This is a genomic window from Aminobacter niigataensis, assembly GCF_014200015.1.
Classification (GTDB): Bacteria; Pseudomonadota; Alphaproteobacteria; order Rhizobiales; family Rhizobiaceae; genus Aminobacter; species Aminobacter niigataensis.
Genome location: NZ_JACHOT010000005.1, coordinates 225532 through 279512, shown reverse-complemented (window position 1 = coordinate 279512; position 53981 = coordinate 225532). Strand labels below are relative to the sequence as shown.

Below are 53981 nucleotides of genomic sequence, written 5' to 3'. Positions count from 1 at the left end.
TCGCCATGCCGAGTTCGAACATGGTCACGGCATGAAAGCCGCCGATGTCGAACAGGGCAGGGGAGATCAGCCGCGCCACCGGCGCGCCGAGCGTGATGCTGGTCAGCGCCAGCGGCAGGCCGACATTCAGCTTTTTCTCCGGCGAGAACGATTCCAGCATGTAGAGGAAGGCGAGCGTCGACATCGGTGCTGCCGCGATGCCGCTCATGAAGCGCACGACCAGCGCCGACTGCAGGTCGGATATGAACAGGTTGAGCACGCAGGCGAGCACGAAGCCGAGTATGCTGAGCTCGGCGAAGTTGCGCAGGCCGTATTGCGTCCTGATCTTGATCAGTGCCAGCGCCAGCGAGACATTCGGCGCCATGTAGGCGGCGACCAGCCACGTCGTCTCGGTCACCGTCGCGCCGATCGAGCCCTGGATCTGCGGGATGTTGGCGGCAACCAGGTTCATGCCAAGCCCCTGCGTCAGCGCCAGCACCACCGAGGCGCAGACATAGGCTGCTGCCATCAGTGGTGGCTTGGGCACGAAGGGCGGCGGGGCGGCGGCCGGTGCCGCAGGCTGCGGCGCGGCAGGCACCTCGGTCCGGGTCGCCGCATCGGCTTGCCCGGGCTCAGCCGCCTTACCGCGGCCTTCGCCGCTGTCTGGTGCCTGTTGCATCGCTGGCCACTCTATTCGCAGGCGGCCTCGCCGATGTTACGGCTGAGGATGCTCAGCACGCGGGTAGCGCTCTCGATGTCGGCATCGTCGACGCCGGCCAGCACCCTGTTGCGCAGTTCGGCGACGAAGGCGATCATGCTGTCGGCTTCGCGCCGTGCGTTCGGCGTCAGGAAAATGCGCTTGGCGCGCCGGTCGTCGTCGGTGGTGCAGCGCACCACCAACCCCTTCTTTTCCAGCCCGTCGATGAGGCCCACCAGCGACGGCTGCTCGATATGCATCAGCTCCGCCAGCTCGGCTTGCGTCTTGCCTTCGCATTCGGCGATCTGCATCATCAGCCGGGCGCGTGCCAGCGTCAGCCCGCGCTTCTTGACCCGGGCGTCGAACATGGTCCGCAGCTTTCGGTTGACCTTCAGCAGTTCGTCGAAAAATGCGCCTTTCAGGCCTTCGTCGCTCATGTCGATCCCCTTTTTATTAGTATGGATATGATTAGCCTCCTATGTAATTAATCCGGAGGCATTTTGCAAGACGTGCCGCCCCCGCAGAGGCGATGCCGCGCGCTTGCCAAACCGGGCTCGATGTACAACCTAGCCGCAACCGAAACGGCCGAGTCGGCACAGCCTGCCCGGCCGCAAGACGCGGAGGCCGACCTTGCCCATCAAAATGTATGGCATCAAGAACTGCGACACCATCAAGAAGGCCCGCACCTGGCTCGAGGGCCATGGCGTCGCCTACGATTTCCACGACTACAAGGCCTCGGGCATCGACCGCCCAAGCCTGGAGGCGTGGGTCGAGGAGTTCGGCTGGGAGACCGTGCTCAACCGTGCCGGCACCACCTTCAAGAAACTGCCCGACGCCGACAAGCAGGGCCTCGACGCCGAAAAGGCCATTGCCCTGATGCTGGCCCAGCCCTCGATGATCAAGCGCCCGATGCTCGACCTCGGCGGCCGCCGCATCGTTGGCTTTAAGCCCGAGGCCTACGACGCCGCTTTCCCCGGCTGAGGTCCGGTCCCGAACCGGGCCATCGTCGCGGCAACCTCCTCGGCCAGCCAGCCTGAAAAATCCCTGACCTTGCGCGGCGGCCGCTCGGCAGCCGACGTCACCAGGTAGTAGCCGAGGCCGCTCGCCACCGTGATGCCGAACGGCGCCACCAGCCGCCCGTCGGCCAGCGCGTCAGCCGAAAGCAGCTGCCAGGCCAGCGCCACGCCCTGGCCGGCGATCGCCGCATCGATGCCGAGGATCGGGTCGGTGAAGGAGGGTCCCGCCGGCAGCACCGGATAGGGCGCCAGACCCGCCGCCTCGAACCAGCGCTCCCAGCTGATCATCGTGCTCTCGTCCGAAATGACCGGCAGCTGCGCGATATCGGCCGGCGTCCGCAGCTTCGCCGCCAGCGCCGGCGCGCAGACCGGGAACACTTCCTGCGCCAGCAGCAGTTCCGCCCGCACGCCGGGCCATTTGCCGTCGCCCATCCGGATCGCCAGATCGACGTCGGAATGGTCGAGGTCGACCAGCCCGGTCGAGGCATCGATCCTCAGCTTCAGCTCGGGAAAGCGCAGGTTGAAGCGGTTGAGCCGCGGCACCAGGAAGCGCGAGGCGAAGGCGGGTGCCACCGACACCACCAGCATCTTCGAGCTCGTCTCGTCGGCCAGCGCCACCGCGCGCGACAATTCCTGGAAGCCGGCACTCAGCCGGCGCGTGAACTCCGCGCCGAAGCTGGTCAGCACGAGGCCTGTCCCTCCGCGTCGGAAGATCGCACGGCCGAGCTGCCGTTCGGTGCGCGTGATCTGCTGGCTCACCGCGCTCACCGAGACGCCCAGTTCTTCCGCGGCCTTGACCAGCGAGCCGCAGCGCGCCACGCTCTCCACCGCGCGGAGCCCGTTGAGGTGAACGCGATTGAGTGCCTGACTTGAGATTTTCTAAACTCCGTCTGCGGCATTCTTGATTGAAGACAGAGCATTTGTAGCGAAAATGGCGTGAAAGGATCAACGCTTAGGAGAAGTCCAATGAAGATTTTCTCAAGCATTTCCAAGCTGCTTCAGAGCCAGCGCGACAGCCACGGCATCGACACCGAGCGGTTTCTCGGCTGGCTGCGCGATCCGCTTTCCCATCCCGACATCGAGCGCATGGATGCGCGCGAGCTCGGCGACTTGCCGCTTGGCCGCGGCTTCAGGCCGGCCCTGCCGGTGCCGGGCGAGTGCCGCGCCTAGAGCAATGCGAGGGCGTGGCCGAGCACGCCGAGTGCCGCAACAGTGATCGTCAGCACGCTCAGGCCAAAGCCTGTCGCGCGCTGCCATTGCGCCGCCCGCTCATGGGTGAAATGCCAGGCATGGACCGCGCGGCCGAAGGTGAAGGCGCAGCCCAGCACATGGATCGCCACCGCCGGCGCGCCGAGTGCTGCGGCAAAACCCAGCAAGACCAGCATGATAGGAATGTTCTCGATGGCATTGGCATGGCCGCGCATCGTCCGGTGCAGGCGCGCCACCCCGCCGTCGCCGATCAGCACCATGTGCTTGCGCCTGACCAGCGCCGTCGCCATCGTCAGCCACAGCAGGATCAGGCCGTTGAGCGCGGCGTAGAGCCCTGCTGCCGCATATGCTGACTGGTTCATGTCGTCCCGGGACTGTGTAAATGACCAAACTGTAATATTCCGGTGCGGAAAATCGCCACGATCCGGCGCGCATTGCAACAACCGGCCGCCGCCGGGGATTCCCTTGTGTCGCGAAGTGTGACTTCATGCGGCCAACTGGCAATGCCACCGTCTCCGAAAGGAACCCGGAACCGTGTTCGTATCCTTCTTCCCGCAGCCGAAGCTGTTTTTCACCTCGGCCGCCGTCTGGAGCCTTGCAGCGGTGCTGTTCTGGTTCTTCGGGGGTGAACAATTAGGGGCCATCTTCGGCCTGCCGCCTGCGCCGGCCGGTGTTCCACCGATACTCGGGATCCGGATTTTCTGGTCAGCCCCGTTCCTTTGGTTCTACATTTATTTTGGGTTTTTGGTTGCGGTCTTCTACGCGTTTTGGGCTTGGTACTCGCCGCACCCCTGGCAGCGCTGGTCGATCCTGGGATCGTCGGCGATCCTTTTTTCCACCTACACCTCGGTTCAGCTCTATGTTGCGCTGAATACATGGCGGGGACCGTTTTTCGACCTTTTCCAGAAGGCCATATCGACCGCCGGGTCAGTAACGCCAGGCGAACTTTACGACCTCATCTGGGTCTTTGCCGGAATCGCCCTCTTCTCGGTTTCCCTGTTCGTGGTGACACGCTTTTTCGTCAGTCACTACATCTTCCGGTGGCGTACGGCGATGAACGACTACTACATGGCCAACTGGCCTAAGCTGCGCCATATCGAGGGCGCTTCCCAGCGTGTTCAGGAAGATACGATGCGCTTCTCGACGACGCTTGAGGGCTTGGGTGTTGCCTTCGTCGATTCTGCAATGACGCTGATTGCCTTCTTGCCACTACTGGCCCAACTGTCCACGCACATCACGGCGCTGCCTGTCGTTGGCCAGATACCTTATTCGCTTGTCTTCGCCGCGATCTTCTGGTCGCTCTTTGGCACCATCCTGCTGATGGTCTTTGGCATCAAGCTGCCGGGTCTCGAGTTCAAGAACCAGAGAGTTGAGGCCGCCTATCGCAAGGAACTGGTTTATGGCGAGGATCATGCGGATCGCGCCCAGCCGCCAACCGTGGCCGAATTGTTCGCGAATGTTCGGCGCAATTATTTCAACCTCTATTTCCACTACGCCTATTTCAACGTCATTCGCTCCGGTTACCTTCAGGCGGATGCCATTTTTTCCAGTCTCATTCTCATCCCAACTATCGCTGCGGGCAAGATAACGCTTGGAATCTGGCAGCAGATATCGACGGCCTTTAGTCAGGTCAGTTCTTCATTCCAGTACCTTGTCAGCGCCTGGCCGACGATTGTTGAACTGATCTCGATCTACAAGCGCCTGCGTGCCTTCGAGGCGACGCTGTCGGGCGACGCGCTACCCGACATCGACCAGCGTTATCTCGAACGTGAAAAGGCCGGCTTGAAGCCGGAAGATCAACCGGTGGCGTGATTGCCTAGCTCCAACGCCGACGACTCCCTCCCCCTTGTGGGGAGGGGTAAGGGGTGGGGGTAAATCACACACGCCGCCGCACCCTGCTTGAGGTCCACCGTCGGCTTAAAGCCAGGCACGCACCCCACCCTCTATCCCTCCCCACAAGGGGGAGGGGGCGTCAACGTCCCGCTTGAAAAAACCAGTCGCCGGCTCACCCGCCGGTCTGCACCGGTGCCTCGTTGCGCCGCGCCACATAGTCGGCATAGCTGATGCATTCCACGTCGGCCTTCACGCACACCTCTCCGGCGAAGCGCTCCAGCGCGCGCCAATAAGCGCCGTCGTTCATCAGCGTGAAGTGGAAGCCGATCTGCAGTGGAATCCGGCCGCCTGCATATTGCGTGTCGAAGGCCTGCCGGAAGGCGCCATAGGCGCGGCTTTCGTATTTCGCCGCCTCGTCAGGCTTGTCGACGCCGCCGGAATGTCGGACGAACAGATTGTAGTCCATCGCGATGATGCGCCGCTCCGACGGGCCCTCGGGTATCAGCGGCAGGGCAAATTCCATCATGCTGCCGTCGAGTTTGGGTTCGTCCGGTCCGCGCGACACGCCGCTGGCGTTGTAGGCAAAGCCCTTGTCGCGCAGCGCGGCCGTCAGCCCCTTGCTGTCGGAGAGGTACGGAGCCCGGAAGCCTTTCACCGAGGCGGTGATTTGCGCCCAGCCCGCCGGCTCGGGCGATATGCCGTTGATCTTGTAGGTGTCGCGCATGATGGTCGAGAACGCGTCGAACTCCTTGGTCCACTCGGCCTTGCTCCACTTGCCGCCGTCGAAATGACCGCAGGCGTGGCTGGCTATTTCGTTGCCCTCGGCGGCAGCTAGATTGATCTGGCCAAGCCTGTCGGCCACCTCTTGCTTGTTCATGGCAAAACCGACATTCGACCTGCCGGCCGATTTGCCCGGTGCCTGGTATTCGCCGCGCGTTTCGCGCGACAGCAGGAAGACGCAGGACAGGAAGTAGGTGAAGCGCGCACCCGTGCGCGCAGCGAGGTTGCGGCTGCGCTGCCACTGGGCGACATCGTGGGCGCCGTCGAACGAGATCAGCACCACTTGCGGCGCCTTGACCTCATCGACCTTGGGGGCAGGGCCGGCGACCGCCGGCAGCGCCACCAGCGACGCGGACAACAGGGCACAGAGGCGGAACGCTTTGGTCATTTCGAACTTCGATGCAATTTCGGGGGCTTGGCGACTTCAGGCGGGTAAGGCCGAAATGTGGCACGGATGCGTTCACGGCGGAATGCGGCATGCAGCGCCGGAAATTCAGCGCAGCGGGTGGGCATGCCCGACGTGGATTGCTTCTCCACGGCCGGTGATTTTTGTTGGGCGCTACGTCCAAAATTCTGGATCGTGGGGGTAGTCTTCGATGTCACGGCATGGATCCCCGGGTCTCCGCACGTCGCTTCGCTCCTGCTCCGCCCGAGGATGACGAAGGCGTTGGGGTCGTGGCTAATCATCTACTTCAGCGGTTGGCACCAGCCCCATTCTGCTCGCACAGGCTGGCATTTCCTGCCAAGTGCCAACCTTGGAGGCTAGCCGAAAGCCACCAGTGCCTTCGTCATCCTCGGGCGGAGCAGGAGCGAAGCGACGTGCGGAGACCCCGGGGATCCATGCCGTGAAGTGGCAACTGCCGCGGCGGTCCAATGCTGTCGAAGCAACCGTGCCGGCTGTCACCATCTGTCAGCAACCCGCGTGGATAGCCGCCCCCGTTTCTCCACACCCTCCCAAGCCTCCCGTATCCTCATCCTCGCGATCTTCCACGGGACCCCGGTGCGCACCGGGCAGCGGGGGGAAGCGCCGGTGCCGGGCTGGCAGGAGGTCGGATCTCTTGCTGGGTGATGAGCCCCCAAGTCCGGGCCTTGCGGCGGCTGGCGGTGAAAGCCGAGGCGACTGAGCGGGGCAAGAACACCGGGCGGGGCGCGAACGTCGCGCCACATACTAGTTATCGGAAGGCACGGCCTCGCGCCCCGCTTCCCGAACTACCTCATCCTGAGCTTGTCGAAGGATGACAATGGCCAGACCGGCAACGGGGCGTGGCGTCTTGGCGCTGCGCGCCAATCCACCTTCTCCCACAAGGGAAGAAGGGAAGGTGCTCAAACGGACCGCGAAACTCCCTGCCCACCGAATTTCCACCCCGCCCCCTTCCATGGCGGCGAAATTCCGTTAAAACGCAGGCTCAAACGGCCCCGAGGGGGCAAAGGTGGTTGGATAGCATGTCGGACGACAGTTTCTTTCGGGAGGTAAACGAGGAAATTCGCCAGGAGCAGGCGAGGGCCCTGTGGGACCGCTATGGCCCCCTGGCCATTGTCCTTGCCATCCTGGTCGTCATCGGCACGGGCCTGTTCGTCGCCTGGGAATATTGGGTCGAGACCAAGGCCAACCGTTCCGGCGACCAGTTCTCGCAGGCGCTGTCGCTCGCCAATACCGGCAAGGCCGACGAGGCGCTCGCCGCCTTTGACGCGCTGGAGAAGGATGGCTACGGCGCCTATCCGCTTCTGGCCAGCATGCGTGCCGCCACCGTCCAGGCCGACAAGGGCGACTTCAAGGCTGCCATCGCCGGCTTCGACGAAGTGGCCGCCGACAGCTCCATCCCGAACGTCATCCGCGACATCGCTCGCCTGCGCGCCGCCATGCTGCTCGTCGACCACGGCTCCTACGCCGACGTGTCGGGCCGCGTCGAGGCGCTGACCAACGACACCAATCCGCTGCGCCATTCCGCCCGCGAGGCCCTCGGCCTCTCCGCCTGGAAGGAAGGCAAGCTCGCTGACGCGCTCAAGCTGTTCGAGCAGATCGCTTCCGATGAAGGCGCACCGCGCAATGCGCGTCAGCGCTCCAACCTCCTGGCCGAACTGATCCGCGGTTCCGGCAACGCGTCGTGATGCGGGCCCGATGGCTTTCAAGATTGCGATAATCGGCCGGCCCAACGTCGGCAAATCCACTCTTTTCAACCGGCTGGTTGGAAAGAAGATCGCCCTTGTCGACGACACGCCCGGCGTGACGCGCGACCGCCGCGTCCATGCGGCCAAGCTCTACGACCTCGTCTTCGACGTCATCGACACCGCTGGTTTCGAGGATGCCGGTGCTGCGACCCTGCAGGGCCGCATGCGGGCGCAGACCGAGATCGCCATCAAGGAAGCTGATCTCATCTTCTTCATGGTCGACGCCAAGGCCGGCCTGACCCCTGACGACCGTACCTTCGTCGAGATCGTTCGCCGCTCCGGCAAGCCGGTGGTGCTCGTTGCCAACAAGTCCGAGGCGCGCGGCGCCCAGGGCGGCGCGCTCGAGGCGTGGGAACTCGGCATCGGCGAGCCGGTGCAGATTTCTGCCGAACACGGCCAGGGCATGCCCGACCTGCGTGACGCCGTCGTCGAGGCGCTCGGCAAGGAAGTCGTGTTCGCCGATGACGAGGACGATGCCGACGACATCGCCGAAAGCGACGTGCTGATCGGCGAGGACATCGCCGATCCCGACGCCGAGGATGTCCACGCCTATGACGAGACCAAGCCGCTGCGCATCGCCGTCGTCGGCCGGCCCAATGCCGGCAAGTCGACGTTGATCAATGCGCTGATCGGCGAGGAGCGCCTGCTCACCGGGCCTGAAGCCGGCATCACCCGAGATTCGATTTCGGTCGACTGGGATTGGCGTGGCCGCAGCATCAAGATGTTTGATACTGCCGGCATGCGCCGTAAGGCCAGGGTGCAGGAAAAGCTCGAAAAGCTGTCGGTCCAGGACGGCCTGCGCGCCATCCGCTTCGCGGAAATCGTCATCATCGTGCTCGATGCGACGATCCCGTTCGAGAAGCAGGACCTGCAGATCGCCGACCTGATCATCCGCGAGGGCAGGGCGCCGGTCATCGCCTTCAACAAGTGGGACCTGATCGACAACCCGCAGGAAGCGCTTGCCGAACTGCGCGAGAAGACCGAGCGGCTGTTGCCCCAGGCGCGCGGCCTGCAGGCGGTGCCGATGTCGGCCGAGACGGGCCGCGGCCTCGACAAGCTGATGGACGCGGTGATGAAGACGCACCGCGTCTGGAACAGCCGCATCTCGACAGGCAAGCTCAACCGCTGGCTCGAAGGCATTCTGGCCCATCATCCGCCGCCCGCCGTCGCCGGCCGCCGGCTCAAGGTCAAGTACATCACCCAGGCAAAGACCAGGCCGCCCGGCTTCGTCGTCTCATGCTCGCGCCCCGATGCGATGCCGCAGTCTTACGTGCGCTATCTCGTCAACAACCTGCGCGAAGCCTTCGACATGCCCGGCGTGCCGATCCGCATGGCGCTGCGCACCTCGGACAATCCGTTCGCCGGGCGCGCCAAAAAGAAGAAATGAAGCATCGAGGGGCTCGCATCGCGCGGGCCCTTCGCACATTGCCGCACCCTTGCGCCGTTAACGCTCCATCAAGGTTAATGCATCATTTTCGTCTCCAGTAGGGTGTGTTGCGTCCTGGAGAGTTTCTGTGCATCGACGAGTTGTGAAGGGGCGGTTTGCTGCTGCCCGCGAGGGGAGACGTTCGTTCCTGGCGCCCGCCATTGTCGGGCTCGGAATCTGGCTCGGCTTTCCCACCGTCGCCGCATACCAGGACATGACCAGCCTCGTTTCCGGCCTCGAAGGCCGGAACACGCGCTGGAGTTCCTATGTCGAGAAAGCTGCGGCCGGTTCGGTCCACGCAGCCGAAATGCCCTTCGTCGATGGCATCGTCACCGGCCCGATCTCCGGGTCGGGCGTCAAGATTGCCGGCGTCGGCACCGTCTCCTTCCGCGGCAAGAAATTCGGCGCGTCTGACTTTCCCGACGAGGACCGCGTCGTCCGCGTCGACAAGAAGGGCCGCATCATCAATGTCACGCGGGTTGCGCCGCCAAAGAATTTCACCGCAGGTTCGGTATTCGAACGCACCAGCTCATTGCTTCGCCCCGCACTCGACAGCAGCCTCAAGATGACCTTCGCCAAGCCCGACATCAGGGGCAAGGAAGTCGAGATCGCCGCGGCCTTCCACGCCAAGGAAACCAAGCGGCAGGCTTCCGGCGTGCCGGCGATGCTGGCGTCGCTGGTCAACAACGACAAACCGGACATCCTCGCCACCGCCTATGCACCGGCAGAGCCCGATTATGCCAAGGCTTCGCCTTTCGAGGCACTGCTGCGCGACGAGGACGAGGCGAGCGGCCGCTTCATTCCGCCGATGGGCAAGGGCGACCACCGCTGGCTGCAGAACCCGCTGCCGGCCAGCGTCTTCTCCAAGGCCGAGCAGACCTGCCTCGCCAACGGCATCTACTTCGAGGCGCGCGGCGAATCGGTGCGCGGCCAGGCGGCAGTCGCCCAGGTCATCCTCAACCGCGTGCGCAACCCTGCCTATCCCGGCAGCATCTGCGGCGTCGTCTATCAGAACGACGGCTGGTTCAATCGCTGCCAGTTCTCGTTCGCCTGCGACGGCATCAAGGACCGCGTCGCCAGCCCATCGCACTACAAGACCGCCCAGGATGTCGCCATGGCCGTCACCGCCGGCAAGATATTCATCCCGGAAGTCGGCTCGTCGACCCACTACTACGCCAACTACGTCAATCCGGGCTGGGCTCGCGGCATGAAGAAGATGACCAAGATCGGCCTGCATATCTTCTATCGCACCTATGGCGGCGGCTGGAGCTGACGTGTCCGTGCCGGGCTCGTGGAGTCGGGCCGGAAGGTGGATTGTTGCGGGATTCGGCCGCTGATCGCCGGACGGAGTCGCGGGCAGGATGTCGCACTTCGCCAACCCAATGATTTTCTTATATAAAATACTTGGTTAGATGGGCGCCCCCGTGGCTTGACGGGCAGGGGCCCTCTAACTATGTTGCCGGCGACTTTGAAGCGGACGAACGGATACGCTCGGACCGGGCGGGAGTTTGCGATGGCCAAGCCACCAGGGCCAGGCGAAACTGGAAACGACCGGCCTGAAAATCGAGCCGAAAACGACATTCGCGACGATGAACTCGAGCGCCGCCGGCGACAGCTTGAAGCAACACTTGCGACAAGACGCCAGGCCGAGCGCGACGGGGAAAAGAGTACAGGGTCGAGTGGCGTGACCGGCTACGGCCAGGCGCTCAAGCTGTCCAGCGAGTTCATCGCCGGGATCGCAGTGGGTGTCGGCATTGGCTGGATCATCGATCGGACGGCAGGCACGTCGCCCTGGGGGTTGATCGTGTTTTTGCTGCTCGGCTTCGGCGCCGGTGTGCTCAATGTCCTGCGTTCGGCGGGAATGGTTACAGAAGCCGGTGTCAGGTCTGCCGACAAGCAGTCGGACGGACCGGAAAAGAAATAGCGGCGCTGAAAGGCGCAATTTAGGCGAAGGGGGGCCAGCGTGGCCAACGATCCAATTCATCAGTTTCAGATCTCGAAATTGATTCCGATCGAGATCGGTGGCCTCGACTTCTCCTTCACCAATTCGGCTGCCTTCATGGTTGCCACCGTGGTCGCCGCAGGCGCCTTCCTGTTCCTGACGACGTCGAGCCGTGGCCTTGTGCCAAGCCGCATGCAGTCGGTTTCGGAGATGTCCTACGAGTTCGTCGCCTCCATGCTTCGAGACGCCGCGGGTTCGCAGGGCATGCGGTTCTTCCCGATGGTGTTTTCGCTGTTCATGTTCGTGCTCGTCGCCAACCTGATCGGCCTGTTCCCCTACTTCTTCACCGTCACCAGCCATCTCATCGTCACCTTCGCGCTGGCGCTGCTGGTCATCGGTACGGTCATTGTCTACGGCTTCATGAAGCACGGTTTCGGCTTCCTGAAGCTGTTCGTGCCGCAGGGCGTGCCGGGCATCCTGGTGCCGCTGGTCGTGCTGATCGAAGTGATCTCGTTCCTGTCGCGTCCGATCAGCCTGTCGGTTCGTCTGTTCGCCAACATGCTGGCCGGCCACATCACGCTCAAGGTTTTTGCCGGGTTCGTCACCTCGCTCAGCGCATTCGGCGCTGTCGGCGTCGTCGGCTCGATCCTGCCGCTGTTCATGACGGTCGCGATCACCGGCCTGGAAGTCCTGGTCGCGTTCCTGCAGGCCTACGTGTTTGCGGTTCTGACCTGCATGTATCTCAACGACGCCCTGCATCCGGGCCACTGAGCAAGAGTTCGTCGGCGGCTCGCCGCCGGTCGGGAAATCGCAACTAAGTTTCGATCCACAAGGAGTTGGACAATGGAAGTAGACGCAGCAAAGGCAATCGGCGCAGGCATCGCGACCCTCGGCATGGGTGGCGCGGGCATCGGCCTGGGCACCATTTTCGGTAGCTACCTGTCGGGCGCCCTGCGCAACCCGTCGGCAGCCGACGGCCAGTTCGGCCGCCTGATTTTCGGCTTCGCCGTGACCGAAGCTCTGGGCATCTTCTCGCTCCTCATCGCTCTGCTGCTCCTCTTCGCATAAGAGCAGCGCAGGCGAGTTGACCGGCCGCAAGTTGCGGCCGGTAGATGACAGGGGAAAGAGATGTTTGTCACGCCGGGTTATGCCGAGGAAGTCGCGCCTGCGGCTGGGGAAGCTCAAACCGATGCCGGTACTGCAGCGCACACGGAAACGGGTGCGGAGCATGGCGGCGGCGGGTTGTTTCCGCCTTTCGATTCGTCGACCTATCCGTCGCAGCTGTTGTGGCTCGCGATCACTTTCGGCCTGTTCTATCTTTTCCTGAAGAACGTCGTGCTGCCGCGTCTCGGCGGTATCCTCGAGGTGCGTCGCGATCGCATCGCCGGGGATCTCGACCAGGCTGCCCGGATGAAATCCGAGGCGGATGCGGCTGTTGCCGCATACGAGCAGGAGCTTGCCGAGGCGAAGGCCAGGGCAAACGCCATCGGCCAGGACGCACGCGACGCGGCCAAGGCGGAAGCCGAAGCCAAGCGCAAGGAAGTCGAAGCCGGGCTGGACCAGAAGCTCAGCGCTGCCGAGACCCGCATTGCTACCATCAAGGCCAACGCCATGAAGGAAGTGGGCTCCATTGCCGAGGACACCGCAGCTGCGATCGTCCAGGCTCTGGGCGCGGGCAAGGTCGACAAGGCCGACATCGCCGCCGCCGTCAAGGCAGCGGGCAAGTAGGAGAGAGGCCATGGACGCAACATTCTGGGCCACAGTCGCTCTCGTTATTTTTGTCGGGGTTGTCCTGTACCTGAAGGTGCCGGGCATGCTGTCGAAGTCGCTCGACGACCGCGCCGACCGCATTCGTGCCGAACTCGAAGATGCACGCAAGCTGCGCGAAGAAGCCCAGCAACTGCTCGCCGAGTATCAGCGCAAGCGCAAGGAAGCGGAGAAGGAAGCCTCCGAGATCGTCGAATCGGCGAAGCGTGAAGCAGGCCTTCTTGCTGAAGAAGCACACAAGAAGACCGAGGAATACGTTGCGCGCCGGACCGCGCTTGCCGAGCAGAAGATCGGCCAGGCGGAGCGCGAGGCGATCAACGAAGTCCGCGCCAATGCAGTCGACCTCGCGGTCGAAGCGGCCCGCCAGGTTCTGGCCGGCAAGGCTGACGCGAAGACCAATGCCGAGCTGTTCAAGGGTTCGGTTCAGGAACTGAAGGCCAAGCTCAACTAATTCGAGCGCGCCGAAAGCACTGAAGAAAGCCGCTGGAATTTCCGGCGGCTTTTTTGTTTTCAGGAAGCGCGTCCCTCAAAGGATAGACGCACAGTCGTTCGGGCTCTAATCCCTGAACGGTGCGAAGGATACGCGATGGATGCGCAGTGCCGCTCCATGCTCGACGATGGCTGCCCGATGGCGGGCAGTCGCATAGCCCATATGCACTTCGAAGCCATAGCGATTGTCGTTCGAGCCGCAGGCCGACATCATCCGGTCGCGCGTCACCTTGGCGACGATCGAGGCGGCGGCGATCGATTGTGAGCGCTGGTCGCCCTTGACCAAAGCGCGGCAGGTGCAGGCGAGGCCGGGCGGCACGTCGCGGCCGTCGGCGAGGGCCGATCTGGCGGTCACAGGCAATCCCGCCAGCGCGCGGCGCATCGCCTCCAGGCTGGCCTTGCGGATGTCGCTGCGGTCGATGCTGTCGGCCGAGACCGAGGCCACGGCGACGCCCAGCGCCTTGCGCAGGACCTCGTCGAACAATGCCTCGCGCTGGGCGGCGGTCAGCCGCTTGGAATCGTCGAGGCCGCCGGGGATGTTATCGGGATCGAGCACGACGGCTGCGGCTACCACGGGTCCGGCAAGCGGTCCGCGCCCGGCCTCGTCGAGGCCGGCGCATGGCCACAGGCCTCCCGAGATCGCTTTCGTTTCGAAGGCGAAGTCGGGTTTGTCGATGAACTCGAAGAGGGGCGGAGAATCGGAACGCGGGCGAGCCATAGTGCGGCGATGCTCGCATCGGCTCCGATTCTCCGCAAGACCTTCCCGGCCGATTGGGGCGGCGGCCTGGGAAGGCACCGTCGACTGGCCACGGGGAGAGGCCGGACGGGATCTCGTGCAGCGGGCCAGGCTGGCCCGCGCAATCGTCAGAGCAGCGTTAGCTGCAACTGATCCTTGGGCGCCGCTTCGAACAGGTCAGTCCTGAGCGGCGTCCGTACGGAGTTGAGGCCCAGGCGCTGGGCGGCGATCTCGAAGCGGCGGCCGATCTGCCATGCATAGGGGCCCTTGCCCTTCATGCGCTTGCCCCACTCGGAATCGTAGTCCTTGCCGTCGCGCATCGAGCGGACCAGCGACAGCACATGGCGGTAGCTGTCGGGGTAATGGCGCAGCAGCCAGTCCTTGAAGATAGGGCTGACCTCGAGCGGCAGGCGCAGGATGACGTAGCCGGCGCCGGTCGCACCGGCGGCCTTTGCGGAATCGAGGATGCGCTCGATCTCCTGGTCGGTGAGTCCGGGAATGATCGGTGCCACCATGACCGAGACAGGAACGCCGGCATCCGACAGTTGCCGGATCGCCTCAAGCCGCTTGGTCGGTGTTGCCGCACGCGGCTCCATCGTGCGGGCCAGCATGCGGTCGAGCGTGGTGATCGAAAGCGCCACCTTGGCCAGGCCTTTCTCGGCCATGCGGCCGAGGATGTCGATGTCTCTGACAACCATCGCCGACTTGGTGACGATGCCGACAGGGTGATTGCGCGCTTCCAGGACTTCGAGGACCTCGCGCATGATGCGCCAGTGCTTTTCGATCGGCTGATAGGGGTCGGTGTTGGTGCCGATGGCGATCGTGCGCGGCTGGTAGCCGTCCTTCGACAGCTCGCGGTCGAGCAGCCGCGCAGCATCGGGCTTGGCGAACAGCTTGGACTCGAAGTCGAGCCCGGCAGAGAGACCCATATAGCTGTGCGTCGGCCTGGCGAAGCAATAGACGCAGCCATGCTCGCAGCCGCGATAGGGATTGATCGAGCGGTCGAAGGAAATGTCGGGCGATTCGTTGCGCGTGATGATGGTGCGCGGCTTTTCGACCTGCACTTCGGTCTTGAACGGCGGCAGCTCCTCGATGGTGCTCCAGCCGTCGTCGAAGACCTGGCGGCTGACCGGCTCGTAGCGACCGGAAGGATTGACGCCGGCGCCGCGGCCGCGCCTGCGCTCGTGGTTGATGCGCAGGCCGCTTTCCTCGATCATGGCATTGGCCATCCCGGCTCCGCCGCCCTTGAAGGCAGCAATATCGGCACGCGCAATGGGTTCCATTTCACTGTCTCCCGAAGGGAAAGGCGCCGTCCGTCGATTCGTCCAGCATGAAACTATTCCTATTTCCGAAATGAGAACAAAGCAAGAACTTTGTCGGCCTGGCTGCAAAACTGGCGCTCCGGCCGGCTTTCGGATATGCGGCTTGGGATGTTGAGCGTTCTGATCGAAACCAAAGACGACGAGGAGGGGCTGGCGCGCACGCTGGCCTCGCTGGTCGGCGCCGCCGTAGAGGGCGTGGTGCGCGAGGTGATCGTCTGCGACCTCGGTTCGGCCGACCAGACGCACTATGTCGCCGAGCATGCCGGCTGCGCCTATTTGGCCAGCGGCGGCATCAAGGCCGGCATCGCGCAGGCCAGGAGCGACTGGCTGCTGCTGATCGAGCCCGGTGCCCGCTTGGCCGAAGGCTGGACCGAAGATGCGGTGCGCCACGTCGGCCGGCTGACGATGGCCGCGCGCTTCACGCGGTCAAGGTCAAGCAACCGGCCGTTCTGGGCGCGTGTGACCTCACGACCACGGGCGCTGGAGCAGGGGCTTATCATCACCAGGAAGCAGGCGGCGGTGCAGGCGCGCAACGGCGCCGATGCCGAAGGCATAGCGCGCGGGCTGGCGGTGAAGACGCTCGACGCGGAGATCGTGGTTGCCCAGAAGGGCAATGATTCCTCCCGCCGGTAGCCCGTGACGGCTGATCTGCGGAGTCGTATCTCCATTCAGCAGGTCTTTTCGCGCATCCCTCCCGTTTGGGAACTGTAGGCGATCCCCCGAAAAGGTAACGTTCCGAAGTTCTTGGGACTGGTGGGCTGTCTCATGTTTTTCAGTGACGTTGGCGGTGAGGCACAGCAGGCGCTGTGGAGGCTGTGCGTCGGTTGCTTTCATTGTGCGTATTGAAGATTGGCAGTGACCTATCGGTTTCAAACGAGAATGCGAAAAATAAGCCAATCTTGATTTCAAGGTGTGCCACCATGTCTTCGCAGTTTGGAAGGTTGGCAATTTTGACCTTGGCGGCCAGGCGGTATACTATGCGAGAAAGGCCGCCTCGAAATCTGCCGGAGAAGAAATCGGGCAATTTCCGTCTGTTGCTGCAGGCTTGTTACGCAAGCGCCAAGGCGTTGGTACGCAAGCCGCGGGTTGCAGACGCGGTGGGTTGCGTGTCCGGTGAGCGAAAAGGTCTTTCAGGACTTGCGCAAGGATCGGCTGGCGCATCCGACGATTGAACAAATGCTGCGTGTCGCTCCTTGGCGCAGGGGTTTCCTGTGCCGGGTCGACTATGCAGGCCTTCGCCGGAGGGGGCGGCGAAAGGCATGATGGCAAAGCGGAATCTGGATGGCTTCCTGGATCGTCTCTATGAGGCGGCGATCGATGCATCGTGCTGGCCCGCTGCGCTCGCCGAAGCGGTTGGCCTGTTTGAATCCCGCAGTGCGCAGATCGGTCACTTGAGCCTCGTCGACCAGCGGCTGTCGTTCGTCATCAGCCATGGCTACGACATCACCCCGGAACGGATCAGGAGCTATGAGGAACTGATGGGCGAGGACCCTCGTCTTGCTCCGTTTGTCGCGCGGCCCTTCGTACCCATGCACTGCCGCATGATCGTCAGCGACGAAGCTTTCCATGCGAGCCGCCTTTACCGGGAGGTGCTGGCGCCGGACGGCATCGAATACACCCTTGGCGTCAACCTGATCGAGGAAGAACAGTCGACGTCGTTTTTCATGATGCTGCGAGGCCCCGACAGGCCGCGGTTCGGCGAGGTGGAATGCGAGATCCTGCGCGAGTTGGTTCCGCATCTTCGGCGGGTCATCAAGCTGCATACGCGCTTCGCCGAAATCGATCTCGACCGGTTGGTGGCGCAAGAGGCGCTCGACAGGCTGCCGCTCGGTGTCGCTGTCGTCAGGGCGAATTCCAGAATTGTCTCGCTCAATCGCATCGCACGCGATCTTGCGATGGCCGGAGATGGATTCTCCATCTTCGCCGGCATGCTGGTGGCCGAACGCCACCCCGATACGCAACGCCTGCAGGCGGCGATTGCGACAGCGGCACGCGGCGATACCAGGCGGTCCCAGGCGCTTACCCTGCGACGGGACAAGGGGGAGCCGCTGCGGCTCCTCGTCTGTCCCTTGTCGGCCAATCGGGTCGGCCAGTCGATTGCCTTGCCCCCGAGCGATCTGGTCATGGTCTTCATCAGCGACCCCGAACAACTCGTCGATGCGCAGTCGGAGCAGCTGCAGCATATGTTTGGCCTGACACGGTCTGAAGCAAGGTTGCTCGAACTGCTGGTCGCTGGAGCTACGCTGAAGGTGGCGGCGGGCCGGCTGGACCTGACGCATGAAAGCGCGCGCCAGTATCTCAAGAGCATGTTCGTCAAGACTGGCTCGCACCGGCAAAGCGACCTGATCAGGAAGGTGCTGTCTTCGCCGGTATGGATGCAGCAATGATACCGAAAAGGTTCAGGCGGTCTTGATGCCGCCGCGCCTGAGATGCTCGTCGAGACGGGGCATGATCTCCACGAAATTGCACGGCATGTGGCGGTAGTCGAGCTGTGCCTTGAGGATGCCGTCCCAGGCGTCGCGGCAGGCGCCGGGCGAGCCCGGCAGCACGAAGACGAAGGTGGCGTTGAGCACGCCTCCCGTCGCGCGTGACTGGATCGTCGACGTGCCAATCTTGTCGTAGGAGATGCGGTGGAACACCTCCGAGAACCCGTCCATGCGCTTCTCGAAGATCGGCTCCAGCGCGTCGGGCGTGACGTCGCGGCCGGTGAAGCCGGTGCCGCCGGTGGTGATGATCACGTCGATCTCGGGATCGAGCGACCAGGCGGTGACGCGGTCGCGGATCTTGTCCTTGTCGTCGGTGACGATGTCGCGCGCCTTGAGCACGTGGCCGGCCTCGGTGATGCGGTCGGCCAGCGTCTGGCCCGACTTGTCATCGGCAAGCGTGCGGCTGTCGGAAACGGTGAGCACCGCGATGCGGACAGGGACGAAGGGGCGGGGTTCGCTTGCCATTCTTGGGCTCCTAGGTCCGTGTCATGGTGGCGGTGCTGAACCAGCCGGGGTGTTCGCTTGAGATCGCGGTGGCGGCACGCGAAGCGGCGGCGGCACTGTCGAAGATGCCGAAGCAGGTCGCGCCGGAGCCCGACATGCGGGCGAAGGCAGTACCCGAGCGGCGAAGTGCCGCCAGAACCTCGGCGATGGACGGTTCGATCGACATCGCAGCGCCTTCCAGGTCGTTGCGGGTCGCGCCGAGCCAGTCGAGAACCGTGTCGGCGCTGTCGAGCGGCGCAAGGGCGGGGTTGTCGCGCGAGGCGAGCGCGCGGAACACCTTGGGCGTCTCCACCGCGACGCCGGGATTGACCAGCACCATCGGCAGGGCCGGGAAGTGCCTGACGGGATCGAGCTCCTCGCCGATGCCCCGGGCGATCAGCGGGTGCCCGGCGATGCACATCGGCAGGTCGGCGCCGAGCGGCAGGGCGAGGCGGGCCAGTGCGGCGGCGTCGGCCGGGATGCGCCAGAGGCGGGTAAGCGCCCGCAACGTCGCTGCCGCATCGCTCGAACCGCCGCCGATGCCGGAGGCGACCGGCAGGTGCTTTTCGAGCGTGATCGAAACCGGCTGGGTCGCATGGGCGGGATAAGCCCCACGCAGGGCGTCGCGGGCGCGCAGCACGAGGTTGCCGGCATCGCGCGGAACGCTACCGGCGAAGGGACCGGCGACGAAGAAGCTGTCTTCGCCCGAGGCCGTCACGGTGATGCGGTCGCCGAATTCGGCGAACACGACGAGCGTTTCAAGCAGGTGGTAGCCGTCGGCGCGCCGGCCAGTGACATGCAGCGCGAGATTGATCTTGGCCGGGGCGAGTTCGGCGAGCGGAACGCTGTTGAAGGTCACGAGCCGGCTGTCATTCCTTCTCGAGCCGGTACTCGCCGGTCTCGGGATCCTTGACCAGCGTGCCCGAAGCGCCGGTCTGGCGCTGGCGCTCGTTGCGCCGCACCTTGGCCGTCACCCGCTCGGCCTCCCTGATGAAGGAGCGATAGCCGATATAGGCGACCACGCCGACAAGCGCGAAAAAGATGAGCTGAGGCATCGTCATTCTCCTCCCTTCGGATGCCGGCGTTTCCGGCCTGCCGGGATCATTCTCCGATGATAGTCCGCGGTTGCGGCTTTTTCAAAGGCCGAACCGGCTCCACAATGCGCGTTCTTCCGCCGCATCCACCAACCCGGAGGCGGCGGCGCCCACAGCATCGGGCGTCAAGCCTAGGACGGATGAGCCGAGGCCGAGCCGGCGGCCGAACAGGCCGCGCGGCGCGGTGATCAGCTTGAGTTCGGCCTTGGCGCCGTAGCGGTCCTTGAGCACGGTGCGCATGTCGCCGAGGGAATCGACGAGGCCGAGTTCGAGGCCCTTCTTGCCCGACCAGAACAGGCCGGTGAACATGTCAGGATCGTCCTTGAGCTTGCCGCGGCGACGGTCCTTGACCATGTCGATGAACGTCTCGTGCACTTCGAGCTGCAGCTTCTTCAGCCGCTCGATGTCCTCTGCCTTTTCCGGCTGGAACGGATCGAGCGTCGCCTTGTTCTCGCCCGCCGTATAGACGCGCCGCTCGACGCCGATCTTCTTGATCAGGTCGGTGAAGCCGAAGGAAGCGGAGACCACGCCGATCGATCCGACGATGGAGGAGGGATCGGCGATGATCTCGTCGCCGGCAATCGCAATCATGTAGCCGCCGGATGCGGCGACGTCCTCGACGAAAACCAGCACCTTCTTGTTCTTCTCGGCGGCAAGGTCGCGGATGCGCTTGTAGATCAGCCGCGACTGCACCGGCGAACCGCCGGGCGAGTTGATCGAGATGGCGACGACCGGCGCGCTGGAAATCGAAAATGCCTTTTCGATCAGTCCGGCTGTCGTTGCCAGCGAAAGTGTCTGTCGGAATTGGCCGCCGCCCGACATGATCGCGCCTTGCAGCCTGATGACGGGAATGACGACTTCGCCGCCACGCATCGATCTCGGCAGCAGTCGGCGGAACAGGTTCTTCACGGCTTGGTCTCTCCGGTCTGTGTCATGCGGGATGTATGTATTCTTGCGACATCCGCAATGTTTTCCCGTTGCTCAGTCGCCGAAAAGCGAAGATCGGCCGTTGCTTATATCGTCGGCGCGTTGCGAGAACCTGTCGTCCGCGTCGCGCAGCACCAATGGCGGGCAGAGGGCCAAGGGGGCCCGCGACGCCCGCACGGCGCGCACGATGACGCGTATCGCGGCGGCGTCGGCGCGTGGATGGACCGGCACGATCTCGACCTTGCCGAAGCGACCGTCCAGGGCCGTGAGGATGGGGGCCAACTGTTCCGGCCGCGCGATGATGGCCAGCCCGCCGCGCGGCTTGACCACGGCGGCAGCACTCCGGATCCAGTTCTCGAACAATCCGTCTTCCATGACATGCGCCTGTCGCTTCAGCGCATCCGGTGTCGGCCTGTGGTGGGGCGGATTGAAGGGCGGGTTCATGATGACGAAGTCGAGCGAGCCGTCTGCAAGCCCGGCCCTGGCCCGTGCGTTGCCCGACAGCCCCACGTCGGCGACGAGCACCGAGGCGCGTCCGCTCAGTTGCGTGTTGCCGGGATGGGCAAGCGTAGCACAGGCAAAGGCTGCCATTTCGGAGGTGATCTCGACCAGCAGCACCTCTGCCTGCTTGCAGCGCGAAGCGGCGGCAAGACCGGCAGCACCGGCGCCGGCGCCGAAATCGGCGAGCCGGCCGGCAAATGAGCCCGGTACGGCGGCGGCCAGCATCAACGCATCCATGCCGGCGCGGTGGCCGTTGTCCTTGGGCTGGACCAGCCAGAAGTCGCCGCGATGGAAGGCGTCCACCGTATGCGGCGGCAGGTCCACCTCCCGGGCTGGCGACGGTTCGGCTGTCACTTCTGGCGGATTTCGTTCTCGATGCCGGCGTCGATCAGCAACTGGCGCGCCTCGTCGGCGTCGTCCTCGTCGATCATGATGCGGCGTGGCAGGATGCCGATAGAACCGTCGAGCACGCTCATGTTCTGGTCGGCGACGAAGCAGCCGATGCCGGCATCGCGCAGCAGCGATTCCACGAAGGAGATGATGACGGCGTCGTTGGTGCGGATGAGTTCGATCATGTCGGAGAAATTCGCAGTTTGAGGCGGCGAAGTAAACGCTGCGTGTTGCACCGCGCCAATTCGCCACTTGCGGGTAGAGTGCATGCCGCCTTAGAATCGCCTAAGAGCTACGCGCGCGACCACGCGCCTGTGTAATTTGGGAGTGTTGGCCTTGGGTGTCGTTCTCAACATCGAGAAGGGAAAGCGGGACGCTGCGTCGATCAAGGATTTGATCGACCTGACTTCGGCCGACATGGCCAGGGTCAACGAGCTGATCCTTTCCAAGGCCGGCTCCGATGTCGAGATGATCCCGGAAGTCGCCAACCATCTCATCTCTTCCGGCGGCAAGCGCCTGAGGCCGATGCTGACCTTGGCCGCCGCCCAGATGTTCGGCTATTCCGGCGAAAATCACGTCAGGCTCGCCACGTCGGTCGAGTTCATGCACACTGCAACGCTGCTGCATGACGACGTCGTCGACGAGAGCGACCTGCGTCGCGGCAAGAAGACTGCGCGTACCATCTGGGGCAACCAGGCGAGCGTGCTCGTCGGCGACTTCCTGCTCGGCCAGGCGTTCCGCATGATGGTCGAGGTCGGTTCGCTCGAGGCACTCGACATCCTGTCCTCGGCCGCATCGATCATCGCCGAGGGCGAGGTCATGCAGCTTGCCGCGGCCAAGAACCTCGAAACCACCGAGGACGAGCATTTCGCCGTCATCAAGGCAAAGACCGCGGCGCTGTTTTCTGCGGCCGCCGAAGTCGGCCCGGTCATCGCCGGCGCCTCGAAAAACGACAAGGCGGCACTGCGCTCCTATGGCATGAATCTTGGCCTTGCCTTCCAGCTCATCGACGATGCGCTGGATTATGGCGGTTCGAGCAAGGACCTCGGCAAGAATGTCGGCGACGACTTCCGCGAGGGCAAGGTCACGTTGCCGGTCATCCTGAGCTATCGCCGGGGCACCGCTGCCGAACGTGCTTTCTGGAAGAGCGCGATCGAGGACGGCGCCACCGACGACGCGGCGCTGGAGAAGGCCGTCGGCCTGATGGTGCGGCACGGGGCAATCGCCGACACGATCGGACGCGCCAGCCATTTCGGCGAGATTGCCCGCGACGCGCTGGCTCCGCTCGAGCAGACGCCGCAGAAGGCGGCACTGCTCGACGTCATCGATTTCTGCATAAGCCGCGTCGTCTGAGGCCGCAGACGGCCTTGCGCCCGGCGCCGGACTCGTGAAAACCTTGAGCCGGTTGTCGGATTGTGAAGCAGGTGCGGATTGATGCGCGACCCCAAAAAGGCCATGCTTGGCGCAGACAAGCGGTTGCGACCCGGCTTCCGGGTGTCATGACGACCGTGGGACCTCACTAGGAAGGACTTTCATGCGGCAGCGACGCGCGATCTGGCTGTTGGGCCTTGCGGCTCTGGCGGGTTTTACCGCCCTGACCCAGCCCGGATATGCCAAACAGCTCACCGAGCCGGTTGAGATCAGCTCGTTTTCCGGAGCTTATCTGGCGGCACGTACCGCCGAAGCCGACGACGATCTGGACAGCGCCATTGCCTATTACAAGCGCGCCCTGGCCTTCGATCCCGAGGATACCGCCCTGCAGCAGAGCGTGATGCTGGCGCTGATCGCGCAAGGCCGCTTCGATGAATCGCTGCCCTATGCCCAGATGCTGAAGACGGTGCCCGACGTCGAGCGCTTCTCGCGCCTGGCGCTGGCTGTCGATACCTTCCGCAAGAAGGATTACGAAGCCGCCCAGAACTGGCTCAAGCTGGCACTCGAATCCGACCTCGACCGCCTGATCACCGGTGTGATGACCGGCTGGGCCAAGCAGGGCGAAGGCAAGGCCGGTGATGGGCTGCAGTTCCTCGACAAGCTCGAGGGACCCGAATGGTACGACCTGTTCAAGACTTACCATCGCGCGCTGATCGCCGAGGCTGCCGGCCAGAAGGACAAGGCCGGCGAGATCTACAAGGCGGCAATCGACAACCTTGGTGCCGGCAGCGCAGCTCCCGAAACCTGGATGCGTGCCGCCGAGGCCTATGCCGGCTTCCTGGCGCGCGGCGGCAAGAAGGCCGAGGCGCTGGCGATCCTCGACCGTGCCGATGAATTTGCGCCGGGCAAACTGCCGATCTCGTCCTTGCGCGAAAAGATCACCAAGGGCGAGAAGATTGCGCCGCTGGTCTCCGGCCCGAATGACGGTGCCGCCGAAATCCTGCTCAATCTGTCGACCGCGCTCAACCGCGGCGGCGGCGAGCCGTTCGTCAGGCTCTATCTGCAATACGCGCTGGCGCTGAAGCCGGAGAGCGACGAGCTGCTGGTGCAACTCGCGGCGATTGCCGAACAGCAGCAGGATGGCGAGCAGGCGATCGCACTCTATCGCCGCGTGCCGGCAAGTTCGCCGCTCAAGCGGCTGTCGGAACTGCAGCTCGGCCTCAACCTTGCCGACCTGAAGCGCCACGACGAGGCGATCAAGCACCTCAAGGCGCTGGTCGACGCCAATCCCGACGACATGCGCGGCTATCTCGCGCTCGGCGGCGTTTATGCCGCGACCGACAACTATCGGGCTGCAGCCGATACCTACGACAAGGCGGTAGGCGTGCTGAAGGCGCCGACCAACGCCAACTGGAACGTCTTCTACCAGCGTGGCATCGCCTATGAGCGGCTCAAGGAATGGCCGAAGGCCGAGCCGAATTTCCGCGAGGCGCTGAAGCTGTTCCCCAACCAGCCGCAGGTGCTCAATTATCTCGGCTATTCGTGGGTCGACATGAACATCAATCTCGAGGAAGGCCTCGGGATGATCAAGCAGGCCGCCGATCTGCGCCCGAGCGACGGCTACATCATCGATTCGCTCGGCTGGGCCTATTATCGTCTTGGCCGCTTCGACGATGCCGTGCGCGAACTGGAGCGCGCCGTTTCGCTCAAGCCCGACGATGCGGTTTTGAACGACCACCTTGGCGATGCCTACTGGCGCGCCGGGCGCAGGCTCGAAGCAACCTTCCAGTGGAGCCATGCGCGCGACATGAAGCCGGAGCCGAATGTTCTGGCCGACGTCGAACAGAAACTGGCGAAAGGCATGCCGCCGCTGCCGGAAAAGCCCACGGCACTCGAAGCCCCGGCAAAGCCACCATTGGTCAAGCCGGCAGCCCCGGCGACGGACAGCCAGAAGAAGAGCGAGCTTGAAACGCCGGCGCCAGAGCCTGTGATCGAGGCCATTCCCGCCGCCTACAAGGTGCAGCGCGGCCAGTCGCTGTGGTCGATCGCCAACGAGGTGCTGGGCAACGGCGACCGCTATCGCGAACTGCTCGATCTCAATCCCGAACTGCGCGGCGATCCGGCCCGGCTGGCGCCCGGTCAGGAACTGCGTCTGCCGGGCAATTGACCGGCAGCGAAGGCGGCGGCTGAGTGCCGCTGCTTGACCCATATCTTCGGGCGGAATAGGACGGGGCCTCTCTGGCCCCGTTTTGCTGCGGGGCGCCAATGATCGAGCGTTGCCCGTGACCAACACCATGCCTGCCCACATGCACCCCAGCCGCTCGTTCCAGGGGCTGATCCTGACGCTGCACAATTTCTGGGCCGCGCAGGGCTGCATCATCCTGCAGCCATACGACATGGAAGTGGGCGCCGGTACCTTCCATCCGGCGACGACCTTGCGTGCGCTCGGTCCCCGGCGCTGGAACGCGGCTTACGTGCAGCCGTCGCGCCGTCCCAAGGACGGCCGCTATGGCGAGAACCCCAACCGGCTGCAGCATTACTACCAGTATCAGGTGATCCTGAAGCCGAACCCGTCCAACCTGCAGGAACTCTATCTCGGCTCGTTGAAGGCGATCGGCATCGACCCGCTGGTGCATGACATCCGCTTCGTCGAGGACGATTGGGAAAGCCCGACGCTGGGCGCCTGGGGCCTTGGCTGGGAGTGCTGGTGCGACGGCATGGAAGTGTCGCAGTTCACCTACTTCCAGCAGGTCTGCGGCATCGAATGCGCGCCCGTGGCCGGCGAGCTGACCTATGGCCTCGAGCGCCTGGCGATGTATGTGCAGGGCGTCGACAACGTCTACGACCTCAATTTCAACGGCCTCGAGGGCGACGAGAAGGTCACCTATGGCGAGGTCTTCCTGCAGGCCGAGCAGGAATATTCCCGGCACAATTTCGAGCACGCCAACACGGCGATGCTCCTCAGGCATTTCGAAGATGCCGAGGCCGAGTGCAAGGCGCTGCTGGCTGCAGGCGCACCCGCCGAAGGCGGCAATCTAGCCCAGCACAAGATGGTGTTCCCGGCCTACGACCAGTGCATCAAGGCGAGCCACGTCTTCAACCTGCTCGACGCGCGCGGCGTGATCTCGGTCACCGAGCGCCAGAGCTACATCCTGCGCGTCCGCAACCTGTCCAAGGCGTGCGGCGAGGCCTTCCTGCTGACGGAAGCGGGTGGCCTGGCGGCGTGATAGGTTTTACCTCCCCCTTGATGGGGGAGGTCGCCGCGAAGCGGCGGGTGGGGGTGATGAGGAGGAGGGCTCGATGCCCAAACTCGATCGTTTCCGACTGGAGTCAGCGCGCCGCCTTCGCTCGGCAATGACCGACGAGGAGCGAATTTTATGGAAGCATATTTGGCGGATTCCCGTTGAAGGAACACATTTCCGCAGGCAAGCTTCCTTAGGCATCTATTTCCCTGACTTCATCTCGCATCGGCTGAAGTTGATCATTGAGATCGACGGCGCTCATCATGGTTTTGATGATCAAAGACGGCATGATCAGACGCGGACCCTATGGCTACAGAGCCAAGGATATCGGGTCATTCGCTTTTGGAATCACGAAGTGAAACAGGAACTGGAAGCAGTTCTGGACACCATCTTTGCGGTCGTCGACGAGCGTCGCAGAGACTTGGCTATCGACGCTCCCTGACTGGAAAGACACCCCAACCCCGACGCTACGCGTCGACCCTCCCCATCGAGGGGAGGGTAAAGCTCTCCATCGTCTGCAGCGCCTTGCGCACGCCCGGCATCCTGAATTCGGTCGGTGCCGCCACATGCATGGCGAGCAGGGCGCTGAGGCTGAGGATCTGGAGCAGGGCGGAGGCTGTTTTCATTGTCGTTCGGCCAATAGGTGTCTGTCTGAGCGTGGGTCGCTCCAGCGCAGCATTCGGTTCATGGAAATCTTCATCCCAAGGACGATTCGATCGGCCGCGGCCCGACAGCCGCATGGAATTTTGCTCGACGCGCACTGGAGGTGACAGCGGGCAGCTGAGTTGCTATGCCGCGCGGACCATTTCCCGCGTGAGCCCGTCCGATGCCCGATCTGCTTTTAGAGTTGCGTTCCGAAGAAATCCCCGCGCGCATGCAGCGCAAGGCGGCGGGCGATCTCAGGAAAATGCTGACCGACGGTCTGGTCGAGGCCGGGCTGACCTATGAGGCGGCGCGCGAATACTGGACGCCGCGCCGGCTGACGCTCGACATCAGGGGGCTGACGGCTCGCTCCAAGGACATTCGCGAGGAACGCAAGGGCCCGAGCACCAAGGCGCCGGAAGCGGCGATCCAGGGCTTCCTGCGCAGCGCCGGCCTCGCCTCGATCTCCGAGGCCCATGTCCACAGCGATCCCAAGAAGGGTGATTTCTACGTCGCCCACATCTCCAAGCCGGGCCGTTCGGCCGAGGAAATCATCGCCGAGCTGATGCCGGCGATCGTCAAGAGCTTCCCCTGGCCGAAGTCGATGCGCTGGGGCCCGGCCTCGGCCAAGCCGGGCAGCCTGCGCTGGGTGCGTCCGCTGCAGTCGATCGTCTGCACCTTTGGTCCCGAGACCGAGGAGCCAGTCGTCATCGACTTCGAGGTCGACGGCATCCGTTCGGGCAACGTCACCTACGGCCACCGTTTCCACGCGCCCGAGGCGATCACCGTACGCCGCTTTGATGATTATGCCGCCAAGCTGGAGGCCGCCAAGGTCGTCATCGACGCCGACCGCCGCAAGGAGATGATCGTCGCCGACGCGCGCAACCTGGCCTTTGCCAGCGGGCTCGAACTGGTCGAGGACGAGGGGCTTCTGGAAGAGGTTTCGGGGCTGGTCGAATGGCCGGTCGTGCTGATGGGCACCTTCGAGGATGCCTTCCTGGAGATTCCGGCCGAGGTGATCCGGCTGACCATCCGTGCCAACCAGAAGTGCTTCGTCACGCGACCGCAGGGCCAGGAGGATGCGCTCTCCAACCATTTCATCCTGACCTCGAACATCGAGGCCAAGGACGGCGGCAAGGAGATCGCCCACGGCAACGGCAAGGTGGTGCGCGCGCGCTTGTCGGACGCGCTCTATTTTTGGAACACCGACCAGGGCGACCTGCCCGACCTCGGCACGCTGAAGTCGTCGGCGGAAGCCTTCGGGCTCGACCTCAGGAAGCCGCTCGACCAGCGCATGGCCCGCCTCGACCATCTCGGCGTGACCTTCCACGCCAAGCTCGGCACGCAAGGCGCGCGCGTCCAGCGCATCCGCGGGCTGGCCCGCGCCATTGCGCCGCTGGTCGGTGCCGAACCGAAGCTGGCCGACCGTGCGGCCGTGCTCGCCAAGGCTGACCTGCAGACCGAGGTCGTCGGCGAGTTCCCCGAACTGCAGGGTGCCATGGGCCGCAAATATGCGCTGCTGCAGGGCGAAAGCCCGTCGGTCGCTGCCGCTCTCGAAGAACACTACAAGCCGCAGGGCCCTTCCGACCGCGTGCCGGCAGATCCGGTTTCGGTGTCGGTGGCGCTCGCCGACAAGCTCGACACGCTGGTCGGCTTCTGGACCATCGATGAGAAGCCGACGGGTTCGAAGGACCCCTATGCGCTTCGTCGCGCCGCCCTCGGTATCGTCAGGATCATCCTGTCGGCGCGTGGCAGCCTGCCGCTGCAGGGGCTGTTCGATGCAGCACTCGGGCAGCTCGAGGAGGCCTCCGTCCAGCGCCGGCTGGCGGCGTTCGAAGCCTCGCAGGCGGCGATCGACAGCGGCGACGTCGATGGCGAGCAGGACGTCGACAATGCGCTTGCCGCCTACGAGGCCGAGCTGCGAAAGGAAGTCATCGCAGGTTCTGGCGCGCTCAAGGCCGACCTGCTGGCGTTCTTCCATGACCGTCTCAAGGTCTACCTGCGCGAGCTCGGCGCCCGCCACGACCTGATCGACGCGGTGATCACGCCCGAGGCCGACGACCTGTTGACCATCACCCGCCGGGTCGAGGCGCTGGGTCAGTTCCTCGACACCGAGGACGGCAAGAACCTGCTTGCCGGCACCAAGCGCGCGGCGAACATCCTGGCTGCCGAGGAGAAGAAGGGCACGGCCGTAGCCGCCGCCGTCGACCCCGGCCTGTTCCGCGAGGAAGCCGAGAAGGCGCTGTTCGCGCCGATGAATCAGGCCATCAGCGAAGCCGGCCAAGCCATACGGAATGAAGACTTTTCCGGCGCCATGCGCGCGCTGAGCGTGCTGCGTGAACCGGTTGATTCATTCTTCGAGAAGGTTCTGGTCAATGACGAGGATCTGTCCGTGCGGGCAAATCGCCTGGCGCTGCTCGCCCGCATCCGTGCGGCGACCGACCAGGTTGCCGATTTCTCCAAGATCGCAGGCTGAGGCGGGGCGGCGCAGGGCCGCCCTCGCATATTGCTAGTCGAGCAGGCGGACCCTGACGCTCTCGCGGTAGACCTCGACCTCGATCAGCGGATCGCCGTGCAAGATGGCGCTGCGGGTCGAATTGCTCATCGCGCCTGGCCGGTTCAACAACTGCTCGAAGCGAGCGCGCTTGGCATTGGTCGTGAACCAGCCGTCGATGTCGTCTTCCTCGTCGGTCTGGATGTGCCGGTGGACGTTGGCGCGATCCTGCCGCACGACCTGGGCTGCGCTGTCGAGCGCATAGCCGTCACTGGCCTGGTGATCCCGTTCCGAGATGCGTGCGACATAGGTGCCGAGCAACTGGTCGGCCTGCGCGGCGCTTGCACCGAGGAAGAGTGCGGCGGCGAGCCCTACCGACGTCAAACGAATTGCCTTCATGGATCAACCCCTTGTCCAAATCTGCGTATGTGCCGTTCGCGCGGCATCGAACGCTGCGCGAACCTGCACATCGACTGGAAGGCGGTCAAGCCAGTCTACTGTGTTTCGACCGGCACTGCTGGATCGACTGCTGCGTGGTCAGACGACGCCGGCAGGGCAGGCTGGCCGCTGGCGGCCTGCTGGGCAGGCGCGGCGGCATCTGCCGAGGCCGGCGCAGCCGATGCCGGTTCCGGCGATGCGCTGCCGACCTCGCCGCCGCGTATGACCATCATTTCGGGGGCCAGTTCGGGGCTGGAGCTCTTGGCGTCGACTGCGGCAACCTTGCCGGTATCGATGCCTGGCATGCCGATCGCGACGATTGCGCCGGATGTCGACTTCGGTACTTCGACGGTGATCGACGACGGGCTGGCCGCGTCGTCTTTGACGACGACGATCGATGACGCATGGGCCGACCCGGAAGCGACGATGCCGGCAACAAGAAACGCAGCAAACAGGCGCATTTAGCCCTCAGTTTTGAATCAACCTTTGAGGGCAATGTAGCTGGCCGGCGGTTGCAGCCGGCTTGCGAAGATGCCCTGCATTTTAGGCAATGGCTAAATTTGTGGGTCTCGGTCTTGTCGCCCAGCCGGATGCGGGCTAGGGACCGGGGCATTCAACTGGAATGCTATGACGTGGCGGAATTGATCGCAGCGGACAAGGCGATGGACGCGGCACTGGCCCTGCTCCGCGCAGGCGAAGTTGTCGCCATCCCGACCGAGACCGTCTATGGCCTTGCCGGCGACGCCACCAATGGCGAGGCGGTCGCCCGCATCTTCGAGGCCAAGGGCCGCCCGCGTTTCAATCCCCTGATCGCTCATGTCGCCGACATGGCCATGGCCGAGCGCATCGGCGTCTTCGATCCGCTGTCGCGGAGGCTGGCGGAAAAATTCTGGCCCGGCCCGCTGACGCTGGTCGTGCCGCTGCGTGCTGGATCAGGCATTCATCCATTGGTCACGGCCGGTCTCGACACGATTGCACTGCGCATGCCCAAGGGATTTGGCGGCACGCTGATCGCAAGGCTCGGGAGGCCGCTGGCGGCACCCAGTGCCAACACGTCGGGCAAGATCAGTTCGACCAGCGGCGAGGCGGTGGCGAGCGACCTTGGTGGCCGTATTCCGCTTGTCGTCGATGGTGGCGCCACGCCGGTCGGGCTCGAGTCGACGATCGTCAAGGTCGAGGACGGCAAGGTGCGCCTGCTGCGCCCGGGCGGAGTTGCCGCCAGCGAGATCGAAGCGGTAGCCGGCGCGCCTTTGCTGCGCGGTGCCACCGCCGGCATCGAAGCGCCGGGCATGCTCGCCTCGCACTATGCGCCGGGTGCCGTGATGCGGCTCAACGCAGGTATCGTCGGGGCAGGCGAGGCGCTGCTCGGCTTCGGGCCGAGGCGTGCCGAAGGCTGGCAGCAGGCGCGGGCCTTCTTGAACCTCTCCGAGAGCGGCGACCTGCGCGAAGCGGCGACGAACCTCTTCGCGCACCTTCAGGCGCTCGACCGCAGCGGTGCCGGAATGATTGCCGTCGAGCCGGTGCCATCGGAAGAGCTCGGCGAAGCGATCAACGACCGGCTGGCGCGTGCGGCAGCACCCCGTGACAATCCCCACGTCTGAATTTAGCTTCACGAGATGACGCAAAACCTTCCCGGCCTCGATCCCGCGCTCGCCGAGCGCTTTGCTGCCATCGTAGGTGAGCGCTACGCCGTTCGCGCCGAGGCCGACATCGAGCCCTATGTGCATGAGCCACGTGGGCTGTTCACCGGCGCAACCACGCTGGTGCTGCGCCCGGGCAGCGTCGAGGAGGTGAGCGCGATCATGAAGCTCGCTTCGGAGACGCGCACGCCGATTGTGCCGCAGGGCGGCAACACCGGGCTTGTCGGCGGTCAGGTTCCCGACCGTTCAGGTGGCCAGGTCGTGCTGTCGCTGTCGCGGCTCAACCGGATCAGGGAGATCGACCCCGTTTCCAACACCGTCATCGCCGAAGCCGGCGTCGTGCTCGACACGTTGCACAAGGCGGCCGACGAGGTCGGTCGGCTCTATCCGCTGTCGCTGGCGTCGCAAGGGTCCTGCCAGATCGGCGGCAACCTGTCGTCCAACGCCGGCGGTACAGGCGTCGTGGCCTATGGCAATGCCCGCGAACTCTGCCTCGGCGTCGAGGTGGTGCTGCCCACCGGCGAGGTGCTGGACGATCTGCGCAAGCTCAAGAAGGACAATACCGGCTACGACCTGAAGAACCTGTTCGTCGGCGCGGAAGGCACGCTCGGCATCATCACCGCCGCCGTGCTGAAGCTCTTCCCGAAGCCGAAGGGCCGCGAAGTCGCCTGGGTCGGCCTGCCGTCGGCCGAGGCGGCTTTGGCGCTGTTCAACATCGCGCAGGACCTTGGCGGAGGGGCGCTTACCGCTTTCGAGCTCATCGGCCGGACGCCCATGAGCTTCGCCATGCGCCACATCCCCGATGCCCGGCCGCCGCTCATGGACGATTGGCCCTGGGAAGTGCTGATGGAAATCTCGTCGGGCCGTTCGGCCGAGGATGCGCGCACGCTGATCGAGGATATCCTGTCTGCCGGTTTCGAGGCCGACCAGGTCGACGATGCGGTGATTGCAGCGAGCGTGGGCCAGGCGAACGAGTTCTGGCGCCTGCGCGAGATGCTGCCTGAATCGCAGAAGCCGGAAGGCGCCTCGATCAAGCACGACATATCGGTGCCCATCGCCAGTATTCCGGCTTTCATCGAGCAGGCGGCAGTGGCTGTTGCCGGAGTGTGTGCCGAGGCGCGGGTGGTCTGCTTCGGCCATATGGGCGACGGCAATCTGCACTACAACATCTCGCAGCCGGTGGGCACGGAAGCTGCGGCGTTCCTCGCCCTGTACCGCGACATGAACAAGGCCGTTCACGACGTGGTCCGCAGCATGAATGGCTCGATCTCCGCCGAGCACGGCATAGGCCAGCTTAAGCGCGACGAGCTGATTGCCACAGCACCTCCGCACGCCATCGAGCTGATGCGCAGGGTCAAGTCGGCGTTCGATCCTGCCGGGATCATGAACCCCGGCAAGACGATTTGAACGTCTCTGGTGGCATTCCGATAACCATCGCCGCGATCAGCAAAATTTAACCGAATTTCTTAAGCGGGGCGGTAAGGCGACCCCGCTAGTGTCCTTCCCAACGAGACCGGGAAAACTGGTCCGGAGAGACCGGAAACCGGCTCTCAGGAGATAACAGGAAGGCACAATATGAACACCGGACTGAAGCCAGTCTGGGCGGGACGCAACATGCGCCTCGACCCGTTCCGCTTGCCGCAGATGGTCAGCTACGCCACGCGTGACGACCTTGGCGACGTCACCTTCACCATCGACCACCGCGGCGCCGTCATCCGCCGGGTATTGGCGCAGAGCGGGCTCCCCGCCATCATCGCACTGCCGGCCCGCGCCTTTCGCGGTGTCGCTGCGCGTGCCATGGAGGACGAGAACCTCAACGTCACGGTGACGCTCGAACTGCTGCACAACGATCCGATGCTGTCGGTGCCGCTGCTGGTTGCCCACGATCTCGACGACGTTGCCGCCGACTGGCGCGCCTGGGCCGACTTCTACAGCCTGCCGATGCTGCTGATCGAGGCGGACGGCATTGCCCGCACGCTCGAGGAGTCGCTCGGTGCGGCGATCAAGACCATGCCGGCACAGGATCGTCGCAAGGGCCGCGTGTCGCGCATGCGCCGGCCGCGCTTCCTCGCCCGCCGCAAGTCTGGCAATCTCGGCGTGCGCCTCGTCATCGACGGCGAGGAGATCATCGCCCGGGCGTGATCAGATCAGCGGCTTCAGCGCCACCCAGGCGCCGCCGCAAAGCAAGCCGATGAAGATGATCCATCCGACCTGGCCGTTCGACCTGAACAGTCGGAGGCACTGGTCGGGATCGTCGATATCGAGCGACGTGATCTGCCGCGCCATGTGGATGCCGGCGGCAACCAGTCCTGCCAGCGCCGGCATCGGCACCTGCGCGATGGCAAAAGCCGTCGCAAACAGCATCAGCGCCCCGGCGTACAAGCCGACCAGCCACGATTTGGTGTTTTCGCCGAAGAAACGTGCCGTCGACTTCACGCCGACGAGCGCGTCGTCTTCCTTGTCCTGGTGGGCGTAGATCGTGTCGTAGCCGATCACCCACATGACCGATCCGAAATAGAGCAGCACGGCCGGGGCGTCGAGGTCGCCGAACTCGGCCGCCCAGCCCATCAGCGCGCCCCACGAGAAGGCGAGGCCCAGAACGAACTGCGGCCAGTTGGTGATGCGCTTCATGAACGGGTAGATCGCCACGATCGCCAGCGACGAGATGCCGAGCAGGATGGCGAAGCTGTTGAACTGCAACAGCACGACAAGCCCGACCAGCGCCTGGAGCACTAGGAATGTCCAGGCCTGCCTGCGCGTGACCTGGCCGGAGGGCAGGGGGCGCGACCGGGTGCGCTCGACCTGCGCGTCGATGCCTTCGTCGACGATGTCGTTGTAGGTGCAGCCGGCGCCGCGCATGGCGACGGCGCCGACGAGAAACAGAAAGAGGAACCAGGGCGATGGCAGCAGCGACATCAGGCTGTCGCCGGGGCGGGCAAAGGCGCTTGCCGCCATCGCCGCCGACCACCAGCACGGCCAGAGCAACAGCACCCAGCCGATCGGCCGGTCCCAGCGCGCGAGCTGCGCGTAGGGCCACAGGCCGCGCGGCAAGGCGCGGTAAACCCAATGTCCGCTGGGGGCGTCGGCGACCCGGCCCTGGCCGGCTTTCGATTGGATCTGTTCCATGTGACGGGAGTGCCAGCGAGGCGGGCGGGCGTCAAGCGGCTCCGGCTTGAAGCGGGTGAGATGTACGTATATATGTACAGTGAGAACTTAGGAGGCTGCCGTGGCCTATGTCACGCTTACAGAACTTCGCGCCAACATGGCCAAGCATTTCGACAAGGTCGAGGAAGACCGGACCGAACTGATTGTCACGCGACAGAATCATGAACCTGTGGTGGTTCTTCCTCTTTCCGAGTGGGAGGGCATGAAGGAGACGCTGTATCTCCTCAGCAATCCGGTAAACGCTGAAAGATTGCTGAAGTCCATCGAGGACGCCAATGCCGGCAAGCTCGAAGAGCATGAACTGATCGAGCCGTGAAGGTTCTCTGGACTGCCAAAGGCTGGGAGGACTATCTTTACTGGCAGGAGACGGACGCCAAGATTTTGGTGCGGATCAACGAATTGATCCGGGATGCGCGACGTAGCCCGTTCGCTGGCATCGGCAAGCCAGAACCTTTGCGCAACGAAATGTCCGGATGGTGGTCCAGGCGCGTCAATCACGAGCACCGGTTAGTTTATCGGGTGATCGGAACCGGAGAAAACCAGGCGCTTGAAATAGTCGCTTGCCGTTTTCACTATCACCGATAGGCGCGGGGCGCTTGACCTCGTCCCTCTCGACCACTAGCGGGTGCATCAAATTCCGCATCGGCAAGAGGTCAAGCGCATGAACATCCTGCTCATCGGCTCAGGCGGCCGCGAACACGCGCTGGCCTGGAAGCTTGCGGCATCGCCGATGCTGACCAGGCTTTATGCCGCGCCCGGCAATCCCGGCATTGCCCAGGAAGCCGAACTGGTGGCGCTCGATATCGCCGACCATGCCGCGGTCGCTGCTTTCTGCAAGGACAAGGCCATCGATCTTGTCGTCGTGGGGCCTGAGGGCCCGCTGGTGGCGGGTATCGGCGATGACCTGCGCGCAGCAGGCATCCGGGTGTTTGGCCCGTCGAAGGCGGCCGCCCAGCTCGAGGGCTCCAAGGGCTTCACCAAGGATCTCTGCGCCCGCTACGGTATCCCGACCGCTGCCTATGGTCGTTTCGACAATGCCGCCGAGGCCCGCGCCTATGTCGAGAAGATGGGAGCGCCGATCGTCATCAAGGCGGACGGCCTGGCTGCCGGCAAGGGCGTGACCGTGGCGATGACGCTGGACGAGGCACTGGGCGCCGTGGACGGCTGCTTCGACGGTGCCTTTGGCGGTGCCGGCGCATCGGTGGTCGTCGAGGAATTCATGACCGGCGAGGAAGCGAGCTTCTTCTGTCTCTGCGACGGCAAGACCGCGCTGCCCTTCGGCACGGCGCAGGACCACAAGCGTGTCGGCGACGGTGACGTTGGCCCTAACACCGGCGGCATGGGCGCCTATTCGCCGGCGCCCGTCATGACGCCCGAACTGATCGAGCAGACGATGCGCGAGATCATCGAGCCGACGATGCGCGGCATGGCCGAGATGGGCTCGCCCTTTGCCGGGGTGCTGTTTGCCGGCCTGATGCTGACCGACAAGGGGCCGAGGCTGATCGAATACAACACCCGCTTCGGCGATCCCGAATGCCAGGTGCTGATGCTGCGGCTGAAGGAAGACCTGCTCGTGCTGCTCAACGCTGCCACGGACGGCCAGCTCGCCCATGTCTCGGCGCGCTGGCGCGACGAGGCCGCACTTACCGTCGTGATGGCAGCGAAGGGCTATCCCGGCACGCCGGAAAAGGGCTCGGTCATCTCTGGCATCGACCAGGCCGAAGCCTCCGGCGCCCGGGTGTTCCATGCCGGCACCGCCGTGCAGGGCGGCAAGATCGTTGCCAATGGCGGCCGCGTGCTGAATGTCACGGCGACCGGCAAGAACGTCAGCGAAGCGCAACAGAAAGCCTATGCTGCGGTCGATCTGGTCGACTGGCCGGAAGGCTTCTGTCGCCGCGACATCGGCTGGCTTGCGGTGGAACGCGAACAGCGGAAGTAGGCGCCGGATTTAGGCGCCTCCGGCTAGCGCGCGGCGCTGTCCATCTCCGTCGAGGCGGTTGAAACCGGGTCGAACTCGGCCTTGCGGCCGGTATTGAGGCGTGCGTCGAGCCTGGCGGCGATGTATTCCGCCATGCCATGGGAATACCGGCTTGCAGGCGCCTGGATCGCCGGCACGGCGCCGATGACTGCCTTGTTCCAGCTCGCGCGCAGCGCTTCCGCCAGAAGATCAAGGCGCACCGGATAGGCGACCGAGGCATAGGTAATGCGGCTTTCGCCCCTGAGTCCGTTTTCGCGGGCGATAGGCACCGGCACCGATGCGACGAATTCGTCGGTCGATTCGATCAGTTGGCCGAACGGCCAGACTTTTCGCAGGCTTTCGGCATCCATGGGCGCGACGTTGACGTCGATGTCGTTGGGCGTGCCGGCGACCCGGTAGGGACAGCGGCGGATGCCGCAATTGGCTTGCGCCGAGAACTGCCACAGCGTGTAGCTCTGCCAGTTGCCCTTCGGAAAATGGATACCGATTTCGGGCTTGTAGCGGGCGTACCAGAGCGGCAGGCGTGACAGGAGCCGGTAACGGTAGCGGTTGTCGGCGATATAGCGGGACGTCGAGCCGTTGGTATAGAGGATCGGATAGCGGCCGGTGCGCAGGAAGATGTGGCGGATGAAGATTTCCGCATCCTCCAGCGACATCCATTTCGTCGGGTCGTTCTCCTCGATGTCGAGCGCCATCAGGTCGTCGGGGCCCGGCTCGGCGAAGTCGAGGAAATTCTCCGCCTGCTCGATCGGGTTGCCGGGGCGGGCGAGGTGGTAGGCGCCCCATTTGAGGCCGAGCGCCTTGGCGACGGTCCTGCGGGTGTGGAACAGTTCGCGCGCCACCGCATGGCGTTTCCAAAGCGCCTTGCACAGCCTGTAGGCGGTTTCGTCGCCGGAGCAGGAATAGGCTGGCGGCAGCCCGTCGGAGGCCTTGTTGATGAAGCCGACGATGCGCTTGTCGCCGGCGAGCTTCTGCCAGTCGATCGAATTGTATTCGTAGGCGTCGATGACGAGCGCCCGGTCGACCTTCTTCCACGGTTCGGAGAAATCGGAGGCTTCAGCCGTCGCGGGCAGGTGAATGGCCCACGCGGCGGTGAGCGCCGCGAGCGCGAAACGGTGAAGCTTGGACGTCAATCCCCTCAAGCGGCCATCCTCGGTGACGAACCGATGGTGAACCGCCATGGTTAAGGAAATGCTGATGAAGCTCCACCGCCCAGCGGTTGCAAAGGCGCCCTATTTGCCGTCGTTGAATGAGATCGCCTGCAGGTCGAAAGGATCGGGCGCGGCTTCCGTCGGCAGCGTGCCGTCGGCAGCGCGCTTGCGGTAGTGCGCGCGAGAGCATTTGGGCGAGCACAGGATGCCGCGGTCGGTCCAGTAGGCGGCGCCATTCTCGACCCTGCCCTCGTGATAGCAGAAACCCTCCGATCGGAACGGCAGGCCGCATTCGATGCAGCTGTAGGGATCGGGGCGGGCGAGCATCTGTGAACCTCGTTGTTTCGCCCCTTTTAGCAGCGCCAGACTTTAGTTCGAAGCCTGTCAAAAAATTGACGTTTACGTCAAAAGTCACTTCCCCTCGGCGGCGGAAGGCGGATAGTGTGTCGCGCAAGGCGGCCGACGGGCCGCGTGGGATGACCAGGAGGAAGTGTCATGTATCGCGCCCCGGTGGAAGAGATTGCCTTTGCGTTGAAGCACGTCGCGGGGCTGAAGGCGGCGCTCGATGCGGGAACCTTTGGCGACCTCGGCGAAGATCTGGTCGACGCCATCCTGGGTGAGGCCGGTCGCTTCGCCAGCGAAGAGGTGGCCCCGCTCTACGAGATCGGCGACAAGGTGGGGGCAAAGCTCAAGGACGCGGCCGTGACCACGCCACCCGGCTGGAAGGCCGTCTACAAACACTGGGCCGAGGGCGGCTGGAACAGCCTCAACGGTCCCGAGGCGTTCGGCGGCCAGGGCCTGCCGACGATGATCGGGGTCGCGGCGCTTGAAATGTGGAATTCGGCCTCGATGGCCTTCGGCATCGGCCCGACGCTGTCGATGGGCGCGGTCGAGGCGCTGGAGAAACACGCATCGGAGGAACTGCAGGCGGCCTATCTGGCAAAGCTCGTCTCGGGCGAGTGGATGGGCACCATGAACCTGACCGAGCCGCAGGCCGGGTCGGATCTGGCAGCGCTGCGCACCCGTGCCGAGCGCGCCGGCGATGGCACCTACCGCATCTTCGGCCAGAAAATCTTCATCACCTATGGCGAGCACGACCTGACCGACAACATCGTGCACCTGGTTCTGGCGCGCCTGCCCGATGCGCCGGCCGGCACGCGCGGCATCTCACTGTTCCTCGTGCCAAAGTTCCTGCTCAACGACGACGGCACGCCGGGTGCACGCAACGACGTGTTCTGCTCTGGGCTCGAGGAGAAGCTCGGCATCCACGCCTCGCCGACCTGCACGATGATCTATGGCGACGGTTTTGCTAAAGACCGCGAGCCGGGTGCGGTCGGCTGGCTGATCGGCGAGGAAAACCGGGGCCTTGCCTGCATGTTCACCATGATGAACAACGCCCGCCTCGCCGTCGGCATGCAGGGCGTGGCGGTGGCCGAGACGGCCTTCCAGAAGGCGCTCGCCTATGCCAACGACCGCCGGCAGGGCAAGGCATCCGGCTACACCGGCGAGGGCATGGCGCCGATCGTCCATCACCCCGACGTGCAGCGCAACCTGTTGACCATGAAGGCGCTGACGCAAAGCGCGCGGGCCATCGCCTATTCCTGTGCCTATGCCATAGACATGGCGCTGGTTTCGGAAGGTTCGGCCAAGGCGCACTGGCAGGACCGTGCCAATCTGTTGACCCCGGTCGCGAAAGCCTTCCCCACTGATGTCGGCGTCGATGTCGCGTCGCTTGGCGTGCAGGTGCATGGCGGCATGGGCTTCATCGAGGAGACGGGTGCGGCCCGGCTGCTGCGCGATGCCCGCATCGCCCCGATCTATGAGGGTACCAACGGCATCCAGGCGATCGACCTCGTCATCCGCAAGCTGCCGCTGGGCAATGGCGACCACGTCTTCGACTATATCGGCGAACTCGACGCGGTGGCCAATGCGGTTGCGGCGCTGAACAGCGAGGACTACGGCCGCAGCGCCATCTGCCTTGAGCAGTCGCTGGACGACCTGCAGCAGACCACGCGCTTCCTGCAGAAGCTGCTCGAGGACGGCAGGACGGACGACGCCCTGGCCGGTGCCACGCCCTATCTCCGGCTGTTCGCGCTGGCTGCCGGCGGCGCCTATCTGGCACGCGCGGCCCTTGCCGATGGCGATGCCGGGCGCGTGGCATTGTGCCGGTTCTTTGCCGAGAACCTGCTCGGCGAGACGGCGGCTCTCAAGGACCGCGTCACCGGCGGCGCGGCAAGCCTGCGCGAAGCCGCCAAGGCGCTGCTTTCGGCATGAATTATGGGACGAGGAACAGTCTGACGTGAGCGACCACATTATCATCGAACGGCAGGATGCCGTGCAGACCATCCGGATGAACCGTCCGGACAAGAAGAACGCGATCACCCGAGCCATGTATGCCGAGATGGCGTCGGCACTTGCCGCCGGCGATGCCGATCCGGCAGTGCGCGTTCATGTCTTCCTCGGCGTGCCAGGCGCGTTCTCGGCCGGCAACGACCTCGCCGACTTCATGACGATCGCCACTGGTGGCGAAGGTGGCGGCGAGGTTTGGGATTTCCTGCTTGCCCTGGCCAGGACCGAAAAGCCGGTGGTTTCGGGCGTCGACGGCATCGCCGTCGGCATCGGCACGACCATCAACCTGCATTGCGACCTGACCTTCGCCACGCCGCGTACCGTGTTCCGCACGCCCTTCGTCGACCTGGGACTGGTGCCGGAGGCGGGGTCCAGCCTGCTTGCGCCGCAGGTGCTTGGGCGCCAGGGTGCCTTTGCGCTGCTCGGCCTGGGCGAGGGGTTCCCGGCGGAACGGGCGCTCGCTGCGGGGCTGATCTACAAAGTCGTGGCTGAAGACGAGCTGGAGGCCGCAACGCTTGCGGCTGCCCGTGAAATCGCGACCAAGCCGCCGGAAGCGCTGAAGATCGCCCGCGACCTGATGCGCGGCGACCGCTCGGAGCTCGTCGCCCGCATCAAGGTGGAAGGCGAGCACTTCCGTGCCCGGCTCAAATCCGACGAGGCGCGCGCCGCGCTCGTCGCCTTCATGACGCGGAAGAAGGGCTGATTTTCACCCTCCCCGGGGAGGGTGAAGGGCTTACGGATACAGCCTGTCCTTGTCCCAGCCGCCGTCGGCAGCGCGGGTGAAGACGACGCGGTCATGCAGCCGGAACGGACGGTCGTGCCAGAACTCGATCTGGCTCGGCACGATGCGGAAGCCTGACCAGTGCGCCGGGCGCGGGATTTCGCCGATGGCGTGGCGCGCGGTGTACTCGGCGACCGCCTTCTCCAGCGCGAAACGGCTTTCAAGCGGGCGCGACTGCTTCGACGCCCAGGCGCCGATGCGGCTGCCACGCGGACGGGTGGCGAAATACTCGTTGGCCTCGGCATCGCTGACGATCTCCACCGGGCCGCGCACCCGGACCTGGCGCCGCAGCGATTTCCAGTGGAAGCACATGGCTGCCTTCATCGTCGCCAGTATCTCGCGGCCCTTGGCGCTCTCGAAGTTGGTGTAGAAGACGAAGCCATGTTCGTCGAAGCCCTTGAGCAGCACCATGCGCACGTCCGGCAGCCCGTCGGTGTCGACGGTTGCCAGTGCCACCGCGTTGGGATCGTTCGGTTCGCTGGCCGTTGCGTCCTTCAGCCAGGCTGCAAACAGCCGATAAGGCTCGGCGCTCTCGGTGAAGTCACCGCTTGTTAACTCAGTGTCCGTCATAGCTCTTACTCGACCTGCCATTTACGACCGGGAGAATGCCTATTGTCGCGCTTCGCGCAAGCCTTTGAGGGCCATTGCCTCCCACAATTCGGGTTCCGATCCTTCAAGGTGGTGCTGCTGCTTAGCCTGACGACGATCAGCGCCTGTGGCGTTGGCGGCTTCAGCCTGGAGAAGGCCGAGGTGGACCGAACGCTGCTGACCAGCAAGGTTCCGGACGACGCCAACCGCAGCAGCGATGCGAATCGGCTGTCCGACGAGGCGACGATCCGCAACGCCGTCTCTTCCGCCGATGTCGAAGGCCTGCAAGGGCAGGCGATTCCTTGGGCCAATACGGAGACCGGATCTCGCGGTTCGATCAGCGCGCTGGTGGAAAGCACCGGACGTGGCGTGTTGTGCCGGCAATTTGCCGCCTCGCGCGAAAGCTTCGACGGCGTCAGCCTGTTCAAGGGCGAGGTGTGTGCCGCCGGTGCCGGCGCCTGGCAGATGGTGGCATTCGAGCCCGCCTGACGCTTTGCGGCATCCCTGCCTCTGGAATTTCTTCCTAGCCAAGCGCATATAGGAGGGAACCAACCCTTTTTCTCTGTTGTGGAACTGCGCATGCGCGACCCCTATGAGGTGCTGGGCGTTGCCAAGAACGCCTCGGCCAAGGACATAAAAGCGGCCTACCGCAAGCTCGCCAAGAAGCATCATCCGGACCAGAATCCCGATGATCCCAAGGCGAAGGAACGCTTTGCCGCTGCCAACCAGGCCTACGAGATTCTCGGCGACGAGAAGAAGAAGGGCGCGTTCGACCGCGGCGAGATCGATGCCGATGGCAAGCAGCGCTTCCATGGCTTCGAAGGTGCTGCGGGCGGCGATCCGTTCGGCGGCTTCCGCCGTCAGCAGGCCGGGCCTGGCGGCTCGCGCTTCGAATTCCGTTCCGGCGGTCCCGGCGGCGCATCCTTCGACGCCGGCGACATCTTCAGCCAGATTTTCGGCGATTCCTTCAGCCAGCGCGGCCCGGGGGCAGGTGCGGGCGCCGGCATGAGGGGCGGCCAGCGCGCTCAGCCCGGTGCCGACGTCAATGTCACGCTCGACGTGACCATCGAGGAAGCTGCGACTGCGCCCAAGGTCGCGGCGATGTTTCCTGACGGACGCAAGATGGCCGTCAAGCTGCCGGAGTATGTCGAGGACGGCCAGACCATCAGGCTCAAGGGCCAGGGCGAGCAGGGCCTTGGCGGCGCGGGCGATGCACTCGTCAAGATCAGGTTCCGCCGCCATCCGCGCTATCGCGTCGAGGGCAGGGACCTTCATGCCGACCTGCCGGTGCCGCTGCGCGATGCCGTGCTCGGCGCCAAGCTTGCGGTGGAAACACCGGCCGGGCGGCTTGCCGTCAACGTGCCGGCCTGGTCGAGCTCGGACAAGGTCCTGCGCATCAAAGGGCGTGGTCTGCCCGAAAAGGCCGGCGGCCATGGCGACCTCTATGTCCATGTTCGCGTTATGCTGCCCGAGGGCGGCGATGCCGCGCTCGAAGAGCTGATGCGCAAGTCCAACGGCTGACAGCCGGCCGGCGCGACGTCGCCGGCCATCGGCGTATCAATGCTTGAAGGCATGAGTTGCCTATGCGATAGGCTCTCCCAAACAATTCTTGCATCGGAGAGCGCTCATATGGCGGGTGGACAGGGCCTGATGGCCGGCAAGCGCGGCCTTATTCTCGGCGTCGCCAACAACAGATCGATCGCCTGGGGCATTGCCAAGGCGTGCGCCGACCAGGGCGCCGAACTCGCCTTCACCTATCAGGGCGACGCCCTGAAGAAGCGCGTCGAGCCGCTGGCCGCCGAAATCGGTGCCTTCGTCTGCGGCCATTGCGATGTCACCGACATGGCGACCATCGACGCCTGCTTCGAGACGCTGGAGAAGAAGTGGGGCAAGCTCGACTTCGTCGTCCACGCCATCGGCTTCTCCGACAAGGACGAACTCACCGGCCGCTATGTAGACACCAGCCATGGCAACTTCCTGAAGACCATGGATATCTCGGTCTATTCCTTCACGGCGGTCGCCCAGCGCGCCGAGAAGCTGATGACCGATGGCGGCTCGCTTTTGACCATGACCTATTACGGCGCCGAGAAGGTGATGCCGAACTACAACGTCATGGGCGTCGCCAAGGCAGCGCTCGAGGCGAGCGTGAAGTATCTCGCCGTCGACCTCGGCCCGAAGAAGATCCGCGTCAACGCGATCTCCGCCGGCCCGATCAAGACGTTGGCTGCCTCGGGCATCGACGACTTCCGCTACATCCTGAAGTGGAACGAGTACAACGCCCCGCTGCGCCGTACCGTCTCCATCGAGGAAGTCGGCGATTCCGGCCTGTATTTCCTGTCCGACCTGTCGCGCGGCGTCACCGGCGAGGTGCATCACGTCGATTCCGGTTATCATGTCGTCGGCATGAAGGCGGTCGATGCGCCCGATATCGCAGCCGTCAAGGACTGACATCCCGCATCAGCCTGACATGACCCCGCTCACCTATTTCGTGCGCCACGGCCAGACGCCCTGGAACGCCGAGCAGCGCCTGCAGGGCCAGGCCGACACCGACATCAATGCGCTCGGACGGGAACAGGCCGACCGCAATGGCCGCCGGCTCGCTGAGCTCATTGCCGATCCGGAGACTTTCGATTTCGTGGCCAGCCCGATGCGGCGAACCCGCGAGACCATGGAGCGCGCGCGCAAGGCGATGGGGCTCGATCCCTCGGCCTATCGCACCGACAGCCGCCTGGTCGAGGTAAACTTCGGCGACTGGCAGGGCTTCACCTTCCCCGAGCTCGAGGAACGCCAGCCCGGCGCCAGCACGGCGCGCCTGCACGACAAGTGGGATTTCGTGCCGCCCGGCAAGGATGCGGAGAGCTACGAGATGCTCACCGCCCGTATCCGCCCGTGGTTGGCGGAGGTCGTGCAGCCGACTGTATGCGTCACCCACGGTGGCGTCATCCGCGCCATCTTCCGCCTTGTCGAAGACCTGCCCAAAAACAGAGCCGCGGCCCTGGAGGTTCCCCAGGACCGCGTGCTGAAACTGGAAGGCGGCCGCCTGGACTGGATCTAGCGGCCGGACATTTTGGTGCCTACTGCGGCAGTTCCATGTCGGTGATCAGGTTCTCGCCCTCGACCACATCATAGGCCAGCAGGATTTCCATGCCGGGCTTGATGTTGTCGACATCGAACTCGCCCGGAAGCTTGTAGGATTTGCCGTTGTCGAGCGTGATGACCGACTTGTCCTTGTCGACCGACTTGACCTGGCCTTCGGCCTCTGCGGCCAGCGCGGCACCGGTGATCATCAGAACGGCGGCAACAGCGCCAATAAGGGTACGCATTATCGTCCTCTTTCTTTTACGTTCTTTCACGCCTCTCCCCCGAAAGGCGACGATTTACGGGCGGTCGGAGGGAAGCAGAAACCAACCGAATGTGTCAAAACTAAATCGTCCCCGATCACGGTTTGACCACCGCTAAAAAGGCAATTGCACCCCATGTGTCGTTGCAGAGGCGCAAGGATGCGCCATTCCCGGGAGTTGGCGCATGGTCCTTTCCGAAAAGGAATTTTACTTTTCGGGGGCATGCGCTAGAAGGCCCCATACCCCCCGGAAAGGGCTCTTGCATGTCGCATAACACCTTCGGCCATCTGTTCCGCGTCACCACCTGGGGCGAGAGCCATGGGTTGGCGCTTGGCTGCGTTGTCGACGGCTGCCCGCCCGGCATTCGATTCACACTGAAGGACATCCAGGACGAACTCGACAAGCGCAAGCCGGGCCAGTCTCGCTTCGTCACCCAGCGCCGCGAGCCCGACGAGGTCAAGGTGCTGTCGGGCGTGATCCCTGACGAGGACGGCGAGACACTGATTTCGACCGGCACGCCGATCTCGATGCTGATCGAGAATGTCGACCAGCGCTCCAAGGATTATGGCGAGATTGCCCGGCAGTATCGCCCGGGCCATGCCGACTACACCTACGACGTCAAATACGGCCTGCGCGACCATCGCGGCGGCGGACGCTCGTCGGCGCGCGAAACGGCGGCACGCGTGGCTGCCGGTGCCATCGCCCGCAAGGTCGTGCCAGGGCTGGTCGTGCGCGGCGCGCTGGTGTCGATGGGCACGAAGTCGATCGACCGGGCCAACTGGGACTGGGACTTCATCGGCAGCGCCGAGAACCCGTTCTTCACGCCGGATGCGGCTTCGGTCCAGGGCTTCGCCGACTATCTCGACGGCATCCGCAAATCGGGTTCCTCCGTCGGCGCGGTGATCGAGATCGTCGCCGAGGGCGTGCCTGCGGGGCTCGGTGCGCCGATCTACGGCAAGCTCGACCAGGACATCGCCTCCAACCTGATGTCGATCAACGCCGTCAAGGGCGTCGAGATCGGCAACGGCTTCGAAGCCGCGCGCATCACCGGCGAAGAGAACGCCGACGAGATGCGCATGGGCAATGACGGCCAGCCGATATTCCTGTCGAACCACGCCGGCGGTATACTGGGCGGCATCTCGACAGGGCAGGCGGTGATTGCGCGTTTCGCCGTCAAGCCGACCTCGTCGATCCTGACGCCGCGCAAGTCGATCGACAAGGATGGCAAGGACGTCGACGTGATGACCAAGGGCCGGCACGATCCGTGCGTCGGCATCCGCGCCGTACCGATCGGCGAGGCGATGGTCGCCTGCGCCATTGCAGACCATTATCTGCGCCATCGTGGACAGACGGGAAGATGAGCAAATAGCGAATAGTGAGTAGCGAATGGTACGGTTTCCCTCTATTCGCTACTCACTATTCCCTATTCGCCAGAACGAGCGAAGCGAGCACACATGCCATACGATCAGAAGAAAGTTGTCGAAGCGCTGAGAGCCTTCGAGCGCGGTGAGATCGTGGTCGTCATGGACGATGACGGGCGCGAGAACGAGGGCGACCTGATCGTTGCCGCTGTCCATTGCACGGCCGAGAAGATGGCCTTCATCGTGCGCCATACCTCCGGCATCGTCTGCACGCCGATGCTGAAGGAAGATGCGAGGCGGCTCAACCTGACGCCGATGGTCGCCGACAACGATTCCGCGCACACCACGGCCTTCACCGTCAGCGTCGACTTCAAGCACGGCACCACGACCGGCATCTCGGCCGAGGACCGGACGCTGACCGTGCGCAATCTGGCCAACGGCAACGTCGGCGGCTCGGACTTCGTCCGCCCCGGCCATATCTTCCCCCTGATCGCACGTGAAGGCGGCGTCCTGATGCGCTCGGGCCATACCGAGGCTGCCGTCGACCTGTGCAAGCTCGCCGGCCTGCCGCCGGTAGGTGTCATATCTGAACTGGTGAACGACGACGGTACCGTCATGCGCGGCCCGCAGGTTGCCTCCTTTGCCGAGAAGAATGGCCTCAAGCAGGTTTCGGTCGCCGATCTCATCGCCTACCGCCAGCGCCAGGAGACGCTGATCGAGCGCGTCGATACTTTCGACATCGAGACCCCAGCCGGCACGGCCAAGGCCATCACCTACACGCTGCCGTGGGACGTCATGCACCACCTCGCGATCGTCTTCGGTGACATCCGCGACGGCGAGGAAGTGCCGGTGCGCCTGCACACCGAGGACGTGGTGACCGACGTGTTCGGCACCAGCAACCGCCTCGGCGACATCATGAAGACCTTCGGCGAGTGCAAGCGCGGCGTCATCGTCTATCTGCGCGAAGGGTCGGTCGGCGTTTCCAATCTCGGTCGCAACCGGCCTTCGGCCGAACGCGAGGATCATGAAGAGGCCCGCCATCGTGAAGACGAATGGCGCCAGATCGGCCTCGGGGCCCAGATCCTGAAGGATCTCGGCATCTCCTCGATCAACCTGGTTGCCTCGCGCGAACGCCACTATGTCGGCCTCGAAGGTTTTGGCATCCGCATCGCCAAGACCGAAATCCGCTGATTTTCACCCCTTTGAGGGGTGATTGACATCCGCCGGCTGCGGCGCATCCTCCTGTCCATCTCTTTGGGGAGAGTCGGGTATGTGGGATTTCAGCATAGGCCAGAGCCTGGCGATCATGGCACGCACCTGGCCGTTCATCGTGCTGCGCATGGTCGTCTATTTCGGAATCACGCTCGCCTACATCGTGGCGATGGGGGCGGGCGCCGGTGTCGGCTACGGGGTCGGCCATATCGCGACCGACCCTGACGGCCCGGTTTCGTTCGCTCTTTGGGGCGGCATCGCCGGCTTCGGTGTCGTGTCGGTCGCGGTCTACTGGATCCGCGAATACATCCTCTACATCGTCAAGGCGGGCCACATCGCCGTGATGGTCCATCTCATCGACGGGCGCGACATACCCGGCGGCCAGGGCCAGATCGCCTACGCCCGCGAGGTCGTCAACGAGCGCTTCAGCGAGGCGAGCATCCTGTTTGTGCTCGACCAGCTTGTGAAGGGCGTGATCCGCACGATCACCGGCCTGATCGGCGGCATCGCCGCCTTCTTGCCGATCCCGGGTCTCGACGGGGTGGTCAGGTTCATCAATACCGTCATCCGCATGTCGCTGACCTATGTCGACGAGATCATCCTCGGCTACAACATCCGCATCGGCAGCACCTCGCCGTGGCAGAGCGCGCGCCAAGGCGTGGTGCTCTATGCGCAGAACGGCAAGACCATGGTCAAGAACGCCGTCTGGCTGTCGCTCGTCGTCTGGGGCGTGTCGCTGCTGATCTTCCTGTTCATGCTCGCGCCGGCGGGTGCCATCCTCTACTTCATGCCGGGCCAGCTTGGCGGCTGGGCCTTCGTGCTGGCGATCGTCTTTGCCTGGGCGTTCAAGTCCGCGCTGATCGAGCCATTCGCCGTGGCCTCGCTGATGCAGGTCTATTTCAGGGTGATCGAGGGCCAGGTGCCCAATCCTGAATGGGACCGCAAGCTGGAGGAGACGTCGTCGAAGTTCCGCGAACTGAAGGAAAAGGCATTCGGTTCGGGCGAGGCGTCGCGCTGGGACGGCACGCCGCGGAGTACTTGAAAGGGGCCGGCCCGCGCAGGCCAGTGCCCGCACGGACCGTGCCGTTTTTATTCCGCCGGCTGAGCCAGCGCCGGCGCGATGCGCACCGATTGCCGCAGCGACCGCTGACCGAGGAAGGTGATCACGAGCGCGATAAAGCCTGCAATCAGCGACACCATGAAGCCGCTTCTGGGGTCGAGGTTGTCGATGAGCCAGCCGGAGGCCGACGAGCCTGCGGCCATGCCGATGCTGATGCCGGTAACGGCCCAGGTCATGCCCTCGGTGAGTTTGGCTGACGGCACGATCTTCTCGACCAGCGCCATCGACAGGATGATGGTCGGCGACACTGCAACGCCTGCCAGGAACAGAACGACCGAAAGCATCGTGACGTTGTTGACGGCCAGAAGCGGCAGCGTCGTCAGGGCGGCGAGTGCGATCGCGATCAAAAGCTGCCGGGCAAGCGGCATCTTGAGCTTCAGGGTGCCGAAGACGAGGCCGGCGATGAGCGAGCCGGCAGCATAGGCGGACAACGCAAAGCCGGCGGACGCCTTGTTGCCCTGGGCCTCGGCGAAGGCCACTGCGGTGACTTCGGCGGTGCCGAAGATGGCGCCGATGGCGATCAGGGTCAGCACAAGGATCTGGACGGGGCCGAGCCGGATCACTGACTTGCCGTCGCTGCGGTCCTGCGCATGCACAGGCGGTTCGGTCGAGCGTTGGGCGGCGAACAGCAGGCTGCCCACAGCCAGCAACACGGTCGCGACGAGCGGACCGGCCTCCGGGAAGAAGCCGACGCTGAGGCCAATGGCGATGATGGGACCGGCCATGAAGATGACTTCGTCCACGATCGATTCGAAGGCGAAGGCCGTGTGGAGTTGAGGCGTGTCGCGGTAGATCTCGGTCCAGCGCGCGCGCACCATCGCGCCCATGATCGGCGTGACGCCTGCGAGAATCGCGAAGACAAAGAGCACCCAGTTGGGCGCGCCATAGCGCGTGGCGAGCATCAGTCCGGACAGTGCAGCAACCGCCAGGGCAGCGCTCGGCAGCAGCATGCGAACTTGGCCGTAGCGGTCGATCAGCCTGGCGACCTGCGGCGCGACGACGGCGCTCGACAGGGCAAAGGCGGCGGCAACGGCCCCTGCCAGCCAATATTCGCCATGGGTTTCGGACAGCATGGTCACGATGCCGAGCGTGACCATGGACATCGGCAGGCGCGCGACGAAGCCGGCGGCCGAGAACGCCTTGGCGCCCGGCGCCTTGAAGATTTCTGAGTATGGATTGCGCATGGATGTCACCGGGGCGGAGATAACTGAGATTTCAAAGCCAGTCGAGCCGCCTGATATGGCGACTCGTTGGTGCAGTCGAAAGGCCTTGCCTGAGAAAATGTCGGCTCATTCCGCTGCTTGTGGAGCAGCTCGCGGCAATTCTACTTCGTGTTCGCCTGCGAGTGCTTTCTGACCGAGAAGGACGACTACGAATGAGATCGTGCCTGCGGCCACGGAAACCCAGAAGCCGTTCTGCGCGCCGAAATTGTCGACGACCCAGCCAGCCACGAAGGCGCCCAGCGCCATGCCGATGCCGATGCCGGCCATCACCCAGGTGATGCCTTCGGTCAGCATGGCCTCGGGCACCCGCCGCTCGATCAGGCCGAAGGCCATGATGAAGGTGGGCGAGATCGCCACGCCGCTGACGAAAATGGCAAGCGCGAGCAACGGCACCGTGTCGGCGACCAGCAAAGGCAACGTGGTCACTGCGACGACGGCGATCGCGATGGCGAGCAGGCGTTGTTTCGGTACCTCGAGGTTCAGCGCGCCGACGATCAGTCCGACAACGAGCGAACCGGCCGCGTAGACGCCGATGACGAGGCTGGCGGCAGTGGGCTGGCCGAGTTCCTTTGTGATCGCCACGGCGCTGACCTCGGCGGTGGCGAAGATCGAGCCAACGAAAATGAGCGCCAGCGTGATGATCTGTACCGGGCGCAGCATGATCGCCGAGCCGCCGTTCGCGAGTTCCCGCTTCCTGACCTTGGGCTCGCTCGACCGTTGCAGGATGAAGGCTGCCATGCCCAGCGCCAGGAAGAGCGTGCTGGCCAGCACGCCGGCTTCCGGGAACAGGGCAACGCTCAGGCCGACGGAAAGCGAGGCACCGGCAATGTAGACCATTTCGTCGGCGACCGATTCAAAGGCGAAGGCGGTGTTGAGTTCGGGGCGGTCGCGGAAGATCTCGGTCCAGCGGGCGCGCACCATGGCCGGCACGCTTGGCATGGCCGCAGCGATGAAAGCCGAGACGAACAGCGTCCAGGCTGGCCAGTCATAGCGGGTTGCAACGAGCAATGCGGCAAAGGCGATGACGGAGATGACAGTGGTGGGGAGAGCCACCGCAGTCTGGCCGAGCCGGTCGATTCGGCGCGAGATCTGCGGGGCGGCGAAAGCATTGGTCAGGGCGAAGGTGGCCGCGACCGCACCGGCCAGCCAGTATTCGCCGCGCGTCTGCGACAGCATCGCGACGATGCCGATAGGGGCCATGGCGATCGGCAGGCGGGCGATGAAGGCAGCCGCTGCGAAGCCCTTGGCCCCTGGGACCCTGAAGATTTCACCATACGGATTGTGCATCGGAGCACTCCTGGAAATTCGAGGACGTGCCACTTACATACGTGGCGTATGTGAAAGAGCTAATTGCATACGCTTCGTATGTCAATTACCATACGCGTCGTATGTCAAAAAAATATACGTGACGTATGTGAATGAGGCCGGCAGGAAGAAGCGATGAAGATTGCGCATAAGTCCCGCAGCGAGATGATTGCCGAAACGCGCGGCAAGCTGATTGCGGCCGCGCGCCGGGCCTTCGCAACGGTGGGCTATGCCAACGCGTCGATGGACGACTTCACCGCCGAAGCCGGTCTCACGCGCGGCGCGCTCTACCATCACTTTGGCGACAAGAAGGGCTTGTTCGAAGCCGTCGTGGCCCAAATCGACCGTGAGATGTCGTTGCGGCTCAACGCCATCTCGGCCAAGGCCAGGACGCGTTGGCAGGGGTTCGTGGACGAAAACATCGCCTATGTCGAAATGGCGCTGGAGCCGGAAATCCAGCGTATCGTCCTGCGCGACGGTCCGGCAGTCCTTGGCGATCCGGCGCAATGGCCCAACGCCAACGCCTGTATCCTTTCGATAACGAGCAACCTCGTTGCGCTGAAAGAGGAGGGCGTCATACGCGACATCGACCCGGAGGCGATGGCGCGGCTGATCAGCGGCGCTTCGCTCTATGCTGCCCAGTGGATCGCCATTTCCGAGGACCCCGGCGCGACGTCGACAAAAGCGGTGAAGGCGTTCCGCACGCTCATGGAGGGGCTGCTGGTGGACAACAAGTCCGCTGCCTGATCTTCAACCCGGCCGGATATGCCCCTTGGCCGACACCGGCATCACGCCGCGATTTTTCCCCAGGCTTCGGCAGCTATCGCGTGGTCTGGCCAGCCATAGCTGATAAGGTGAGGCGATGACCACTCGGCTCTATTCCCACCCGATCTATCTCGAACACCTCACCCCGGCCGGACACCCCGAACGGCCCGACAGGCTGCGCGCCATCGAGCGCGCACTCGAAGACGAGACATTCGAGACCCTCGACCGCGCGGAAGCGCCGGAGGGCGACGAGCAGACGATTCTCTATGCGCATCCGGAATCCTTCGTCGACAGCGTCCGACGTCAGGTGCCGGAGGAGGGGCTGGCGCGGATCGACGGCGACACCGTGCTGAGCCCGAAGAGTTGGCAGGCGGCGCTGACGGCCATTGGTGCGGCCAACGCCGCGGTCGACGACGTCTTCTCCAAGAAGATCGACAATGTCTTCGTCGCTTCGCGTCCGCCCGGCCATCATGCCGAGAAAACCACGGCGATGGGCTTTTGCCTGTTCAACAACGCGGCCATCGCCGCGCGCCACGCCCAGAAAAAGCATGGCGCCGAGCGCGTGGCGATCGTCGACTGGGACGTGCACCATGGCAATGGCACCCAGGACATCTTTTGGGACGATCCGAGCGTTCTCTACTGCTCGACCCACCAGATGCCGCTTTTTCCCGGCACTGGGGCCAAGAGCGAGACCGGCACTGGCAATATCGTCAACGCGCCGCTGTCGCCGGACACCGGCAGCGACCATTTCCGCGAGGCGTTCCGCTCGCGCGTGCTGCCGGCACTCGACAGTTTTGCGCCCGACCTGATCATCATCTCGGCCGGCTTCGACGCGCATCACCGCGACCCGCTGGCCGAGATCAACCTGACCGAAGCCGATTTCGACTGGGCGACGGGGCAACTGATGGACCGCGCCGCGCGCCATTCGTCCGATCGCCTCGTCAGCCTGCTCGAAGGCGGCTACGACCTTCACGGGCTGGCCTTTTCAGTGGCCGCCCATGTCAACCGCCTCATGAAAGGATGAACCATGGCCGCTGAGCTCAATGACGAAATCAAGGCGATGAGCTTCGAGCAGGCGCTGGCCGCCCTGGAGAAGATCGTCGACGATCTCGAGCGCGGGGATGTGCCGCTCGACCAGTCGATCAAGATCTACGAGCGCGGCGAAGCGCTGAAGGCGCATTGCGACCGCCTGCTCAAGGCGGCAGAGGATAAGGTCGAGAAGATCAGGCTTTCGCGCGACGGCAAGCCAGTCGGCGTGGAACCGCTCGACGCGGAGTGACCGGCTCCCGAATAACTTGACCTCGCGGCACGTTGCGCCCAGTTATGGGGAACCCACACGGTTGACGAAAACCCGGGAGCAGGCGATGTGCCGCAACATCAAGACATTGTTCAATTTCGACCCGCCGGCGACGCATGACGAGATCCGCGACGCCGCGCTGCAGTTCGTCCGCAAGCTGAGCGGTGCGACCAATCCATCGAAGAAGAACGAAGCGGCTTTCAACCGCGCGGTCGACACGATCGCGGAAGCCGCACATGAAATGCTGCATGCGATGGAAACGCACCAGCACCCGCGCAATCGCGAGGAAGAAGCCGCCAAGGCAAAGGCACGTTCGGCGTTGAGATTTGCCTGACACACGTGGTGACAGCAGCGTTCCGTTAACCCCTTAGGATGCAGTCATGAGTTTCTTCCCAGCCAGTGACCCGACCCCGGGTGACGCCTTCTCCTGCGACCAGATTGAACTGATGGTCGTGCCAAATGCCAAGGATATCGATGGCTTCGAGGTCCGCCGGGCCCTGCCGACGGCAAAGCGCCGGCTGGTCGGGCCGTTCATCTTCTTCGATCGCATGGGCCCTGCCATCCTGCGGGCCGGTCATGCGCTGGACGTGCGCCCGCATCCGCATATCGGGCTTGCGACCGTGACTTACCTTTTTGACGGCAAGATCAGGCACCGGGACTCGCTCGGCACCGAAATGGTGATCGCGCCCGGCGACGTGAACCTGATGACCGCAGGTCGCGGCATCGTCCATTCCGAGCGCACGCCCGAGGAACTGCGCGGCGCGCCAATGTCGGTGTCGGGCCTGCAGACCTGGCTGGCGCTGCCTGACGGCAAGGAGGAGGTGGCGCCGCTGTTCGAAAACACTGCCAGTGTCGATCTGCCGGAGTTTGCCGCCGACGGCGTCCGCGGGAGGCTCATCATCGGCGACTTCAAGGGACTGCGCTCGCCGGTGCGGGCGGCCTCCGACACGCTTTATGCCGATATCTCGCTTGCTCCCGGCGCCAGGATCAAGATTCCTGCCGATGCCGAGGAACGCGCCATCTACACGCTTGGCGGCGAGATCGACATCCTCGGCGACCGCTTCCCGATCGAGCGGCTCCTGGTGTTCAAGCCGGGCGACGAGATCGTCGTTTCGTCCGAGACCGGCGCGCATTTCATGCTCTTCGGCGGCGCCTCGCTCGGTTCCAAGCGCTACATCTGGTGGAACTTCGTCTCGTCGTCGAAGGAGCGCATCGAGCAGGCCAAGAATGAATGGAAGACCGGCCGCTTCGATATCGTTCCGGGTGATGAGG

Annotated in this window: 61 protein-coding genes (2 of these 61 only partly in view); 38 read left to right on the top strand and 23 right to left on the bottom strand. The window is 64.3% G+C overall.

Translation table 11 applies throughout. The annotated features are described in order from the left end of the window. Positions 1-508, bottom strand: the 5' end (the start) of a protein-coding gene (locus GGQ99_RS18720) for an MFS transporter (protein WP_183263768.1). 1049 nt of this gene lie to the left of the window's left edge; the window shows 508 of its 1557 coding nt (coding positions 1-508); the start codon lies at positions 506-508; the stop codon falls past the left edge of the window. A gap of 161 nt (positions 509-669) precedes the next feature. Further along, entirely contained in the window at positions 670-1113 is a 444-nt protein-coding gene (locus GGQ99_RS18715; RefSeq protein ID WP_183263677.1) for a MarR family winged helix-turn-helix transcriptional regulator, read from the bottom strand. A gap of 193 nt (positions 1114-1306) precedes the next feature. On the opposite strand from GGQ99_RS18715, the gene GGQ99_RS18710 reads away from it, so the two are divergent. Further along, on the top strand, positions 1307-1657 hold the full coding sequence (locus GGQ99_RS18710) for an ArsC family reductase (protein WP_210307940.1): 351 nt from the start codon (positions 1307-1309) through the stop codon (positions 1655-1657). Here GGQ99_RS18710 and GGQ99_RS18705 read toward each other — a convergent pair. Further along, positions 1633-2568: a LysR substrate-binding domain-containing protein gene (locus GGQ99_RS18705; protein WP_108609006.1), complete on the bottom strand. Its 936-nt coding sequence runs from the start codon at positions 2566-2568 to the stop codon at positions 1633-1635. The two genes, GGQ99_RS18710 and GGQ99_RS18705, sit on opposite strands and share 25 nt — an antisense overlap. A gap of 90 nt (positions 2569-2658) precedes the next feature. Here GGQ99_RS18705 and GGQ99_RS18700 point away from each other — a divergent pair, with 90 nt between their 5' ends. Next, complete coding sequence (locus GGQ99_RS18700; RefSeq protein ID WP_108609005.1) at positions 2659-2862, top strand: hypothetical protein; 204 nt, start codon at positions 2659-2661, stop codon at positions 2860-2862. Here GGQ99_RS18700 and GGQ99_RS18695 read toward each other — a convergent pair. Beyond that, positions 2859-3263, bottom strand: coding sequence for an MAPEG family protein (locus tag GGQ99_RS18695; RefSeq protein WP_183263676.1), 405 nt, complete (start codon positions 3261-3263; stop codon positions 2859-2861). The genes GGQ99_RS18700 and GGQ99_RS18695 overlap by 4 nt on opposite strands. Positions 3264-3435: 172 nt before the next feature. On the opposite strand from GGQ99_RS18695, the gene sbmA reads away from it, so the two are divergent. After that, entirely contained in the window at positions 3436-4713 is a 1278-nt protein-coding gene (gene sbmA / locus GGQ99_RS18690; RefSeq protein WP_108609003.1) for a peptide antibiotic transporter SbmA, read from the top strand. Between the two features lie 193 nt (positions 4714-4906). Here sbmA and GGQ99_RS18685 read toward each other — a convergent pair whose 3' ends face one another. Further along, positions 4907-5902, bottom strand: coding sequence for a polysaccharide deacetylase family protein (locus tag GGQ99_RS18685; protein WP_183263675.1), 996 nt, complete (start codon positions 5900-5902; stop codon positions 4907-4909). A 1055-nt stretch (positions 5903-6957) separates the two neighbouring features. On the opposite strand from GGQ99_RS18685, the gene GGQ99_RS18680 reads away from it, so the two are divergent. The 8 genes from GGQ99_RS18680 to GGQ99_RS18645 all read left to right on the top strand — a co-directional run bounded on the left by GGQ99_RS18680 (position 6958) and on the right by GGQ99_RS18645 (position 13269). Continuing rightward, a complete protein-coding gene (locus tag GGQ99_RS18680) occupies positions 6958-7623 on the top strand; it encodes a tetratricopeptide repeat protein (RefSeq protein ID WP_183263674.1) in 666 nt (221 codons plus the stop codon). A 10-nt stretch (positions 7624-7633) separates the two neighbouring features. After that, positions 7634-9070: a ribosome biogenesis GTPase Der gene (gene der / locus GGQ99_RS18675; protein WP_108609000.1), complete on the top strand. Its 1437-nt coding sequence runs from the start codon at positions 7634-7636 to the stop codon at positions 9068-9070. A gap of 127 nt (positions 9071-9197) precedes the next feature. Beyond that, a complete protein-coding gene (locus tag GGQ99_RS18670) occupies positions 9198-10382 on the top strand; it encodes a cell wall hydrolase (protein ID WP_183263673.1) in 1185 nt (394 codons plus the stop codon). A gap of 240 nt (positions 10383-10622) precedes the next feature. Then, positions 10623-11033: an AtpZ/AtpI family protein gene (locus tag GGQ99_RS18665; protein WP_183263672.1), complete on the top strand. Its 411-nt coding sequence runs from the start codon at positions 10623-10625 to the stop codon at positions 11031-11033. A gap of 39 nt (positions 11034-11072) precedes the next feature. Further along, positions 11073-11822 carry a F0F1 ATP synthase subunit A gene (locus GGQ99_RS18660; RefSeq protein ID WP_108608997.1) on the top strand — a complete coding sequence of 250 codons (750 nt, stop codon included), beginning with the start codon at positions 11073-11075 and terminating at the stop codon, positions 11820-11822. Positions 11823-11894: 72 nt separating this feature from the next. After that, a complete protein-coding gene (locus tag GGQ99_RS18655; protein ID WP_055978221.1) occupies positions 11895-12119 on the top strand; it encodes a F0F1 ATP synthase subunit C in 225 nt (74 codons plus the stop codon). A 60-nt stretch (positions 12120-12179) separates the two neighbouring features. After that, positions 12180-12779, top strand: a complete 600-nt coding sequence (locus tag GGQ99_RS18650; RefSeq protein WP_108608996.1) for a F0F1 ATP synthase subunit B — start codon at positions 12180-12182, stop codon at positions 12777-12779. A 10-nt stretch (positions 12780-12789) separates the two neighbouring features. After that, a complete protein-coding gene (locus tag GGQ99_RS18645) occupies positions 12790-13269 on the top strand; it encodes a F0F1 ATP synthase subunit B (protein ID WP_055978225.1) in 480 nt (159 codons plus the stop codon). 105 nt (positions 13270-13374) lie between these two features. Here the strand turns inward: GGQ99_RS18645 and GGQ99_RS18640 are convergent, their stop codons facing one another. Together GGQ99_RS18640 and GGQ99_RS18635 are read right to left on the bottom strand one after the other, a co-directional pair. Beyond that, entirely contained in the window at positions 13375-14025 is a 651-nt protein-coding gene (locus tag GGQ99_RS18640; RefSeq protein WP_183263671.1) for a ribonuclease HII, read from the bottom strand. Between the two features lie 146 nt (positions 14026-14171). Further along, entirely contained in the window at positions 14172-15326 is a 1155-nt protein-coding gene (locus tag GGQ99_RS18635) for a PA0069 family radical SAM protein (protein ID WP_183263670.1), read from the bottom strand. A 147-nt stretch (positions 15327-15473) separates the two neighbouring features. Between GGQ99_RS18635 and GGQ99_RS18630 the strand changes: the two genes are divergently transcribed. Together GGQ99_RS18630 and GGQ99_RS18625 are read left to right on the top strand one after the other, a co-directional pair. Continuing rightward, positions 15474-15998 (top strand): glycosyltransferase family protein, encoded by a 525-nt coding sequence (locus GGQ99_RS18630; protein WP_183263669.1) that lies wholly within the window; start codon positions 15474-15476, stop codon positions 15996-15998. Positions 15999-16624: 626 nt separating this feature from the next. Further along, the gene (locus GGQ99_RS18625; RefSeq protein ID WP_183263668.1) at positions 16625-17752 is read left to right on the top strand and encodes a helix-turn-helix transcriptional regulator; all 1128 of its coding nucleotides are present in this window, start codon (positions 16625-16627) and stop codon (positions 17750-17752) included. Positions 17753-17764: 12 nt separating this feature from the next. On the opposite strand, the gene moaB is transcribed toward GGQ99_RS18625, so the two are convergent. From moaB to GGQ99_RS18595, 6 genes are all read right to left on the bottom strand, one after another. Further along, a complete protein-coding gene (moaB, locus tag GGQ99_RS18620; RefSeq protein WP_183263667.1) occupies positions 17765-18316 on the bottom strand; it encodes a molybdenum cofactor biosynthesis protein B in 552 nt (183 codons plus the stop codon). A 10-nt stretch (positions 18317-18326) separates the two neighbouring features. Beyond that, the gene (locus tag GGQ99_RS18615) at positions 18327-19193 is read right to left on the bottom strand and encodes a 4-(cytidine 5'-diphospho)-2-C-methyl-D-erythritol kinase (RefSeq protein ID WP_108608991.1); all 867 of its coding nucleotides are present in this window, start codon (positions 19191-19193) and stop codon (positions 18327-18329) included. Between the two features lie 10 nt (positions 19194-19203). Then, positions 19204-19389: an NfeD family protein gene (locus GGQ99_RS18610; protein ID WP_108608990.1), complete on the bottom strand. Its 186-nt coding sequence runs from the start codon at positions 19387-19389 to the stop codon at positions 19204-19206. An 81-nt stretch (positions 19390-19470) separates the two neighbouring features. Beyond that, positions 19471-20337 carry a S49 family peptidase gene (locus tag GGQ99_RS18605; RefSeq protein ID WP_183263666.1) on the bottom strand — a complete coding sequence of 289 codons (867 nt, stop codon included), beginning with the start codon at positions 20335-20337 and terminating at the stop codon, positions 19471-19473. A gap of 72 nt (positions 20338-20409) precedes the next feature. Beyond that, positions 20410-21210, bottom strand: coding sequence for a tRNA1(Val) (adenine(37)-N6)-methyltransferase (locus GGQ99_RS18600; RefSeq protein ID WP_343061757.1), 801 nt, complete (start codon positions 21208-21210; stop codon positions 20410-20412). Then, positions 21207-21431 carry a putative signal transducing protein gene (locus tag GGQ99_RS18595; RefSeq protein ID WP_108608987.1) on the bottom strand — a complete coding sequence of 75 codons (225 nt, stop codon included), beginning with the start codon at positions 21429-21431 and terminating at the stop codon, positions 21207-21209. The genes GGQ99_RS18600 and GGQ99_RS18595 overlap by 4 nt, the downstream gene beginning before the upstream one ends. Positions 21432-21582: 151 nt before the next feature. Between GGQ99_RS18595 and GGQ99_RS18590 the strand changes: the two genes are divergently transcribed. The 4 genes from GGQ99_RS18590 to GGQ99_RS18575 all read left to right on the top strand — a co-directional run bounded on the left by GGQ99_RS18590 (position 21583) and on the right by GGQ99_RS18575 (position 26301). Then, positions 21583-22599: a polyprenyl synthetase family protein gene (locus GGQ99_RS18590; protein WP_183263665.1), complete on the top strand. Its 1017-nt coding sequence runs from the start codon at positions 21583-21585 to the stop codon at positions 22597-22599. Between the two features lie 181 nt (positions 22600-22780). Then, positions 22781-24784, top strand: coding sequence for a tetratricopeptide repeat protein (locus GGQ99_RS18585; protein WP_183263664.1), 2004 nt, complete (start codon positions 22781-22783; stop codon positions 24782-24784). Between the two features lie 115 nt (positions 24785-24899). Beyond that, positions 24900-25844: a glycine--tRNA ligase subunit alpha gene (locus GGQ99_RS18580; protein ID WP_108608984.1), complete on the top strand. Its 945-nt coding sequence runs from the start codon at positions 24900-24902 to the stop codon at positions 25842-25844. 73 nt (positions 25845-25917) lie between these two features. Next, a complete protein-coding gene (locus GGQ99_RS18575) occupies positions 25918-26301 on the top strand; it encodes an endonuclease domain-containing protein (RefSeq protein ID WP_183263663.1) in 384 nt (127 codons plus the stop codon). Between the two features lie 25 nt (positions 26302-26326). Here GGQ99_RS18575 and GGQ99_RS18570 read toward each other — a convergent pair whose 3' ends face one another. Beyond that, positions 26327-26485, bottom strand: coding sequence for a hypothetical protein (locus tag GGQ99_RS18570; RefSeq protein ID WP_183263662.1), 159 nt, complete (start codon positions 26483-26485; stop codon positions 26327-26329). A gap of 200 nt (positions 26486-26685) precedes the next feature. Between GGQ99_RS18570 and glyS the strand changes: the two genes are divergently transcribed. Next, the gene (gene glyS / locus GGQ99_RS18565) at positions 26686-28977 is read left to right on the top strand and encodes a glycine--tRNA ligase subunit beta (protein WP_183263661.1); all 2292 of its coding nucleotides are present in this window, start codon (positions 26686-26688) and stop codon (positions 28975-28977) included. 33 nt (positions 28978-29010) lie between these two features. Here the strand turns inward: glyS and GGQ99_RS18560 are convergent, their stop codons facing one another. Both GGQ99_RS18560 and GGQ99_RS18555 read right to left on the bottom strand, forming a co-directional pair. Next, the gene (locus tag GGQ99_RS18560; RefSeq protein ID WP_108608982.1) at positions 29011-29394 is read right to left on the bottom strand and encodes a hypothetical protein; all 384 of its coding nucleotides are present in this window, start codon (positions 29392-29394) and stop codon (positions 29011-29013) included. A gap of 95 nt (positions 29395-29489) precedes the next feature. After that, the gene (locus tag GGQ99_RS18555; protein WP_108608981.1) at positions 29490-29894 is read right to left on the bottom strand and encodes a hypothetical protein; all 405 of its coding nucleotides are present in this window, start codon (positions 29892-29894) and stop codon (positions 29490-29492) included. 201 nt (positions 29895-30095) lie between these two features. On the opposite strand from GGQ99_RS18555, the gene GGQ99_RS18550 reads away from it, so the two are divergent. The 3 genes from GGQ99_RS18550 (at position 30096) to GGQ99_RS18540 (ending at position 33215) form a co-directional block, all read left to right on the top strand. After that, positions 30096-31034, top strand: coding sequence for an L-threonylcarbamoyladenylate synthase (locus GGQ99_RS18550; RefSeq protein ID WP_183263765.1), 939 nt, complete (start codon positions 30096-30098; stop codon positions 31032-31034). A gap of 15 nt (positions 31035-31049) precedes the next feature. Continuing rightward, on the top strand, positions 31050-32480 hold the full coding sequence (locus GGQ99_RS18545) for an FAD-binding oxidoreductase (RefSeq protein WP_183263660.1): 1431 nt from the start codon (positions 31050-31052) through the stop codon (positions 32478-32480). 168 nt (positions 32481-32648) lie between these two features. Continuing rightward, entirely contained in the window at positions 32649-33215 is a 567-nt protein-coding gene (locus GGQ99_RS18540; protein WP_183263659.1) for a DUF6101 family protein, read from the top strand. On the opposite strand, the gene ubiA is transcribed toward GGQ99_RS18540, so the two are convergent. Further along, complete coding sequence (ubiA, locus tag GGQ99_RS18535; RefSeq protein ID WP_183263658.1) at positions 33216-34199, bottom strand: 4-hydroxybenzoate octaprenyltransferase; 984 nt, start codon at positions 34197-34199, stop codon at positions 33216-33218. It lies immediately after the preceding gene. 100 nt (positions 34200-34299) lie between these two features. Here ubiA and GGQ99_RS18530 point away from each other — a divergent pair, with 100 nt between their 5' ends. From GGQ99_RS18530 to purD, 3 genes are all read left to right on the top strand, one after another. Further along, the gene (locus tag GGQ99_RS18530) at positions 34300-34554 is read left to right on the top strand and encodes a type II toxin-antitoxin system prevent-host-death family antitoxin (protein WP_183263657.1); all 255 of its coding nucleotides are present in this window, start codon (positions 34300-34302) and stop codon (positions 34552-34554) included. After that, on the top strand, positions 34551-34823 hold the full coding sequence (locus GGQ99_RS18525) for a Txe/YoeB family addiction module toxin (protein ID WP_183263656.1): 273 nt from the start codon (positions 34551-34553) through the stop codon (positions 34821-34823). The genes GGQ99_RS18530 and GGQ99_RS18525 overlap by 4 nt, the downstream gene beginning before the upstream one ends. Positions 34824-34899: 76 nt before the next feature. After that, positions 34900-36177, top strand: a complete 1278-nt coding sequence (purD, locus tag GGQ99_RS18520; protein WP_183263655.1) for a phosphoribosylamine--glycine ligase — start codon at positions 34900-34902, stop codon at positions 36175-36177. A 23-nt stretch (positions 36178-36200) separates the two neighbouring features. Here purD and GGQ99_RS18515 read toward each other — a convergent pair whose 3' ends face one another. Beyond that, on the bottom strand, positions 36201-37397 hold the full coding sequence (locus tag GGQ99_RS18515; protein WP_183263654.1) for a glycoside hydrolase family 25 protein: 1197 nt from the start codon (positions 37395-37397) through the stop codon (positions 36201-36203). A 51-nt stretch (positions 37398-37448) separates the two neighbouring features. Further along, positions 37449-37694 (bottom strand): hypothetical protein, encoded by a 246-nt coding sequence (locus GGQ99_RS18510; protein WP_183263653.1) that lies wholly within the window; start codon positions 37692-37694, stop codon positions 37449-37451. Between the two features lie 168 nt (positions 37695-37862). Here GGQ99_RS18510 and GGQ99_RS18505 point away from each other — a divergent pair, with 168 nt between their 5' ends. Both GGQ99_RS18505 and GGQ99_RS18500 read left to right on the top strand, forming a co-directional pair. After that, positions 37863-39641, top strand: coding sequence for an acyl-CoA dehydrogenase family protein (locus GGQ99_RS18505; RefSeq protein ID WP_183263652.1), 1779 nt, complete (start codon positions 37863-37865; stop codon positions 39639-39641). 25 nt (positions 39642-39666) lie between these two features. Next, positions 39667-40419 carry a crotonase/enoyl-CoA hydratase family protein gene (locus tag GGQ99_RS18500; RefSeq protein WP_183263651.1) on the top strand — a complete coding sequence of 251 codons (753 nt, stop codon included), beginning with the start codon at positions 39667-39669 and terminating at the stop codon, positions 40417-40419. A gap of 30 nt (positions 40420-40449) precedes the next feature. Here GGQ99_RS18500 and pdxH read toward each other — a convergent pair whose 3' ends face one another. Further along, positions 40450-41067, bottom strand: a complete 618-nt coding sequence (gene pdxH, locus GGQ99_RS18495; RefSeq protein WP_183263650.1) for a pyridoxamine 5'-phosphate oxidase — start codon at positions 41065-41067, stop codon at positions 40450-40452. 42 nt (positions 41068-41109) lie between these two features. Here pdxH and GGQ99_RS18490 point away from each other — a divergent pair, with 42 nt between their 5' ends. From GGQ99_RS18490 to GGQ99_RS18475, 4 genes are all read left to right on the top strand, one after another. After that, positions 41110-41574, top strand: a complete 465-nt coding sequence (locus tag GGQ99_RS18490; RefSeq protein WP_246389650.1) for an RT0821/Lpp0805 family surface protein — start codon at positions 41110-41112, stop codon at positions 41572-41574. A gap of 90 nt (positions 41575-41664) precedes the next feature. Further along, on the top strand, positions 41665-42606 hold the full coding sequence (locus GGQ99_RS18485; protein WP_183263649.1) for a DnaJ C-terminal domain-containing protein: 942 nt from the start codon (positions 41665-41667) through the stop codon (positions 42604-42606). 108 nt (positions 42607-42714) lie between these two features. Continuing rightward, entirely contained in the window at positions 42715-43533 is an 819-nt protein-coding gene (gene fabI, locus GGQ99_RS18480; protein WP_108608968.1) for an enoyl-ACP reductase FabI, read from the top strand. 19 nt (positions 43534-43552) lie between these two features. Further along, a complete protein-coding gene (locus tag GGQ99_RS18475) occupies positions 43553-44140 on the top strand; it encodes a histidine phosphatase family protein (protein ID WP_183263648.1) in 588 nt (195 codons plus the stop codon). 19 nt (positions 44141-44159) lie between these two features. Here GGQ99_RS18475 and GGQ99_RS18470 read toward each other — a convergent pair whose 3' ends face one another. Continuing rightward, entirely contained in the window at positions 44160-44408 is a 249-nt protein-coding gene (locus GGQ99_RS18470; protein ID WP_108608966.1) for a DUF1344 domain-containing protein, read from the bottom strand. A 281-nt stretch (positions 44409-44689) separates the two neighbouring features. Here GGQ99_RS18470 and aroC point away from each other — a divergent pair, with 281 nt between their 5' ends. From aroC to GGQ99_RS18455, 3 genes are all read left to right on the top strand, one after another. Further along, positions 44690-45787: a chorismate synthase gene (gene aroC / locus GGQ99_RS18465; protein ID WP_183263647.1), complete on the top strand. Its 1098-nt coding sequence runs from the start codon at positions 44690-44692 to the stop codon at positions 45785-45787. Between the two features lie 93 nt (positions 45788-45880). Beyond that, positions 45881-46978, top strand: coding sequence for a 3,4-dihydroxy-2-butanone-4-phosphate synthase (gene ribB / locus GGQ99_RS18460; RefSeq protein WP_108608964.1), 1098 nt, complete (start codon positions 45881-45883; stop codon positions 46976-46978). Between the two features lie 79 nt (positions 46979-47057). Continuing rightward, complete coding sequence (locus GGQ99_RS18455; RefSeq protein ID WP_183263646.1) at positions 47058-48041, top strand: hypothetical protein; 984 nt, start codon at positions 47058-47060, stop codon at positions 48039-48041. 47 nt (positions 48042-48088) lie between these two features. Here the strand turns inward: GGQ99_RS18455 and GGQ99_RS18450 are convergent, their stop codons facing one another. Together GGQ99_RS18450 and GGQ99_RS18445 are read right to left on the bottom strand one after the other, a co-directional pair. Further along, positions 48089-49303 (bottom strand): MFS transporter, encoded by a 1215-nt coding sequence (locus GGQ99_RS18450; protein ID WP_183263645.1) that lies wholly within the window; start codon positions 49301-49303, stop codon positions 48089-48091. 105 nt (positions 49304-49408) lie between these two features. Continuing rightward, on the bottom strand, positions 49409-50629 hold the full coding sequence (locus GGQ99_RS18445) for an MFS transporter (RefSeq protein WP_183263644.1): 1221 nt from the start codon (positions 50627-50629) through the stop codon (positions 49409-49411). Between the two features lie 153 nt (positions 50630-50782). Between GGQ99_RS18445 and GGQ99_RS18440 the strand changes: the two genes are divergently transcribed. The 5 genes from GGQ99_RS18440 to GGQ99_RS18420 all read left to right on the top strand — a co-directional run. After that, the gene (locus GGQ99_RS18440) at positions 50783-51394 is read left to right on the top strand and encodes a TetR/AcrR family transcriptional regulator (protein ID WP_245439488.1); all 612 of its coding nucleotides are present in this window, start codon (positions 50783-50785) and stop codon (positions 51392-51394) included. A gap of 115 nt (positions 51395-51509) precedes the next feature. Continuing rightward, a complete protein-coding gene (locus tag GGQ99_RS18435) occupies positions 51510-52436 on the top strand; it encodes a histone deacetylase family protein (RefSeq protein WP_108608960.1) in 927 nt (308 codons plus the stop codon). A gap of 3 nt (positions 52437-52439) precedes the next feature. After that, positions 52440-52691 (top strand): exodeoxyribonuclease VII small subunit, encoded by a 252-nt coding sequence (locus GGQ99_RS18430; RefSeq protein ID WP_108608959.1) that lies wholly within the window; start codon positions 52440-52442, stop codon positions 52689-52691. Between the two features lie 85 nt (positions 52692-52776). Then, a complete protein-coding gene (locus tag GGQ99_RS18425) occupies positions 52777-53043 on the top strand; it encodes a DUF2277 domain-containing protein (protein WP_108608958.1) in 267 nt (88 codons plus the stop codon). Between the two features lie 46 nt (positions 53044-53089). Continuing rightward, positions 53090-53981, top strand: partial view of a pirin family protein gene (locus GGQ99_RS18420; protein ID WP_108608957.1) — the 5' portion only. 29 nt of this gene lie beyond the right edge of the window; only the first 892 of its 921 coding nucleotides appear in the window; the start codon lies at positions 53090-53092; the stop codon falls past the right edge of the window.

What these genes read in the sequence shown, in the direction of transcription:
- GGQ99_RS18585 (WP_183263664.1), top strand. Translation starts at nt 22,781, where the DNA reads ATGCGGCAGCGACGCGCGATCTGGCTGTTGGGCCTTGCGGCTCTGGCG.
- GGQ99_RS18425 (WP_108608958.1), top strand. Translation starts at nt 52,777, where the DNA reads ATGTGCCGCAACATCAAGACATTGTTCAATTTCGACCCGCCGGCGACG.
- GGQ99_RS18505 (WP_183263652.1), top strand. Translation starts at nt 37,863, where the DNA reads ATGTATCGCGCCCCGGTGGAAGAGATTGCCTTTGCGTTGAAGCACGTC.
- GGQ99_RS18655 (WP_055978221.1), top strand. Translation starts at nt 11,895, where the DNA reads ATGGAAGTAGACGCAGCAAAGGCAATCGGCGCAGGCATCGCGACCCTC.
- GGQ99_RS18665 (WP_183263672.1), top strand. Translation starts at nt 10,623, where the DNA reads ATGGCCAAGCCACCAGGGCCAGGCGAAACTGGAAACGACCGGCCTGAA.
- fabI (WP_108608968.1), top strand. Translation starts at nt 42,715, where the DNA reads ATGGCGGGTGGACAGGGCCTGATGGCCGGCAAGCGCGGCCTTATTCTC.
- GGQ99_RS18560 (WP_108608982.1), bottom strand. Translation starts at nt 29,394, where the DNA reads ATGAAGGCAATTCGTTTGACGTCGGTAGGGCTCGCCGCCGCACTCTTC.
- GGQ99_RS18430 (WP_108608959.1), top strand. Translation starts at nt 52,440, where the DNA reads ATGGCCGCTGAGCTCAATGACGAAATCAAGGCGATGAGCTTCGAGCAG.
- glyS (WP_183263661.1), top strand. Translation starts at nt 26,686, where the DNA reads ATGCCCGATCTGCTTTTAGAGTTGCGTTCCGAAGAAATCCCCGCGCGC.
- GGQ99_RS18540 (WP_183263659.1), top strand. Translation starts at nt 32,649, where the DNA reads ATGAACACCGGACTGAAGCCAGTCTGGGCGGGACGCAACATGCGCCTC.
- ribB (WP_108608964.1), top strand. Translation starts at nt 45,881, where the DNA reads ATGCCATACGATCAGAAGAAAGTTGTCGAAGCGCTGAGAGCCTTCGAG.
- GGQ99_RS18700 (WP_108609005.1), top strand. Translation starts at nt 2,659, where the DNA reads ATGAAGATTTTCTCAAGCATTTCCAAGCTGCTTCAGAGCCAGCGCGAC.
- GGQ99_RS18510 (WP_183263653.1), bottom strand. Translation starts at nt 37,694, where the DNA reads ATGCTCGCCCGCCCCGATCCCTACAGCTGCATCGAATGCGGCCTGCCG.
- GGQ99_RS18455 (WP_183263646.1), top strand. Translation starts at nt 47,058, where the DNA reads ATGTGGGATTTCAGCATAGGCCAGAGCCTGGCGATCATGGCACGCACC.
- GGQ99_RS18685 (WP_183263675.1), bottom strand. Translation starts at nt 5,902, where the DNA reads ATGACCAAAGCGTTCCGCCTCTGTGCCCTGTTGTCCGCGTCGCTGGTG.
- ubiA (WP_183263658.1), bottom strand. Translation starts at nt 34,199, where the DNA reads ATGGAACAGATCCAATCGAAAGCCGGCCAGGGCCGGGTCGCCGACGCC.
- GGQ99_RS18435 (WP_108608960.1), top strand. Translation starts at nt 51,510, where the DNA reads ATGACCACTCGGCTCTATTCCCACCCGATCTATCTCGAACACCTCACC.
- GGQ99_RS18545 (WP_183263660.1), top strand. Translation starts at nt 31,050, where the DNA reads ATGACGCAAAACCTTCCCGGCCTCGATCCCGCGCTCGCCGAGCGCTTT.
- der (WP_108609000.1), top strand. Translation starts at nt 7,634, where the DNA reads ATGGCTTTCAAGATTGCGATAATCGGCCGGCCCAACGTCGGCAAATCC.
- GGQ99_RS18575 (WP_183263663.1), top strand. Translation starts at nt 25,918, where the DNA reads ATGCCCAAACTCGATCGTTTCCGACTGGAGTCAGCGCGCCGCCTTCGC.
- GGQ99_RS18475 (WP_183263648.1), top strand. Translation starts at nt 43,553, where the DNA reads ATGACCCCGCTCACCTATTTCGTGCGCCACGGCCAGACGCCCTGGAAC.
- GGQ99_RS18595 (WP_108608987.1), bottom strand. Translation starts at nt 21,431, where the DNA reads ATGATCGAACTCATCCGCACCAACGACGCCGTCATCATCTCCTTCGTG.
- aroC (WP_183263647.1), top strand. Translation starts at nt 44,690, where the DNA reads ATGTCGCATAACACCTTCGGCCATCTGTTCCGCGTCACCACCTGGGGC.
- pdxH (WP_183263650.1), bottom strand. Translation starts at nt 41,067, where the DNA reads ATGACGGACACTGAGTTAACAAGCGGTGACTTCACCGAGAGCGCCGAG.
- GGQ99_RS18555 (WP_108608981.1), bottom strand. Translation starts at nt 29,894, where the DNA reads ATGCGCCTGTTTGCTGCGTTTCTTGTTGCCGGCATCGTCGCTTCCGGG.
- GGQ99_RS18715 (WP_183263677.1), bottom strand. Translation starts at nt 1,113, where the DNA reads ATGAGCGACGAAGGCCTGAAAGGCGCATTTTTCGACGAACTGCTGAAG.
- GGQ99_RS18625 (WP_183263668.1), top strand. Translation starts at nt 16,625, where the DNA reads ATGATGGCAAAGCGGAATCTGGATGGCTTCCTGGATCGTCTCTATGAG.
- GGQ99_RS18635 (WP_183263670.1), bottom strand. Translation starts at nt 15,326, where the DNA reads ATGGAACCCATTGCGCGTGCCGATATTGCTGCCTTCAAGGGCGGCGGA.
- purD (WP_183263655.1), top strand. Translation starts at nt 34,900, where the DNA reads ATGAACATCCTGCTCATCGGCTCAGGCGGCCGCGAACACGCGCTGGCC.
- GGQ99_RS18695 (WP_183263676.1), bottom strand. Translation starts at nt 3,263, where the DNA reads ATGAACCAGTCAGCATATGCGGCAGCAGGGCTCTACGCCGCGCTCAAC.
- GGQ99_RS18650 (WP_108608996.1), top strand. Translation starts at nt 12,180, where the DNA reads ATGTTTGTCACGCCGGGTTATGCCGAGGAAGTCGCGCCTGCGGCTGGG.
- GGQ99_RS18645 (WP_055978225.1), top strand. Translation starts at nt 12,790, where the DNA reads ATGGACGCAACATTCTGGGCCACAGTCGCTCTCGTTATTTTTGTCGGG.
- GGQ99_RS18630 (WP_183263669.1), top strand. Translation starts at nt 15,474, where the DNA reads ATGTTGAGCGTTCTGATCGAAACCAAAGACGACGAGGAGGGGCTGGCG.
- GGQ99_RS18550 (WP_183263765.1), top strand. Translation starts at nt 30,096, where the DNA reads ATGGACGCGGCACTGGCCCTGCTCCGCGCAGGCGAAGTTGTCGCCATC.
- GGQ99_RS18640 (WP_183263671.1), bottom strand. Translation starts at nt 14,025, where the DNA reads ATGGCTCGCCCGCGTTCCGATTCTCCGCCCCTCTTCGAGTTCATCGAC.
- GGQ99_RS18470 (WP_108608966.1), bottom strand. Translation starts at nt 44,408, where the DNA reads ATGCGTACCCTTATTGGCGCTGTTGCCGCCGTTCTGATGATCACCGGT.
- GGQ99_RS18515 (WP_183263654.1), bottom strand. Translation starts at nt 37,397, where the DNA reads ATGGCGGTTCACCATCGGTTCGTCACCGAGGATGGCCGCTTGAGGGGA.
- GGQ99_RS18440 (WP_245439488.1), top strand. Translation starts at nt 50,783, where the DNA reads ATGAAGATTGCGCATAAGTCCCGCAGCGAGATGATTGCCGAAACGCGC.
- GGQ99_RS18445 (WP_183263644.1), bottom strand. Translation starts at nt 50,629, where the DNA reads ATGCACAATCCGTATGGTGAAATCTTCAGGGTCCCAGGGGCCAAGGGC.
- GGQ99_RS18570 (WP_183263662.1), bottom strand. Translation starts at nt 26,485, where the DNA reads ATGAAAACAGCCTCCGCCCTGCTCCAGATCCTCAGCCTCAGCGCCCTG.
- GGQ99_RS18610 (WP_108608990.1), bottom strand. Translation starts at nt 19,389, where the DNA reads ATGCCTCAGCTCATCTTTTTCGCGCTTGTCGGCGTGGTCGCCTATATC.
- GGQ99_RS18680 (WP_183263674.1), top strand. Translation starts at nt 6,958, where the DNA reads ATGTCGGACGACAGTTTCTTTCGGGAGGTAAACGAGGAAATTCGCCAG.
- GGQ99_RS18450 (WP_183263645.1), bottom strand. Translation starts at nt 49,303, where the DNA reads ATGCGCAATCCATACTCAGAAATCTTCAAGGCGCCGGGCGCCAAGGCG.
- moaB (WP_183263667.1), bottom strand. Translation starts at nt 18,316, where the DNA reads ATGGCAAGCGAACCCCGCCCCTTCGTCCCTGTCCGCATCGCGGTGCTC.
- GGQ99_RS18485 (WP_183263649.1), top strand. Translation starts at nt 41,665, where the DNA reads ATGCGCGACCCCTATGAGGTGCTGGGCGTTGCCAAGAACGCCTCGGCC.